Here is a 57530-nt window from a genome sequence, read left to right as displayed (position 1 = left end):
ACGAGCGGGCTCAAGCGCGGCACTTAATGAGCGAAACCACCCCGGCCTGATTGTCCGGATCGATCATCGAACCACAGTGACCCGGCGTGACCTGGCCGCCGGGCAGAGAGAATAAAAATGGACACGATCGTCAAGCATTACCTGCAAAAATTCGGAGTATCCGAAGCCACCCAAACCTTCCTCGGCAAGGTTCAGAAGATGTTCATCGGTGGCGCCTGGGTCGAGGCCAGCGACGGGCAGACTTCCGATGTCATCGAGCCGTCGACCGAGGGGCTGATCACCCGTATTCCGATGGGTACCACGCAGGATCTGGATCGCGCCGTGCAAGCCGCCCGTGCACAGTTTGATGGTGGCGCCTGGCGTCAGGCCAAGCCGGCGGAACGCGAGCGGATGATGCACCGCTTGGCTGACCTGATTGAAAACAACGCCGCTGAACTGGCCGAAATCGAATCGATCGACATGGGTAAGTCCGCTGCACAGGCACGGGATGTCGATATCCAGGGTACGGTCGATACCCTGCGTTATTTTGCCGGCTGGGCGACGAAACTCCACGGGCGTACCGTCGAGCCGTCGTTACCCGGCAACTATCTGGCTTATACGCGTAAGGAACCAGTGGGTGTCGTCGGTGCCATCGTGCCCTGGAACTTCCCGTTGCAGACCATGGCCTGGAAGCTCGGTGCTGCCTTGGCAACCGGTTGCACCCTGGTGGTCAAACCCGCCGAGCTGACCTCTCTGTCGGCCTTGCGCTTCGCCGAACTGGTTCAGGAAGCCGGCATCCCGGACGGGGTAATCAACATCGTGACCGGACGCGGTAGTGTGGTCGGTGCGGCCATGGCCACGCACCCGGGCATCGACAAGCTCACCTTTACCGGCTCGACACCGGTAGGCCGCACCGTCGGACGTGCTGCGCTGGACGAAATGAAGCGACTCACCCTCGAACTCGGAGGAAAATCACCGGTAATCGTGCTGGCCGATGCGGACCTGAAGGCCGCCGCCCAAGCCATCGCCAACGGGGTGTTCTTCAACTCGGGGCAGGTGTGCGATGCCGGCACACGCGCTTATATTCATCGCAGCATCTACGACGAATTCCTGCGCGAGCTGATCGCCTACACACGGACGTTGAAGATTGCACCGGGTCTGGATCCAGACTGCTTCATCAGCCCGTTGGTATCAGCGTTGCAGAAGGAGCGAGTGACCGATTACATCGAAACCGGCAAGCGCGAGGGCGCCGAACTGGTCTACGGCGGTCAGCCTGTCGACGGCCCGGGGTTTTTCGTCGAGCCGACGATTTTTGCCCATTGCCGCAATGATATGCGCATCGTCCAGGAGGAGATTTTTGGTCCGGTTCTGGTGACCGCGCCTTTCGACGATGAAGAGGAGGCGTTGGCGCTGGCCAATGACTCACCTTACGGGTTGGCGGCCGCACTCTATTCCAATGACCTTGGACGTGTGCACAGTCTGATTCCACGGTTGCGGGCGGGTTCGGTCTACGTCAATGCCCACAGCACCATCGACCCGTCTATGCCGTTCGGTGGTTACAAGCAATCTGGATTCGGCAAGGATCTGGGGCCGGAACAGCTCGATTACTTGCTGGAGACCAAGGCGGTCTGGATCACGCTGCCCTGAGTCTCGGCTGACGCTCATCTTTACCCGGCGCCAGTGGCGCCTTCAGAAATCGGGAACGGCAAGGACGCGCCCGGGCTTCGTTCACCCGAAAGAATGCGGTTATCTCGTCATGATCTTCCAACAATAAGAGTACGTCATGAACACTAACGCCAAGTCCGCCCCGAGCGTGTCCAGCCTTGACGACAAGTCCGTCGTCGAGGGGCATTCGATTGACTTCATCCCCGAGAACGAGCGCACCGACAAACTGTCGAGTCAGGGTCCGTTCTGGTTCCTCGGCAACTTCACGTTCTTTACCATGACCATCGGCTTCGTCGGTCCCAGTGTCGGACTGACCGCCTTATGGACCACGCTGGCCGGTACGCTGGGCATCATGTTCGGCACGCTGTTCATGGCCTTTCATGGCTCGCAGGGGCCGCACCTGGGGCTGCCACAGATGATCCAGTCGCGTGCGCAGTTCGGCTATCGTGGCGTCATTCTGGTGCTGCTGGCGACGCTGTTTGTGTTTGCCGGTTTCAATATCGTCAATCTCGTGTTGATGATGCAGGGCCTGCACACGCTATTCGGCTTCAACCCCGCGGTGGTGGCGGTGGCCGTGACGGTGCCGGCCGCCATATTGGCCATCCTCGGCCATGACTGGATGCACCGCAGTTTCAAATGGGCATTGTATCTGTCGATTCCACTTTACGGTCTGGTGACGCTGGCAGTGCTGATGGGCTGGGTTCCCGATGCGCCGATACCGGTGCTTGCAGCCGGTGAAATTGCTCCGCCACCGTTGGGCTTCAACTGGACCGGTTTCATCGCCCAGTTCGCGGCGGCGGCGAGTTACAACATCGCTTACGCGCCTTATGTTTCCGACTATTCGCGCTACCTGCCAAAGAACACCTCGAGCGGGAAACTGATCGCGGTGGTGTTTCTCGGGGCCTCGTTGTCCGGCGCGTGGATGATATCCGTGGGTGGGTGGCTGGCCGATCACCTGCATTCCACTGACGTACTGGTAGCCCTCGGACAAGTGGGCAACACGGTGTCGCCGCTCATCGGTACCGCAGTGGTGGTCGTCACGATCCTGGCCTTCCTGCCGGTCATCGCGATGAACATTTACAGCGCGAAGCTGACCACTCTGACCTGTGTCGATTCGATCAAGCACATCGAGCCGACACGCAAGGCGCGTGTTCTGGCCATCGGTTTCGTGATCCTGCTGCAACTGGGCGTCGCCCTGAGCATCCAGAGTTCGGGTAAAGGACTGTCGGTGCTGGGTATCTACCTGGTGGTGATGCTGTACTTCCTGGTGCCGTGGACCTCGGTCAACCTCACCGACTATTTCTTCGTCCGCAAGGGCCGCTACGCCATTCCGCACTTCTTCATGCCGCACGGCAACATCTACGGCAGTTGGGGCCTGCGCGGCATCGCCGCGTACGCGATCGGCTTCATATCCATGATCCCGTTCTTTTACATCTTCGACGGCGTTGAACAGCGTGAGGTCTATGTCGGCCCACTCGCAAAAGCACTCGGCAGCATCGATATCGCCTGGCTCGTCGGGTTGATCGTGTCGGGGTTGGCGTACTACTGGCTCAGCCGCTCGATTGACCTTGCGCGTGAAGAAGCCGTCATCCAGCACATCGAAAAAACATCTCCGCAATACACCACTGGCGACAAGCTGACCAAGCAGGCATTGCCGGTTTTCAACGGATCGACAGTCGGGAGATAACCATGACTATCCAAAAATACGATTACATCATCATCGGTGCAGGCTCGGCAGGTTGTGTACTGGCGAACCGTCTGAGCGAAGACCCCGACACCTCAGTGCTGGTGCTGGAGTTCGGCGGCAGTGACCGCAGTGTGGTGATCCAGATGCCAAGCGCGTTTTCGATCCCGATGAACACCAAGAAGTACAATTGGCGCTACGAGACCGAGCCGGAGCCTTACCTCAATGGACGTCGCATCCACTGTCCGAGAGGCAAGGTTCTGGGCGGTTCATCGTCGATCAATGGCCTGGTCTACATCCGTGGCCACGCTTATGACTTTGACGAATGGGCATCGCTTGGAGCTCAGGGCTGGGGTTACCGCAATTGCCTGCCTTACTTCAAGCGGGCAGAAAGCTACGAGGCAGGTGGCGACAGCTACCGTGGGCAAACCGGGCCGTTGCACACCACCAACGGCAATAACATGAAAAACCCGCTGTACGGCGCCTGGGTTGAAGCCGGTGCCGAAGCGGGCTACATCAAGACCGACGACTGCAACGGCTTCATGCAGGAAGGTTTCGGTGCCATGCACATGACAGTGAAAAATGGTGTGCGCTGTTCCACGGCCAACGCTTATCTGCGGCCGGCCATGGGGCGCCCGAACCTGACCGTGGTCACTCACGCGATGACGCGGCAGATCATCCTTGAAGGCAAAAAAGCCGTCGGGATCAGCTATGACCACCAAGGCCAGACCCACCAGGTCTATTGCAATCGGGAAATCCTCGTGTCGGCAGGTCCCATCGGTTCGCCGCACCTGCTGCAACGTTCCGGTATCGGTCCGGCTGAAGTTCTGCGCAAAGCCGGGGTCGAGGTCCGGCATGACCTGCCGGGGGTAGGGGAGAATCTGCAGGATCACGCAGAGGTCTACATCCAGTTCGGGTGCAAGGAACCGGTGACGCTCAATAGCAAAATGGATCCCCTGAGCAAGCTGTTGATCGGCCTGCGCTGGCTGTTGTTCAAGGACGGGCTTGGCGCCACCAATCATTTCGAGGCCGGTGGTTTCATCCGCTCCGAGAAGGGCCTGCGCTGGCCGGACATCCAGTTTCACTTTCTGCCCGCGGCAATGCGTTACGACGGCAATAAACCGATCAAGGGCCATGGCTTCATGGTGCTCACCGGGCCGAACAAACCCAAAAGCCGCGGCTATGTGCGAGTCCGTTCCGCTGACCCTTACGAGCATCCGCAGATTCAATTCAACTACCTGCAAAGCGAGCAGGACCGGGAAGGTTTCCGCCGCTGCATACGCCTGACTCGGGAGATCATCGGTCAGCCTGCGATGGACCGTTTCCGCGATGTTGAGATCGCGCCTGGGCCGCAGGTGAACAGTGATGAAGAGATCGACGCCTTCGTGCGCGAGAATCTGGAGAGCACCTACCACCCTTGCGGTTCGTGTCGCATGGGCGAGGACGACATGGCGGTGGTCGATTCCGAACTCCGTGTGCGGGGTATCGCGGGATTGCGTGTGATCGACTCATCGGTGTTTCCAACGGAGCCCAATGGCAACCTCAATGCGCCGACCATTATGCTTGCCGAGCGGGCATCTGATCTGGTTCGCGGGCGCAAGATGCTGCCTGCGTCCGATGCAGCCGTCGGTCTCGCCAAAGATTGGGAAACCAGCCAACGAACATCGCTGCCGGGACGCAACGTCAGGGTTTGATCCAACCGAGCGTATCGCCTGCGCCAGGTTAACGGGAAGTTGGCCTGGCTCAGCCACGAAGGCGTCTTGTGTGGGGTTTCATAAGGCACTGAGTCTGAAGACGCGCTGGAGGTGGTGCGCTGACGACGGCGGGGAAGTGCCGAGCCTGTCGTGCTCGGCTTGATAAGCCTGTAAGGCGAGTTCCACTTTTCCGCCGCGGATAGCGGTCCGGACATCGCACCCGGTCATCTCCAGAATGGCTCCCGCCGCATCGAGTCGCCCCAGGTTCTTGGATGTTCCGGAATCGACCCAACAGTTCTCCGCTTCTTTGACGGAGTTCTGGTTTCATCACGCCATCAGCAATCGCTCGTTCCCGAGCGTTTTGAAGCATCAGGTAGCCTTGTTTCAGGGCTCTCTCATGACGCTGTTCGTCCAGCGTCATAGCCTCTAACACGTGCGCCAGGCTACCGGGTCGAGTCTCCACGCAAGGGGGGACGATCTACAACATTCAGGAGGGTCAACGGAAGGACGAAGTTGAGGCTGGCCCACGCGGTGTAGTCGCAGACGGCCGGAGAAGTATTTGAGCTATCGATACAGGCCAATATGTGAGTCATCTATATCCTCTTCTCGGCGGCCTTGAAGAGCCAATCAAGAGGTCGCTGCCCACCCGACTCGTTACGTAGCGTCAATACCATCCTGGCGGCACGTGCCGAAGCCGCGGGACTGTTGTATGTTTCAGAGATGAGTAACCACAGCCTGCGCCGAGGCGTGGCCACCAGCGCTTACCGTACCGGAGCGGATTTCTCGAGATTTCGCGGGAAGACATGTGGCGCTTCGATTCTTTCTTTGAGTGTGGCCGCATAATCCCTGGCCCCCCGCTCATTGCAAAACTCAACACTCCGGTCACCGAAGCAAACAGACCAAAGCTCTTCGCTTTGGTTAGACAGACGCTCAACCTTTACTGACATGATCAAACTCCAGGAGAGGAACAATCAGAAGTGAACTTCGGCGGACTTGATGCCAATGTCCCGAAGCTCATGGATCAGGTCATCCAGGTGCCCGAATGACTCGATTTCTTCGTTGTCATTGACCAGAAAGTAACTTCTTCCCGCCTCTTTCTTGAAAAGGATGATCCACTCGTTCGTGTTGGCCGGGTTGGCTATCACATGCGTGTCGAAGTGCATGCCTTCCCCGTGTTTGGTTTTGACGTCTTCGCGTTTCATGCGGATCTCCGAGTGTGGACTCATTGTGTCCACGAGCATGATTTTGGACCTTTCAGCACTGGATTTTCAGTGCGCTCGGGTGCTGTGCCAAGGGTAGCTCAACGGCTTTACTATTATCACTGCATGTGAATATTATGCACATGCCAACAGAGAGAGGCTAGTCATGATTGCGATACGAGAAGCTTGGAAGGCAGGCCTGTTAAGGCCTGAGCACTGGCTTCGAAATATCGTCTCTGGGGTCATCGTCGGCGTCGTGGCGCTGCCCTTGGCCATGGCGTTTGCCATCGCCTCAGGCGTCAAGCCTGAGCAAGGGATTTACACGGCCATTATCGGTGGCATCCTGGTTTCTCTCTTCGGAGGGAGCCGTCTTCAGATCGCTGGCCCGACAGGGGCATTTATCGTCATTCTGGCTGGCGTGACCGCTAAGTACGGCGTTGACGGCCTGCAGGTAGCGTCGATGATGGCCGGGGTGATTTTGTTATTGCTTGGTATCACCAAGCTTGGGGTCATCATCAAGTTCATCCCCGACCCTGTGATTGTTGGATTCACTGCCGGTATTGGTGTGATCATTTGGGTGGGGCAATGGAAAGACTTTTTCGGCTTGCCGAAAATCGGCGGTGAGCATTTCCATGATCGGTTCTGGCATCTGCTCCAGGTACTGCCCAACCTTCATGTGGCCACGACACTGTTAGCGCTTTTGAGTCTGGTGCTGGTGATTGCAGCTCCCAAAATACCTGGCATAAGACGTGTACCGGGTCCCTTGGTCGCCATGGTTGTTGTGACAGTAATACAGTCTTATTTTCAGTTTGCCGGCGTTGCAACGGTTGGCAGTGCTTTTGGGGGAATTCCCCAAGGACTGCCTGCGATTGGCCTGCCTGATATAACCATAACGCAGGTGATTGAGTTGATCGGACCGGCGTTCGCGATCGCGATGCTGGGGGCCATCGAGTCATTACTGTCCGCTGTTGTCGCCGACGGTATGGCGGGTACCAAGCATGACTCCAATCAGGAGTTAATCGGCCAAGGCATCGCTAACCTGGTCACTCCCTTGTTTGGTGGCTTTGCTGCGACAGGCGCGATCGCTCGAACAGCTACCAACATCCGCAATGGCGGGACCAGTCCAATTGCGGGTTTTACCCACGCTCTCACATTGGTTTTATTGATCTCTTTCCTGGCGCCTCTGGCCTCGGATATTCCGCTGTGTACCTTGGCTGCGATCTTATTTGTCGTTGCTTACAACATGAGTGAGTTGAAGCACTTCAAACGTATGGTCGAGCGTGCCCCAAAAGCCGACGTCGCTATACTTCTCATAACCTTCAGTCTGACCGTCTTCAGTGACTTGACAATCGCCGTGAACATCGGTGTCATTCTCGCCATGCTGCAATTCATGCGTCGGATGGCGTCTTCAGTCAAGGTGCAGCAAATGGTCGAAAAAGAGCTTGAGGTTGAGTTACGGATCAATGGCCATGTTCATCTTCCGCCTGGCGTTTTGGTTTATACCATTGAGGGACCGCTTTTCTTTGGCGCAGCAGAAACCTTTGAGCGCGTTCTGGCTCAAACGCACACGGATCCAGGGACATTGATTATTCGTCTAAAGCGAGTGCCATTCATGGATATAACGGGCTTACAAACGCTGCTCGAAGTCATTGAGCACTTACGTAAGCGCAGCATTGTCGTAAAACTGTGCGAAGCCAACGAGAAAGTCCTTGGCAAGCTGGACAGGGCAGGGATACTCCAAGCGCTTGGCTCAGAGCATTATCATGCTGACTTCAATGGTGCATTGGGCCGTTTCGAGATTGACAAGTTGCCAGGTTACAGCTGAGTGGGCGTTACGGGCAGAGCGATGATCTGGCTCCCATCGTGCCAGCCCATTGGCGAGTGAATCACTTACCATTAGCCACAATTTTGCTTTTGGTCGAGTAGGACACGCCATGTGTCTCCAGGTAGTCTCGAATAAGCTGACGGACGACCTGTGAAGGGGTCAGATCCTGAGATGCACAGAGCTCCTCAAGGGCTTTTTTCTTGACGGGATCAATTAGCACAGTCAGTCGTGCGGTCTTGTTTTCCATGGAGTTGCCAGTACCCTAAAACGGTCGATGATAATCAAATTGTAATGGTCGAGGCATTATTTGTCACCGTTTAGGTGCGGATTCCACGCCATCCGGACACTCAGCCCACCAACATCCGGACACCCGTTCCACGCTCATCTTCACGTTCGGTCAGCTCGCGGTCGACCACGTCTTTCCATGAAAGCCATCTGCAGTTTGAGATCTCATTTCGCGGGGAAGGTTTTTCCGATGCGGTCATGCGCATGGGCCTTTCTTCCCGACGTCGTTCAGTAGCGACGCAGAATGCCTGGGCAGGCCTATGGAAATTAAGGCTGCGAGCAGCACGAATGCGCTCGATATCCATAAGCACGCACCCAGTCCATGCACCTGATAAACCCAGCCGGAGAGTACAGTGCCTATCAGCCGTCCCATGGCGTTCGACATGTAATAAAAACCCACATCCAGCGACACGCCGTCTTCCTTGGCATAGGACACGATCAGGTAGCTGTGAAGTGAGGAGTTCACCGCGAACAGCGCACCAAAGACCATCAATCCCCCTAACAGCACCACCTGTTGCGACAGCCCGGTGTTCAACCCGAGGGCGATTGCCACAGGAAGCCCCGCCAGAGCCAGCGCCCAAAGGAATGCGGCGCGGCCATCAGGGACATGTCCACGTTTCTTGCCAGTGATGCGCGGGGCGAACGATTGCACGATGCCGTAGCCAATCACCCAGGCCGCGAGGAATCCGCCGACTTTCCAGAAATCCCAACCAAAGACGCTGCTCAGGTAAACCGGCAAGGCCACCACGAACCAGACATCACGAGCACCGAATAGAAACATCCGCGCTGCTGAAAGAATGTTGATCGCCCGGCTCTTGGAAAGGATTTCACGAAACCTGGGCTTGGCCTTGGCTTTGCCCAGGTCCTTCTTCAGCAGAATCAGGCTGCTGATCCAGATCAGCGCCAGGACGCTCGCCATGGCCAACAACGCACCCTTGAAACCCATCAGGGCGAGCAATGCTCCACCGAGAAAGAAACCGACACCCTTGAGTGCATTCTTCGAGCCGGTGAGGATGGCTATCCATTGGTAAAGCTTGCCCTGTTGCCCATCGGGCACCAGAAGTTTGATGGAGCTTTTGGCACTCATCTTGTTCAGGTCTTTGGCGATCCCGGACAACGCCTGAGCGCCCATCACCCAGGGGATGGTCAACAAGGCTAAGGGCACCGTCAGCATCAACAGCGCCGCGACCTGGATGCCCAGCCCGATGTTCATGGTCCGGTTCAGACCCAGCCGGGCGCCGAGATAGCCGCCCACAAGGTTGGTGATCACACCAAAGAATTCGTAGAAAAGAAACAACGCCGCGATTTGCAGCGGGCTGTAGCCCAACGCGTGAAAGTGCAGCACCACCAACATGCGCAAGGCACCGTCGGTGAGGGTGAAGGCCCAGTAATTACCGGTGACGAGCAGGTACTGCCGCACTTCTGGAGCGAGGGCTGACAACGCTTTCATGACCGCTCCTTAGACTGCCAGCCCGACCATTCTGGCCAGTTCGACGGTGCGGTTGGCATAGCCCCATTCATTGTCGTACCAAGCGTAGAGTTTGACCTGGGTGCCATTGATGACCATGGTCGACAGTGCATCAATGATCGACGAACGAGGGTCGGTGCGGTAGTCGATGGACACCAGCGGGCGTTCCTCGAAACCGAGGATGTCCTTCAGCTCGTTTTCCGAAGCATCCTTGAGGAACTGGTTCACTTCCTCGATGGTCGTGGCGCGCTCGACTTCGAAGACACAGTCGGTCAGCGAAGCGTTGGCCAGCGGCACACGTACCGCGTGACCATTCAGACGTCCGCGCAGCTCCGGGAATATCTCGGCGATGGCGGTTGCCGAGCCGGTGCTGGTCGGGATCAGGCTCATGCCCGAAGCACGTGCCCGACGCAGATCCTTGTGGGGTTGGTCGAGGATGCTTTGGGTGTTGGTCAGGTCGTGGATGGTGGTGATCGAACCGTGGCGAATGCCCAGTTTCTCGTGGATCACTTTGACCATTGGAGCCAGGCAGTTGGTGGTGCATGAGGCCGCCGTGACGATGCGATGTTCTGCGGCATTGAACAGCTGATGATTGACGCCCATGACGATGTTCAACGCACCTTTTTCCTTCACTGGGGCGCTGACCACCACGCGCTTCACACCTTGCTCGAGGTAAGCCTGAAGCACAGCGACGGTCTTCATCTTGCCGCTGGCTTCAATCACCAGATCGCAGCCAGACCAATCGGTGTCGGCAATCGCCTTGTTGGCAGTTACCTTGATTCGTTTGCCATCGATGACAATGCTGTCGCCCTCGGAGTCAGCCTGGTAATTCCAGCGGCCATGCACCGAGTCGAAGTTCAGCAGGTGCGCGTGAGTCGCCGCGTCACCTGCTGGATCGTTGATCTGCACGAACTCAAACTCTGGCCAGCTCCAGGCTGCTCGCAGAGCGAGGCGACCGATCCGGCCAAAACCATTGATGCCAACTTTGATAGTCATGTTGTTGTGCTCTGTATCTGTTGTCAGTGGGAGTTCGACTGGGCGTCGAACTGGCCGATGTGTTCGATATGGGCTGGATGCTGAATGGCGTGGCAGCTATTAGCAGTGCAGAGAAACAGGATTTTCATCGAGCGATCTCGTAGTCGAGGGCGCAATCAGGCGATTTTGCTTTCGCAGCAAGCGGCTGCCCGTTCAGGACGGTCACCCATTTGATGCGCTCATGAATTTCGTGAAGGGTGTGACGGAACGCGTCGGGTTTGGTGTTGGTGGCCGGATTCTCAAAGCTCCGGGCCAATGCCTCGCCGGCACCAGGTAGAGACAGGCATTGCGCTGCGGGTTATCGAATATATGATTTCCCGTATGAGAGGTAAAGCGTCAGCAGCAGATGAACTCGATAAGACCGTTGAACTCTGCTGAGCATCATTATTGCCCCCTGAATCCAGAGAGAGCGGGAGATCCAACCGGGGACGGCCAGAGGTGACCTGTGGGCGGAGGAGTGCTGGATGACTGGCTACGCTCACTCTGCTACTGGACATCTATACGCTTGGCTACTCCTGCGTGTAGCCAGCAGTATTGGATCTTGAATTCCAATCGAACAGGGGCGGATAAATCGCCCCTGGTTTTGCTGACGGATGAGACCGACCGCATCGAACCGGTTGCAGCCCCCCAGTACCTGAATCCAGATCAGGTTCCAGGGTATTGCGCGATGATCTGATCGGTGCCTGCTTTAGTCAGGCCGACAATCTGATAAGCGTCGTGCTTTCCATCGACTTCCATCCCTGGCGAGCCTGCCGGCATACCGGGCGCAGCGATCCCGACCAGGTCATCGCGTTCGCTCATCGCAATTATTTGCTCAGCGGGTACGTGGCCCTCAACGAACTTCCCGTTGATCACCGCGGTGTGGCACGACGAGAGTCGTGGAACGACACCGAGGTCCTGTTTAACCGCACTCATGTTGGTTTCTACATGGTCAATGACGGTGAAGCCGTTGGCCTCAAGGTGCTGAATCCACTTCTTGCAGCACCCGCAGTTTGCATCTCGATGAACATCGATTGTCAGGGCCTGTGCCGCGTGAGCAGTTGAACCAATGAACAGTGCCGCGAATGTCGCGATGCGTAATGCTCGCAGACGAAAGTTATTGTGCATGGGTAATATCCTTGCCTTGGCAGCGGTGTGAACCTTTGAAGTTTCGACACCCGCTGCATGGGTGTGCTTGATGTTTCTACCTTGAGCGGGGGAGAAGTCTCCCCGATCACTCAAAGTGCTTGATGGTGTTGCTCAGGCAAATGACTCAGAACCACATCCGAATACCAGCCACAAATCGAGCCTCGTTGGTCTTTTGTCCTTCGTCTTCGGCCAGGTCGGCGGTTTTGCCGTAGGAGCGATTCCAGGTCACCCCGATATAGGGCGCAAATTCGCGGACAATTTCATAGCGCAAACGCAAGCCCACTTCGGTATTTGCCAAGCCCGAGCCAATGCCGCGCTGAGGATCGTTTTTCCCGTAAAGGTTCATCTCGGCGGTGGGCTGCAAGATCAGGCGATTGGTGAGCAGAATGTCGTAGTCACCCTCGAACCGAGCGGCGCTCTGGCCGTTCTCGCCGATGTAAGCAGTCGCTTCGGTTTCGAAGTTGTAGAGGGCCATCCCCTGAATACCAAGAGCCCCCCAAGTCTGTGGTGAGCCGGGTTTGAAGTCTTGGCGTACACCGGTGACGACATCCCACCACGGACCGATCGAATGCCCCCAAAGCGCCTGGAGTTCGGCGCTCTCGGTTACGCCGTTGGTACGTTCACCTTCCGAGCGCAACCACAGGCGATCAATGTCTCCACCAATCCATCCCTTTGCATCCCAGCTCAGTGCGCTGCCGTTGTCAGCATCCTGGTACTCGAACTTATCAAGCAGGATGAAGGCGTTGAGCTTTTTGTCGTGCACGCCATGACCAGCCACGGATGGAAAGGCGGCGGCACGATCAGCGTCGGTCAGTACCGGAATGGGGGTACGACTGGTGGTGGTCGCTCCTGAATCCATACTCATATTGCTGTGGTCCATGCTCTCCATGCCGTCCATTTGGCCTTGGTCCATGTTCATCTTGCCGTGATCCATAGCCCCCATCTTGCTATGGTCCATGGTTCCCATCGAACCGTGGTCCATCTCTTCAGCGGCGTTGGCCAAGGCAGAGAAAGCAGGACTGACGGAGACTGCCAGTGCAATCAAGGCTGGGCGTAAAAGCATACTGGTCATGATCTCAATCTGCCTTTTTGGTTTTTGGGTCATGATCCATCGACTCATGGCTCATCGTGTTGTGGTCCACTGCCCCGTGTTCAGGTTTGGACTCGCCCATCAGCGATTTGTGATTTAGGTAAGTGCTCATAACCCGTCTCATTTACTCATCAACCCGTACTTCACGGAACATGCCCATTTCCATATGGAACAGCAGGTGACAGTGATAGGCCCAGCGACCCAGAGCATCGGCGGTGACTCTATAGCTGCGTTTGGTTCCGGGCGGCATGTCAATCGTGTGTTTGCGCACCATGAATTTGCCGTTCTCATCTTCAAGGTCGCTCCACATGCCGTGGAGGTGGATGGGGTGGGTCATCATGGTGTCGTTCACCAGCGTGATGCGCAGGCGCTCGCCATATTTGAGGCGCAACGGTTCGGCGTCAGAGAACTTGATGCCGTTGAACGACCACGAGAACTTCTCCATGTGACCGGTCAGGTGCAGCTCGATGGTGCGATTGGGTTCGCGGCCATCAGGATCCTGGAAAGTACTTTTCAGGTCAGAGTAGGTGAGCACGCGACGACCATTGTTTCGTAAGCCAATGCCGGGATCGTTTAGCTTTGGCGTTGGGCTCATGGCCTGCATGTCAACCAAGGGGTTGTTGGTTTCGGAAGCGGGGTGAGTCTGCATTTCTCCCCCCATACCACTCATGCCAGCCATTCCCGACATATCGCCATGGTCCATCCCAGCCATCTTGCTGTGATCCATGCCAGCCATGTTGGACATGTCGCCTTGGTCCATGCCGGTCATATCGCCTTGATCCATGCCAGTCATCTTGCTGTGATCCATCCCGGCCATCCCGGACATGTCACCTTGCTTCATATCGCCGCCGCCCATGCTTGCCATGCTGCCATGGTCCATCCCGGCCATACCGCCCATCCCCATGTCATCCATGGTCAAAAGAGGGCGGGGATCAATCGCCGGTACCGGCGCCTTCAACCCTTCGCGTACCGCCAGGGTTCCGCGTGCATAACCGGTGCGATCCATGGATTGGGCGAAGATGGTGTAAGCCTCTTCGCTGGCAGGTTCCACGATCACGTCATAGGTTTCTGCTACGGCGATGCGGAATTCGTCGACGCTGACCGGTTTGACGTGTTGGCCGTCGGCGGCCACAACGGTCATTTTCAAACCAGGAATACGAACGTCGAAGTAGCTCATGGCTGAGCCGTTGATAAAGCGCAGGCGCAGCTTCTCACCCGGTTTGAAAATGCCGGTCCAGTTGCCATTGGGGGCCTGGCCATTCATGAGGTAGGTGTAGGTATCGCCACTGACGTCTGCGAGATCGGTGGGGTTCATTTTCATTTCGGCCCACATCTTCCGATCGGCCACGGCTGCGGACCAGCCTTGCTTGCTGACATCGTCGATGAAGTCGCCAACAGTACGTTTGTGGTGGTTGTAGTAGTCCGATTGTTTCTTCAGCTTGGCCATGACGCGACCAGGATCTTCATCGGTCCAGTCGGTCAGCATCACCACGTAATCGCGGTTGTATTGAAAAGGTTCAGGCTCTTTTGAGTCGATCACGATTGGACCGTAGACGCCTACCTGTTCCTGTAAACCAGAGTGGCTGTGGTACCAGTACGTACCGTTCTGGTGAACTTTGAACTTGTACTCGTACATGCCATCGGGTGCGATGCCATGGAAACTCAAACCAGGTACACCGTCCATATTGGCCGGCAGGATGATCCCGTGCCAATGGATCGAGGTGTCCTGGTCCAGACGGTTTTTCACACGCAGTGTGACCGTTTCTCCTTCGCGCCAGCGCAGCAGAGGCCCCGGCAGAGTGCCATTGATGGTCATGGCTGTGCGCGGCGAACCGGTGATGTTTACCGGGGTTTCACCAATAAACAGATCAAACTCGTTGCCAGTCAGTACGCTCGGCAGACCAGCACTGGTCACTGCCCATACAGGGGTGCGCCACAGACCAAGGCCGCCAAGAATGCCACCCGCTGCCAGGCCTTTGACGAAGGTCCGCCTAGAGGTTTTGGAATGCATGCCGTATATGTCCAATCAATCAAAAGGGGAGCTGTGCGAAACAACCAGTGAGTTGCCCATACAGGTTGAAGGCACTCTCTCGGGAGTTCGTATTGGTCCCGGATGAGCTTCGCCCGCCGTCACTAAAGACGAATTGATACGGCAAGCGAGCTCAGAAATTGCCACATTTGAACCACCACAGTGATTACATTTCTGTCAGCTTGAGAGTGCGCTCAGCTATTCAGCAATCAGTGTGCTCGAGTGCTTTGGTTTTACTTTCTGCGACGGGAGGTTGAGTGCCTTGGGTTTGGGCTACTCGGTACGATTCCATTGAATCCTTCCTGGCCGCGTCCATCCGTGCGAATGTCCGGTCACCACCACCTTCGGCCATAGCGAGAGAAGAGACGGTCAAGGCAGCGATGACAAGCAGGGTTTTGACGGATTTCATTTGGGTATCCTCGGATGAGTTTTGTTTTCCCCTTTGAATCCACATCAGGATGATGATTCTTGGGGCTGAGCTTCAGGCTCGATACAACTTTAAAACCCGTTCCCTGTCAGAAGCCTTAAGTGAGCATTACCGTTGTGTCAGGTTGCGACTTCCTTCTTGAACAGATGCGTAAGCGCAGCGCAGGTTCAAGACATGATGCCCATACCCATAATGAGTGCGCACATGGCCATATTTGAGTAGCGCTTGCTGACATCTATCTGAGGCCAGGATTACTTTTCTGTCAGTTTCTGCTTGGCTGGACCTATTCATTGCAAACTCAGTCCGTCATCACTTTGAGATCCACCCTCATGAGACTTCTGGTTGCTGAAGACGAACCAAAAACAGGTATCTATTTGCAGCAGGGCCTCACAGAGTCGGGGTTCAATGTCGATCGCTTTACCGATGGTACGCAGGCGCTTCAGCACGCCTTGAGCGAGGCGTATGACCTGCTGATTCTCGATGTCATGATGCCCGGCCTGGATGGCTGGGAAGTACTTCAGAAGGTGCGTGCATCCGGGAACGATGTTCCCGTCCTCTTCCTGACTGCGCGAGACCGCGTTGAAGATCGAGTAAAGGGGCTTGAGCTTGGAGCCGATGATTACCTGATCAAACCCTTCGCGTTTTCTGAATTGTTGGCCCGCGTTCGAACGCTACTGCGTCGGGGTAACAGTGCGCCTTCGCAAACCCATATGAAACTGGCCGATCTGGAGGTGGACCTGCTCAAGCGCAGGGCCATTCGTGGAGGCAAACGCATAGACCTCACGGCGAAGGAATTTGCGTTGCTCGAGCTGTTGCTGCGCCGCCGGGGCGAGGTGCTGCCAAAGTCACTTATCGCCTCCCAGGTCTGGGACATGAACTTCGACAGCGATACCAATGTTATCGAGGTCGCGGTGAGGAGGCTGAGAGCGAAGATCGACGACGACTTTGAGGTCAAGCTGATCCATACCTCGCGGGGCATGGGGTACATGCTCGACGCACCAGACTCGGAGTCGCAATTCGCTCCTCATGAGTGATCAAGCACCGAATTGATAACCATGGTTTGCGACCTTGCTCTCAGATGGACTGAGCGCTTTGAAGTGTCCAGAAAGTCTTGAAGTCGGGGCGGATGGGACAGCGCGTTATGCCCCGTGAGGCCCCTTATTCTGGGCATAGAGCCAGTCCCAAGCTGACTGAAATGTAATCGAACGGTCCGAGTTCATGTGGCATCGTGTATCTGCACTGTGACGCTGGAGTCTTGGCCAACGCCCCCATGTTCAGTATGTACCAGGACGCGGAATACGCCGGGTATTCGTCTGTGGTTATAACAAGAATCGGAAAGTAAAAACCAGATCTCCCCCCAACCAAACCTCGAATCAACAGCTCATGCTGTGAGGAGTCTTGCATGTCATTCTTTAAAACTACCACCGTAGCCGTTGCGCTTACCGCTGGTTTGCTGATTAGTGCAGTCGCTCAAGCACATCCCAAACTCCTTTCTTCCACGCCTGCTGAAGGTTCGGACTCTGCGGCACCTTCAAAAATTGAACTGCACTTTTCTGAGAGTCTCACGACTCAGTTCTCTGGTGCAAAACTGATCATGACCGATATGCCAGGCATGCCGAACTCTCCAATGGGTGTTAAAGCCGGTGTTTCCGGCGGCGCCGATCCAAAAATGATGGTTATCACGCCTGCTTCTCCGCTGACCACTGGTACCTACAAGGTTGAATGGCGTGCTGTCTCTTCGGACACTCATCCCATCACCGGCAACTTCTCTTTCAAAGTGAAATGATTCATGAGCGACTCAATTAATATCGTGATTCGCTTTGCTCTTTATTTGGACCTGATGCTGCTGTTCGGATTGGCAATTTTTGGTGTGTACGGCCTCAGGGGAAAAGAGCGAATATCTGGCACGGTCTTGAACTTTGAGTCGCTCCTTTTCGGTACATCCACTATCGGCGTACTTCTATCCCTTGCTGCTATGTTGCTGCTGGCAAAAGCAATGAGCGGCGTTTCAGGGTTTATGGAGCTTCATCACCATATCTTTCAAATGGTCCTTATGGGGACTGATGTCGGTTTGACCTGGATGGTCCGAATAGCTGCTCTGCTATGGGCAATTATCGCCGTCACATTGAATAAGCGCTTTCCGACACTCAGTCTCTGGATGGTCACCGCATGTGGAGCCATTGCACTGGCCACCCTGGCATGGACAGGACACGGTGCCATGGATGAAGGTAGCCGTCGCTATTGGCATTTCATTAGCGATATCTTCCATCTTTTAGCCGCAGGTGGCTGGTTGGGGGCTCTCGCGGCGTTCGCTCTGCTGCTGCGTTTGAAATCACTGAAGGGCGAGCAAGAGGCACGAATTCTTGCTCGGGTACTGACAGGATTTGAATCGGCTGGCGTGGTGATCGTAGTGATCCTAAGCATCACCGGTGTAGTGAATTACCTTTTTATCGTAGGTCCAGCCCTCGATGAGGTGATGCTGACCACTTATGGCATATTGCTGTTTTTGAAAATTCTACTATTTTCCGGAATGATCGTACTGGCCATTCTCAACCGTTTTCATCTAAGTCCGCTATTAGAACGATCAGTTCGAAATGGAGAGTATTCAGTCGCGGTCAACGCTTTGCGGCGTAGCATGACCTTTGAATTTTCAATGGCTGTGGTCATAGTGTGCCTTGTTGCATGGCTGGGGACTTTGAGCCCGGAGATGGAAATGAGCTCTGCATAGACGTTTGAATCGCCCCTGGTTTTGTAGGCACCTCCAAGCCTTGAAGTGAGGCCCGCCAGGAGATGCCATGAGCACCAGCGTTACGATTCAGTGGGCGCATACTGGTAATCGATGGTTCTTGATCGATATCAACTTCATTGGCGTGCTGGCTCTGTAGATAGAGGAACACCCATACGTTGCAAGGGGATCGGGCAGGCCAAAACTTTTCCTTACATCCGAAGCACTCCTGGCGTGTCTGTTGGGGGGCGACAGGTACTGTTCGGCAAACTCCTTCGGTATGCGTCCGGCCAACACACCTTCTTGACACCGCGGCTTAAGGTAAGTGTCTGCCAAACACATCGGCCTCTCGAGCTTTCACACGGCTTGCAAATGTTATGCGAATGGGGCTAGATCGCCTTTAAACGTCAATTCACCACATGCCTCGTCGCCAGGATCTATTTATGTCGCTGAGTTTTCATAAAATGCACGCAAATGGCGATGACTTCGTTATTGTAGACTCGCGAAACTCGGCCAATCTGATGACAAGTACCATGGCTCGGCGAATGGGTGATCGGAACCGAGGAGTCGGATTCAATCAACTCGCGGTGGTGCTCGATTGCGATGATGCAGTTGCGCGCTTGATGTTTTGGAATGCCGATGGCTCCACGCTGGATGCTTGTGGCAGCGCAACGCGGGGTGCCGCGGATATGCTGATGCGCGAATCAAATATTACTTCGGTAGCGCTCCGAACCAACCGTGGTCTACTAACTTGCGAACGAACCTCAACCGGCGCAATTTCTGTCAACATGGGGGAGCCGCTTTTCGGCTGGTCGGATATTCCCCTGGCTCTGGAACTGGATACTGCTGTTTTGCCACTTGCTGGTGGCCCAACAGCGTGCAGCATGGGAAATCCGCACTGCACCTATTTTGTGGATGATCTAACAGCCGTTGATATAGCGACAATCGGACCGACAATTGAAACCAACCCACTATTTCCCCTCAGGACGAACGTGCATTTCGTCCAGATCATTAACCGAAAGCACATTCGGTTGCGCATTTGGGAGCGCTGGGGTGGTATTCCGCTCGGTTCAGGTTCCTGCTCTTGTGGCGTCGCTGTTAGCGGAATTCGTCGTGGCTTGTTAGACAATTCCGTTGAGGTTGAATGTGATGGCGGAACCGTAACGGTTCAATGGGATGGCGTAGGACCTGTCTTTCTCATCGGACCGGTAGAGACAATTTTTTCGGGAACAATCACGGATAGCTTATTACAGGTTTTATAGCTGCTATATCGTGATAAACAGAGGAATTAATCATTCCTTACAAAATTAAGCCAGTTGCCATCTATGCGGCAGCAGTTCGGCAATCGCACTCGCACGCTGCGTTGGCAGGCGTGTGAGGACGTCCTTCAAATAAGCATACGGATCATGCCCGTTGAGCCGTGCCGATTGGATCAAACTCATGATCGCGGCTGCACGTTTGCCGCTGCGCAGTTCACTGGTAACAGCCGCGCAGCAGCTATTGTGATGGCCCCTCCGGTAGGCATTTGTACGCGTCCAACCGGGGGCACGACAGGGTCGCCACCTTCAGCCTTGAGCAAAGCGGTTCCTTCAAAGCAGTAGGACATACGTCGACACAAGGCCGCACACCTCGCTTCATGACCATCACACCCGATGGCAAACGCCTCTTTGTGGCTAACGAGGAGAGCGACAACATCGTTGCGTTCGATGTGGATCAGCAGTCGGGTGTACTCACTCCCAATGGGCAGTCGATCAAGACCGGCAGTCCAGTCTGCATGATCTTCAAAACCACCTGACCATCAGCTAACATTTCATGGATCGATTCCCGATAGTCATCAAGCTTGGCGCCGCATTACTGGGATGGATTGCCGGCACCATGGCCATCACCGATATCCGCTTACCCTCGCCATCTTCCGCGCTGTATTACGCAGCCGGGTTGACGGGCGCGGTCCTGGTTCTGATTGCAGGAAGGCTGGTGGCCAAGCGCAATACATCGCACTCAGTAGAGTCTTCCGAATCCGGAAGGAGTGAGTAGCAATGGGACAGGATATTTTCGCTGTACGGGGCGAGTCAGCACCAAACGGTTGTCTGCGGGTTGCAATCAATCCGGGCAACCCTGTATTGGCGCAGCGAGACGAACTCTACGTCCAGTGGTGCAAAATGAGCCCGGCAAGCTCTTTGAGATGCACTGCGACTTCTTCAGGCAGACCTCCAAATTGATGCGCAGCCCGCGCACGCCCAGCTCATGCATTTCTTTCAATCGCTCGGGTGAGACAGGTAAATCGAGCGCAGCGACCGCCCGCGCCCGGTCACTGCCCAATTGCTTGAGTGCATCGATCATGCAGCGATTGTCCCCTGCATAGGGGCTTGGCTGCACGAGCACTATTGGGGCTGGATAATCTCATAGCGATGTCCGCAAGGGCCGCTGCGGCGTTTTCGAACCCAGGAACCAGGGGCTCGAAAATCTGCAACGGCCTCGGACCTTCCGTTATCGGTTCGCCACCCATCGGCCTGACCCTCAGCGCCTGTCGGCGTAAGGCGCTATGGGTTCGACCGGCAACGGCAGGTTGCCTTGCCACGGGTCGAAGGTGTAACGCAGATAGAGCAAGGCCCGGCTCGGCGCGTAGCCCTCGCTGTGCTGCCAGGTGATGCCGGAGCCCAGGACCAGGTTATCCGATAGCCTGCGTTCGAACAGGCCTTGCAGGCGGACGTTGACCCCGCTGCTACTGCTGCCGGCGTTGACCTGGCTGGCATCCTCGGCGAATACATCGCCGGCTTGCTTGATCAGCTCGCGCAACTTGTCCGCCCCGTGAACGGGGTAAAGATCGCTATCGCGGGTCTTGGCATAGGACCAGCCCACCGAGCTTTCCAGCAGCACTGACCAGTCGGCATTTCGCCAGGCATAGTTCAGCGGTACGCCGATGGAATAGTACTGCTGCGGGCTGTAGTAACCGCCCTGGCCCAGGCTGTACTCGCTCAGATCCTTGTCATAGCCCCAGTACATGAGGGTCAGACCGGTGCGAAGACGCTCGTCGGCGCGGTCGATCAGGCGGTAGTAATAGCCGGCCATGGCCGACCGGCGCTGGTTGTCGGCGACGTTCTTGCCCCGCAACCAGTGGGCGCCGAGGCTGGCCCAGACGCCGTCGACACCCCCTTCGTCATGACTGAGTCCCAGGGTGACGCCATTGGCGGTGACGCCCCCCCAGGTAATTCCGGTGATCGGGTCAACCGCGCCGGCATAGGACACCAGAGAGTTGCTCAGCGGCCGTCGCGAGGCCGTAAGGGACCAGCCGAGGGACCGCCAGTCACTGCTGTAGGTGACCCCGCCGAGCCAGTTCGGCACCTTGAAGCCTTCTGGCGAGTGCCCCAGATCCAGCGCCCAGCGCTCATTTTTCCAGCCCATCGCCAGGCCTGTGCCGCTGGTGCTTTCGGAGGTATCCGGGCAACCGCTGGTGACCAGTGCGCAGGTACCGAACTGCTGGCGGTGCAGGCCGTTCGCCTCGGTGGCGAAACTGCCGACATCCAGCTCGACCTGTTCTGCCTGTAGAAAACCCAGGCCTTCGGCAATCGGCGCATCCAGGCGCAGGATGGTGGTCTGTGTGGTCAGGTCGGAAATCCCCGACGACGAGTTGTCCGTACGCCAGGCGAAGTCATGGTAGAGGTGCACCGTCGGGTTCTGCGCCTGGTACAGGGTGTCCACGTCACTGCGCAGGCTGCGCGGCAGCCACTCGTCGGCGTCCTTCGCCCGGCTGGCCAGGGTCATGGCGCGATCGTCGCGGGGGTTGGCCTGCGCGGGATCGGTCAAGCCGGCGGCAGCCATGCTGCGGGCATAGTTGTCCAGCGCCTGCTGGGGCTGCTGGCGGGACATCAGCCGCGCCGCGTCTCGATACAGCAGCGGATCGCTCTGTGGCGTCTCGAGCAGGCGGGCGTACAGCGCGCGCGCCTTGTCCGGCTGGTTCACCCCGGTCCAGGCATTGGCCAGGCGTCGCTGGTAGGCCGCCGGCGCATTCGCTGGCACCGCCAGTTCTTCCAGGGCGCGCTGCGCCGGCGCAGGCTGGCCGCGGGCAATCAGGGTTTCGATCAGGCCCAGCTGCGCCTCGGCGTTGCTCGGCTCGCGCTGCAGGACTTGCCGATAGTAGGTCTCGGCTTGCAGCTGATCGCCGCGCTGGTAGGCCCAGTCCGCCAGGGTCGCCAGATCGTCGGTGCTCGGCGCGCGCAGCAGCAGGGCGATCGCCTGCGGCTCGTGACCGGCATCACGCAGGGCCCGGGCCCGGGCCAACAGTTGGCGGCGTTCGACCCGGCTGGACAGGTCGCGCATATTGTCGTCCCACTGCGCCGCGGGAATGGCGGCCAGGGTGGCGAGAGTCTCGCTGTCGCGCCCGATCGAGGCCATGTACAAGCCGTGGGCGTAACGGGCCGGGGCATTGCTGCCCTGGCGCTGGATCAACTGACGGAAGCTGTCTTCGGCCGCGCTGTTTTGCCCCTGTGCGTGCTGGGCATTGGCCAGGCGATAGGTCAGCCAGGGATCGTCCGGCGCCAGTGGCCGGGCCTTGAGCAGCACCCGCGAAACCGTCGGCCAGTCGGCGCGCCGGGTCGCGGCATCGGCCTGGAGGTTAAGACGGTCGAGCTCCAGGCTCCGGCGCAAGGCCGCAAATTCGCGCTGGGTGGCCGCCGGCAAGGTGTCGAGGTAGGCCTGGGCTTTTTCCGGCGCTTGCGCCTGGTACAGACGCACCAGGGCGCGCACCGCCTTGCCGTTGTCGGGCTGCAGCTTGCGCGCCTGCAACAGCAGGGCCTCGGCCTGAATGTCTTCGCCTTCGGCCAGGGCGATATTGGCCAGGCCCACCAGCCAGTCGGCTTCGTCGGGTTTGACCTGGCGCGCCTGTTGATAGGCCTTGCGGGCCGCTGCCAGGTCCTTGCGCTCCAGGGCTTCGTCGCCCTGTTGCAGCAACATCCAGTTGTGGTTGGCCAGTTGCAGGTCTTTCCACTTGCTGATCCAGGAAGTGTCCTGTTCCTTGCCCAAGGCCTCGGTGAACGCCGCATAGGCCTGGTCATGCTTGTTCTGGTGCATCAATGCGGTGCCCAGGAAGCCGATCAGGCTGGCATCGTCCGGGTAGCTGCGCGAAGCGCGGCGCAGGAGCTTTTCGGCGCCGACATTGTCGTTGGCCTCCAGCAGCTCCTTGCCTTTGACGCCGGCCTGCCAGGCCGGATCGCCGAGCAACTGGCGCTGGTGCTGCAGCTGCTTGTTTGCCTGGTTCTTGAAGGTCGAATAGGGGTAATACCGCTGGAAGTCTTCCCAGGCGCGAGCGGTTTCGCCGCTGACCGGCAGCTTGCTCAGGTAGTTGTATTCGCGCTCGGAGGCGAGGTTGCTGGTCTGGGGATCGCCAGCCAGCTGGTGCAGAATCGCCAGGGCTTCGGCATCGCGCTGTTCGGCGAACAGCAGGCCGGCGAGCATCTGGCGCAGCCCCGCGTTACCCGGGTACTGGCTGTCGAGGCTCTGCAACTGCTGGATCACCGCGGGGCGCTGGCTGCTGATGCCACTGCGCACGCCCCAGTATTCCAGTGCGCTGGAGAAGTCCGGCGGCTCGCTGCCGAACAGCTCCTGGTACTGTGCCACTGCTTCTTCGGCCCGTCCGGCAGCTGTCAGCAGCCGGGCTTGTTGCAACAGATGCTGACCGTCCTTGCTCTGCAGCTTGATCAGGGCCTGGGCCTGGCGCAGTGCCGGCGAACCCGGGGCCTGGCGGCGCAATTGCTCCAGGCGTTGCTCGACCAGCGGCTGGTTATGTTGCAGCAGGGCCTGGCGAATCCCGCCGACCAAGACCTGCGGATGTTGCGGAGCAATCGACTCCAGGCGCGCCAGCGAGTCGCGCACCAGGTCCTCGCGATACATCGCTTCGCCCAGGCGTACCTGTTCGAGCAGCCACTGTTGCTGTTCCTGGGGTGTAACCGGCTGAGCCAGCGCGGTGCCCGACAAGCAGCTCAACACCAACGTCCATTGCGACACGACTTTGCGCATGAGCACTACTTGCATGATGAAGTCCACGCCGGCAGCAGCCGGCCGTCCTTGTCGAAACGATAACGCTGTTGGTCCCAGCCTTGGCCGAACATCAGCAGTGATTGGTTGTAATAGGCGTCCGCCGGGGGCGGGTTCTGGCGTAGGCGTTCGCGTTGGGCCGCCAACGCCGCACCGCCTTCGGCTGTGCTGGCCAGCAGCGGCAACAGCGCCGCCGAGAAGCCAACCGGGCCGACGCCCTCTGCAGTGCCCTGGGCGACATCCACACGCTCCGGCGGATGGCCGAGCCGCGCCGTCAGCGCCACCATGGGTTGCACCTGCGCGAGCAACTCGGCCCTGCCCGGGACTTGAGGATCGAGCATGCCCAGCCAGAGGTAGACGCGGATCGCGTCATAGCTGCCGAGCGCGCCCTTGGCGTCCGCTGCCCAGCCTTGCCCGGTTTTCCAGACCACCCAGTCGGCGGGCTGGCCCTTGGGCGAGCTTTCCAGCAGCAGGCGCCGGGTACTGTTCGCCACGTCGTGCCACACGGGTGCGACCAGGGCAAAACGCGCCAGCAGTTGTGGCGGCAGGTAGCTGGGGTTGAGCCGCCAGCCGTCGGCGGATTCGAAGCCGGCATCCCCCGGCAACAGCATCAGGCCCAGCCCGGGCAGCGGGCGCAGGGTTTGCGCGGCGCTGCGCCAGAGCATGTTGCGGCCAAGGGTTTCATAATCCGGCCGCTTCCAGAGGCGGCCGGCCTCCAGCAGGCTGTAGGCCATCCACAAGTCGGCATCGCTGGCGTTGTTCGGATCCAGCACCTGCCAGCGACCCTCCTTGCTCAGGCCCCACTGCCAGGCGGGCAGTTGGCGGTTCAGGTCGCCGCCGGCGAGGTTGTCCCGGGTCCATTTCAGCAGCTTGGCGAAGCTGTCACGGTCGTTGCCCAGCAGGGCAAAGAACATTCCGTAGCTCTGGCCTTCCGAGGTGGTGATCTGCTGCATCGAGTGATCGATCACCCGTCCATCGGGGCTCACCATCGCCTTCTTGTAGCTCTCCCAGGCCGGCCAGGTGCACTCGGCGGCAGCCGCCAGACCCGGCAGGCTCAGGGCCAACGCCCATGCGATGGCGGCTTTCATCCCTTACTCCTCGTTCGCCAGTCGACGACGCGCGGCCCAGCGCAAGGCGCGCCACAGCAGGAAGGCGGCCAGCAGTACACTCAGGACCGCCATGCCAGCCAGCAGTACCGGATGTTCCGAGAGCTGGAACCAGAGCATCAGCCACCATGGCAAGTAGCCGACAAAGTACTGCTCGCCGACCAGCTGGCTGTTCACGCCGCTGCTCCGGATCATGGCCACGGAACCGGACACGGCGTCGATTTTCCCGTTATCGCTGAGGGTTTCGCGCAGCATCTGGTAGTCGGGGGTATTGGTGGCCAGCAGCGCGACAATGCTGCGCTGGCTATGGAAGGGCGACTGCATACCGACGATCGCCGCCATCGGCGCCTTGGCCGACACTTCGACCCGGTTGGCTCCCAGGTTGCGCTCATCGTTGATCTGCCCGGCCCGGGCCGAAGCCTGACCGGCGGCGGCATTCGACGCCTGTATCAGGGAGTCGAGGGTGTGGTCGAGCCACAGGTTGAGGTCCGGCTGATTGCGCAGGTCCGCGGGCAGGGCGCCCAGCACCAGCAGGTCGACGTCGGCTTTCCTGGCGTCATCCCAGTTGTCGCTCAGGTTCAGCGCCAGCGCCGGGAAGCCGGTTTGCGAGGAGATCTTGGCGACCGCCTCGAACAAGGTGCTGAGCTGGGTGGCGGTCGGATTGGCCGGCACCACCACCAGGGTCTCCGACAGGTCGGCCATGCGGCTGAACGGGAAGCCGCTGCGGGCGAAAGCGCGCAGGTCCGGCATGGCGATGTAATGGTGATAGCCCGACAGGTCGATGGTCGACTCATCGTCGATCAGAGCCCGGGTGTCCACCGGCAGGGAGGTCTGGCAACGGTCGCGCTGGGAGCTACCGAAGGTGCTGGCGAAACTGAAGTCGAAGCGGATGCTGTTGCGATCGCCGATTTTCAGCGCCGGTACCAAGAGGTGGTCGCTGGTGTTCGCCGACTCGTTGGACAGCACCGCCAGGCGCAGTTCTTCCAGACGGCTGTTGGTGTTACGCAGCAGCGGCAGGCTGGTGATGAACTGGTTGTTGAGGCTGATGTTCAGGCGCGACTCGTCGTTGGTCGACGGCGGCGTGTAGCGGTACTTGGTCTGCAGCGGGATGCCCTGGTTACGCCAGACGAACAGGTCGGGCGGCAGGTTGATGTCGAGGATGATCGGCCGCGGCAGAAGGCCGCTGACCTGCAACTGCTCAGGGTACTTGAGCAGTTCGGCGAAGCGCACCGGGCGATCGGTACGCATCCAGTTGGGGGCGTCGTAGGGTTTGCGCGGCTGCAACTGCTGGACGTTTTCCACCGTCACCCGCGAGCTGCGGAACAGGTCGCCGCCCAGGGCCAGGGCTCGGGCGGCCACCGCCAGGTCGGCGTCATTGCGCCCCATCACCAGCAGCACTTTGCTGTAGCGGTCGTTGGGGTTGTCGGTCAGCTGCACCACCGGCGCTTGCACCAGTGGGAACTTCTCCAGGTTCGCGAGGAACTGTGGCCGATGATCGTTGGTGGCGAACACCACCGAAGGATTGAGGTTGTCCTGGTCCTGGCTCGCCGGCAGCTGATCGAACAGCACCGGGAACTGAGCGCCGCGCCAACCCGCCAGGCTGCCGAAGTAAGAGGCCAGGATGCCGGCGGCGCGCTGTTCGCCTATGGTCGGGGAGGCGGCAAACAGCAGGTTGATGACCGGCTTGCCATCGCCCAGTGCGTCGAAGAATGGCCTCGGGAAGTACGCCAGATCGTTCCTGGTCGCCAGTCCCTGTTCCTGCAGGGAAACCTGGCTGGCGCGGCTGACGTTGACCCACAAGGCGCTGTTGGCCGGGTCTTCGCACATGTCGGTGTAATGGCCAATGAATTCCAGACGCACGCGGTTGAAATCGGTGACCAGCCGGGGATCCAGGGCGATCTGCTGCGTGGTCTTGCGCCCCAGTTGTTCTTTCTCGATGGGCACCACGCTCATCAGGGTGTCATTGAGGTAGACCCGCATATGCGAGAGCGTCGGCAGCAGCGCCGGAGACGGGGTGTATTCCAGCTTAAGCCTGGCATCGCTGGCGATACGGTCGCGCCGCAGGGTGAACTCGATTTGATCGCTGTTGTGGATCCCCAGCAACAGGCTGTCGGCCGAACGCCCCAGCTGTTCGAAGGTGCGCGCGGTGGCCCAGCTCGGGGCTTTCTGCTCCTGCGCCAGAGGGGGAGTGACAGGCGCCGGGGCGGCCTGTGCGCAGGCAACGGCCAGGAGCGCCAGGCTGGCAAATAGAGATTTGCTGAAATAGCGGCTCATGATGCGTTCACCGTTATAGAAGAAGAGGAGGGGGAAGACGCCAGGGGCATACGCGGCAGGTAACTGCCCAGCCAGGCCAGCAGGCGCAGGAACGGACCGATCACCACTTGGGTCCAGGCCGGCAGGTATTCGTAGAGCCGGTAGTAACCCTTGGCGCCCAGCTTGAGAATGTCCAGGAAGCTGTGCAGCGGCCGGTCCTGGGCGAAGTCTTCGCCCCAGTTAATCCAGGCGTCGGCCCGGGCGAAGGTGCACTGCACGAAATCGATCTTTTGTTGCTCCGTGAGCCTGGTGAAGCTGATGCCCACGAAGTTCTTGTGGCTACGGCAGACCTCGCCGGGAAACAGGAACTCGCGCTGCCCACGCTGCATCAGCAGAGAAACGCGACCGCCCACCGGCAGCGACAGCGGCACATCCACCTGGAACCCGGCGCCGCCGTCGGAGTAGTCCACCAGCATGCCGGAGTAGAAGCGACCGTTATCCAGACGCACGGCCGCTGGCAGCTTGGACTGCACCCTGTGGGTCTGGCGCACCTGTCGCACTTCAGCGGCAATCGCCACCGCCGCACCGGTGATCAGCAGGTTGTAGACCACCCAGAGAGTGCTCACCAGCACCGTGCCGATCTCGGTCGCCGGGCCAGTGAGCAAGCGCCAGAAGGCGAATCCCAGGCCCGCCAGGTTCAGGGCCGAGAGCACCAGATAGGGCTGGGCGATCTTCCAGTCGAACTGGTTGTGCTCCATCAGGCCGCCTTTGGCGGTGACGTTGAACTTGCCTTTCCTGGGGTTGAACAGCGCCACGGTGGTGGGTCGGGCGATGTACCAGGCCAGTACCGTTTCGTAGACCTCACCCCAGAACGTCTGGCGATAATTGCCCTGCATCCGCGAGTTGGTCAGGCTGGCATGGATCATGTGCGGCAGCACGTACAACAGGATCATCAACGCCGGGGCGTAGATGATGTAGGCGTGCAGAAACAGGAAGGCCAGCGGCGCGGTGAGAAACAACAACCGCGGCAGCCCGGCCAGGAAGTGCAGCATCGCGTTGGCATAACAGATTCGCTGGAAGATCGTCAGGCCCTTGCCCAGCAAGGGGTTGTCGGTGCGGAAAATCTGCGCCATGCCGCGGGCCCAGCGAATCCGCTGGCCGATATGCGCCGACAGGCTTTCGGTCGCCAGCCCGGCAGCCTGGGGAATGCGCACGTAGGACGAGTTCCAGCCGCGCCGGTGCAGGCGCAGCGCGGTATGGGCGTCCTCTGTCACGGTTTCGACCGCGAAGCCGCCGATGTCCTCCAGCGCGGCGCGGCGCAATACCGCACAGGAACCGCAGAAGAACGCCGCGTTCCACATATCGTTGCCGTCCTGCACCAGGCCGTAGAACAGTTCGCCCTCGTTGGGCCGGCGACGGAACATGTTCAGGTTGCGCTCAAACGGGTCGGGAGACAGGAAGTGGTGCGGGGTCTGCACCAGGGCCAGCTTCGGATCGCGCAGGAACCAGCCCACAGTGAGTTGCAAGAAGGAGCGCACAGGGATGTGGTCGCAGTCGAAAATCGCCACCAGCTCGCCATCGATACGGCCCAACGCATGGTTGAGGTTGCCGGCCTTGGCATGCCGGTTATCGGTGCGAGTGATGTAGCCGACGCCGACTTCGGCAGCGAACTGGCGGAAGTTCTCGCGCTTGCCGTCATCGAGAATGTAGATGCGTAGCTTGTCCTGCGGCCAGTCGATGCCCAGGGCGGCGTAGACCGTACCGCGGACCACCGAGAGGTCCTCGTTGTAGGTCGGTATCAGCAGATCGACGGTGGGCCACAGCCGGGTATCGCGAGGCATCTGCGCCGGCTGGCGCCCCAGCGGCCAGCAGGTCTGGATATAGCCCAGGATCAACACCACCCAGGCATAGGTTTCGGCCGCCAGCAGCAACAGGCCGACGGTCAGGTCCAGCGGGTTGTTCCAGTTCAGGGTCGAGGTATAGCGCCACCACAGGTAGCGGCAGGACACGATGGTCGACAGGACGATCATCAACAGCGTCGGGACGCGCCCCGGGATGCGCCGCACCAGCATGGCCAGCGCCCAGAGCAGAATCACGAACACCAGTTGGGCGATGTAGCCGAAGGGTTCGGTGATGCACAGCAGCATCAGCACCACCGCTACCACGCCCACACCGATGTTCAGCCAGCGCTGACGGCGAGGCTCAAGGCCTTTCCACCAGATCCGGCTCTGCCGCACTCGCCGGCTTTGCTGGACATGGCGCGGCAAGGCTTCAAGCAAGTGGCCCAAGCGCACGCCGAGCAGGCGTTGCCGCAGTCGCGCGGGGCGCGTCCAGCGCCGCCAGCTCAGCGGGCGGCGTGGCCGCAGCGGCTGCACCAGCAGCAACCAGATGCTTTGCACCAGCAAACGCAGCGGATCACCCAGGCTCGGCGGCTTGTTCGCCAACTGCGGATACCAGCGCTGGCGCTGCTCGCGCAACTGCTGCCAGCCCGGCGCCTCCAGGCGCAGGAACAGCCAGGCCAGAGCATTGAGCGAGGCCAGCCAAAGCCCGGTCAGAGGGGGGGTATCGTACTCGCGACGCAGGTAGGTGTAGGGAAACCAGCGGGCAATCATGCCACCTCCAGGCGACGGGCCAGGCACCAGGTCGCCAGGCTCAGCACGTCCTGGGCCGCCAGACTGCCCGGCGCATACAGCCCGACCGGGGTCTTGAACGCGAGCGACTCGCGCATCGCCTCATCGTTGTGCACGGTCAGGGACAGCAACCGATCGGCGTGGTTCTTGCGCCAGATCAGCATCAGATCGCGCTGCAACTGGCTACCGGGATCGAAACGATTGACCAGCAGCGGACCGCTCACCGTCTCTTGCTGTTGCAGCAGCACATGGCAGGCCGCGTCTGCTTCGGCGACCTGGATAGGGAAATGACAGGGGCCGGTGTTGCCGTGCCCGACCAGGCGCTGCGGCACATCGAACAGTACCCAGTCGTAGTGCTCGGCCAGGCTGGCCTGACGTCTGGCCCACAGGGTGTGGTCCTTCGCCAGGCGGCGTTCCATTTCAAGTTGTTCTTCACGGTCGAGGCGGCCATAGGGCAGCAAACTCAAATTTGGCGCCAGGCTCCAGGCCTGGTTGTACCAATTCTCGCCATCGAGCACGCCGCGGGCCCAGCCGCAACTTTCCACGGTCGCCAGGTTGAAGTACAGGCGCAGCAGGTTTTCCGGGCACATGTCGACCATCAGCACCCGCTCGCCCAGGCTGTGCAGGGCGTAGCCTATCCCCGCCAGCAGGGAACTGCTGCCGACGCCTCCACGCAACCCGCGCAGACTCAGAGATCTCACGTCCTCACCTCCTGTGGGGCCTTCAGTTGTGTTTCCAGCGGCAGTGCCTCTTCGAGCTCGGCCAATAGCGGCCAGCGCTGCAAGGCGCGGCGCAGTTCCAGTTCGGCGGAAATGTCCACGTACTCGAGGTCCGGCAGCTTCAGCTCAAGCTTCAGTCGGGCGATGTCATCGGCGCGCCCGTTACGGGCATGCGCCAAGGCACTCATTTGAAGCGCTGAGGGTAAGGTAGCCATGCACCTTTCTCCTTGATCCTGACATAGGGCTTGCCGGCGTAGTCGAGCACCACGGTGCCGGAGTTCTCGGACACCGCAGGGGTCTGCGGCAGATCGCTCAACAGCGCCTGCCAGTCCAGCCCCCGGCCCTCGGCCTGGGGAGCGGCGGCATACAAGCGGGCGATGATTTCGGACAAGGCCAGGTAACTGCTGGGTGCGCTGACATGCAGCGGCGCTGAATTCGCCGCGGAACCCATGCCGATCAGCTTGATGCCCACTGGCACGTGAGTGATCGAGGCGCTCGGAATCTCGCGCATGCCGGAGATCTGCATGCGGTCGCCATGCAGCGCCGCGCCGTGCTCGGGCACTATCACCACGGCCACGCGTCGACCGCTGCGCTCGAGTTCCTTGATAAAGGCCGTCAGGTCGTCGATCAGGGCCTGGGCGCGAGGCTTGTACTCGGCGCTCTTGGTGCCGCCGTCGGCGGTCAGTGCTCGGTTGCCGTCGTGCAGCGTGGTGGTGTTGTAGAACAGCGCCACGCGCGAATCCTGGTTGTTCTCGCGGTGCTGCCACCACTTGTCCAGGACTTCCCGGTCGCGCCAGATCGGCGAGCCGTCGAAGCCCACCAGCGCCCGCGACAGGTTTGAGGCGTTCACCGCCGGATTGGGCAGAGCCCCCTGGCTGCGGACTTCATCGAGGAAACCTTCGAACTGACCGGTGTGGTTGAGCATCACTTCGCTGGCAAACCCGAGCTTGCGCAGATCGTCCATCAGCAGGCATTGCTCCGGCGCCACGCCGTAGAGCTTGTTGTGCGGTTGCTGGCCACAGCTGGCGCGCAATAGGCGTATCGCCGCCGGGCCGCTGTAGGCGGTGGCCGAGTTGAAGTTGTCGAACACCACATCCATCTGCTGCAACAGCGGGTTGTCCCGCAGGCCCACGGCGTCCAGGTCGTCCCAGGCCATGGAGCAGATGTTGATCAACAGCAGATCGAACGGCTGGGCTGCCGAGGTCGAGGGTTTGAACTCGACGCGCCGGCCGGCCTCGGTTTCATAGAACTTCTGCAGGTAGTCGTCCAGCGTCGCGCTGTCGGGCTCGGCGTTGCTGACCACGGCGCTGGCAGAAGCCGTGCCGGGGTTCGCAGCCTGTTGCGCGGGCGCTTGCAACGCCAGCAGGTTGGCGCTGCCCAGCAACGCCAGCCAGCCCAGGGTCAGGGTGGTCAGGCGCAGCCACTGGCTGACGAACAGGTAGGCCACCACCACGATCAGCAGCAGCCCGCAAAGGTTCCAGTCGATGAAGCGACCGGCCAGCTCCAGTAGGTATGCACCGGTGAAGTTCAGTACGCCGGGTTGGTCCAGCAGGCGGCTGAACGGCGGCAGCCAGGAGTCCTGATAGAACAGCGCCACCCCCAGCGGCACGGCGATCAGCCAACGCAGAAGGCTCGCATAGCGATTGCGCAACGGCACCAGCAAGACGGCAGCGAACACCAGATTGGGCAGGATCTGCAGATTGAGGTAACCGCCCCAGAACAACAGCAACTTGATCAGAAAGTACAGGTTCCACAGGCCCAGACCCGGCCAGATCCACGCAGGTTGCGCGATGACGGGGATTTCAGGACGGCTCATGGGGCTTACTCTGGGTAGGTTGCGGGGGCGTACGCCGACGTACGCCACGGGATTTCAGGTAACGCGGGCGCAAGTAACGCTCAAGCCCGTGCCTGATACGCTGACTGAAACGGCTCAGCAGCATCGCCAGCGCCAGCGTCAGCAGGCTGCTGGCGGCAATCACCTGCAGCAACTCGGAATACATCATGCGCAAGGTTCCGTGAGCGAAAGGGTGATGCGGTGTGGCGTAAAGCCGGTCAAACCGACGGACTGCGACAGATTGTCGATGACCCGCTCATCCGCCAGCCGGAAGGTCTCGGGTAATTCGGTCGCCTCGATAAAGGCCTTGCGCGGCAAGTGATCCACCGACGGCAACGACTCGCAGGCGCTGAAAATATCGGCCCATGGCAGGCGGCATATATTGCCCAGGGCCGGCTCCAGGCCATCGGCGCGGCAGGCGAACAGAAACAGATAGAAGGTGCCGTCCAGCACACAAGCGATGTCGCCATAGCGGCGCAGGCTGATCTGACTCAGGTATTGCTCGATCTCGAGTCCGCCACGTGACTGCAGTTTCAGCAACTGGTGGCTGATCTCGCCCGAGGCGCCGCGGTACACCTGGTCCAGGGTTGCGATGAACGTGCTCGGCGTCAGCAGCCCGCGAACATGAGGGGGGCGCATGCGGTCGTACAGAGTCTGGAAATCAATGTCGCTGCGGTAATGCCAGAGTTGCCCCTGCACGCTATCGGTCAGGCTTAGAAAGTGCGCCAGCGAGGCCTTCAGCGGCACGATCAGATTGGCGCCGCAGGCCAGCAGTAGACGCTCGTCGCGGTAGCGCAGGCAGGGCTCCATTTCGCGAACGATGATTTTCAGTGCCGTTCCGCACTGATTGCGCAATTTGTGCAACTGACGGGCAAGGTCTTCGACCTGGTCGTTGCCTTCGATGGCCACGATCACGCTAGCGGCTCGCGCCTTGAGGGCGTGCAGCAGCAGCTCGTCGCGCCCCTCGAACAGTCGCCATTGCTGGGACAGCGGCGGTGCGCCTTCGAGTACGCTGCGCTGGGTCAGGTAGACGCGCTGGTCATCGGTGCGGATGGCTTGCGGGCTGCCACGTTGCGCCTGGCTCAGGCCAAGAACGCCGTCGGCCTGCTCCAGTTCGAACTCTCGGGCGGTGCACACGCCCAGCTCGTTGTGCCAGAAGTGCTGCTGATAGCGGATGCTGCCATCACGCCGATACAACTGCGCCAACCCCGACAACTCTTCGTTGAGGCCCACCAGTTCGGCATGCAGCGCCGGTTCCTGGCCGTGGCACAGGACCACCAGGGTACAGCGACGCTGGCGCAACCACTGGCGTACTTCTTCACACCATTGCTGCAGATGCCGGGCGTCAAAGCGCCGCCAGGCCAGGGCCGGTAATAGCAGGAGGATTTGACTGCCTGGGGTCCTGACGCCGCGATGCAACTCGGACGCCAAGGATTTCAGGGCCATCCCGAGATCATCGTCGGCTACTTCGAAGAGCCGCAGACGCTCCGGGCCAGACTCGCCGTCGAGGTTTTCCAGCAGGGCCCGGGGATCGCATCCGCCGCACACCAGTGTGGTTGGCTGGGCTTGCGGCAAGGCGCTCAGGAACTGAAGCGCAAGCGTCTGGGCATCGCTGTTCAGGTCGACGGAGACCCAGTACAGGCCTCCTTGACGCAATAACACTTGCTCATCCTGCAAATGCCGGATGCCTAAGCTGACATGACTCAAACTGACCTCTCCGTACCCGAAAAATGCCTTAAACCAACCGGGCCGAGAGCCCTATGCAACAATCGATCCTCTACCGCCTTCTTACCGTGAACCGGGTGTGCAACGGCCGCTGCAAAGGAGCTGTCATCTGGCCGGAAACCTCGAAAAAACCACGGACGTCCAGGGATGAACCCTGCGCCTGACATGACCTGAATCATCCTTGCTGCTGGACGGGCAGACCCGTTCATGTGCCTGTTGCCATATCGGATGCGACAACCATCCTCGGCGCTCGCCGGCACTCGGTGTCTGGCTCGTGTGACTTCTTGAACCATCCACGGCAGAGCCTCGGGGTCCCGTAAAGCCGGGACTCGCGGCGTGCAATCATCAAGTGTTTGTTTCGAGTAATGAATAACGTCCTTGTCATCTTTCAGCGAATTCTTCCTTGGCTATCAAGGCTTTACGGCAGTTATCGGTGAACTTCGCGGCTCAGGGCCGAGGGCGCAGTCAATGCGGCGCCTCGCTGGTGGGGCACAAGTCCCATGCAACTCGAACCAGCCCTGTCGTCTCCAATCACTCAGTCGAGTGTCTTGTCTGAATACTTCTGTGTTCAACCGGGTGCACGGCAAATCAAGCTGCTGGTCCGTGCATTTTGATCCGGGTCCGGTACGCAATGATTGCCGCAAGTAGTGCAACGTACAGGCAGGTGCAACCAAGGTTTCGAAGCTTATCCGCTGCTTGTCGTGTCGGCTAAGCAAGTCGACAGCAGAGTTGATATCAAAATGATACCGCCAATTTTTTGAATTGTCCAAGCGTTACTTCGAGAATTGTCATTAAAAACAACCAAATGGCGCCATAAAAATGACGGTACACGCTCAGCTGGTCAACGCAACGTACTCTTTTCGCTCGTTGATTGGGGCACGGTAAGACTGGCGACTTGCAGTCCAGTCGTCAGGCAATTGAGGGCACTGTAATATCGCCTGCAAACGTTTCGACGCAGTCGAGGCAACTTCACAGGGCTCTGTAGTGAACATCGACACCCGCGTCAAATTCCGTCACCTCGTATGCTTTCTTGAAATGGCTCGTCAGGGCAGCCTGGCGCGGGCGGCGGATGTGTTGGCAGTGAGTCAGCCGGCGATGTCGAAGACGCTCAAGGAGCTGGAGGAACTGCTGGCGACAAGCCTGTTTATGCGCAGTAAAAGTGGCGTGAGCCTGACCGAGGCCGGGGTCGCCTTTTTGCGTTATGCCGGGCCTTCGGTGCAGGCGCTGCGCGATGGGGTGAATACCTTGCGCGGTGGCGAATATGCGGCGGGCAGGGTGCGACTTGGGGTGTTGTCGACGGTGGAAAGCTTGCTGGTGCCTGAGGTTGTGCGGCGTTTGCACGAGCGCCATTCGGCGCTGGTGGTCAGTGTGGTGACCGGGCCGAGCGCGTATTTGTTGTCGCAGTTGCGAGTGGGTGATGTCGACCTGGTGGTCGGTCGTATGACCGACAGTCCGGAGATTCAGGGGCTGACTTTCGAGCATCTGTACAGCGAATCCATGACCCTGGTGGTGCGCCCCGATCATCCCTTGCTGGCCGGGCCACTGGAGCGTGGCGCCCTGGAAGATTTCCCGCTGGTGCTGCCACTGGCAGGGACGACGATTCGCAAGTTTGCCGACAGCCTGTTCGTGCAATGTGGCATCAGCCAGTCGCGGCAGCGTCTGGAAACCTTGTCCGTGACCCTGAGCCGCCGTTATGTGTTGTCCAGCGAGGCGATCTGGATCGCGCCGCTGGATGCAGTGCGCCTGGATCTGGCAAGCGGCGAACTGGTCGAGATCAATCCGGGGCAGCGCGAACCGGGTGGTTCAGTGGGGATTTCCAGTAATGCCAGCCTGCCGTTATCACTGGCGGGCCAGTGGTGTGTCGAGGTGCTGCGCGAGGTAGGGCAGGCGTATCGCGAAGGGTTTTATCCATAACCGTATGGTTATGTTTAAGTGGCTGTTTTTCAATATTCACGGTGGGTCTGTTGTTTGAAACTGCGAGGCACCCCCTCCATCAATCAAACAACAGGAGATCGACATGTCTGATGCAGACAGCAGTCGCTTCGTCATCCGTGACCGAAACTGGCACCCCAAAGCCCTGACCCCTGATTACAAAACCTCTGTCGCCCGTTCTCCACGCCAAGCCTTGGTGAGCATTCCCCAGTCGACCAGCGAAACCAGCGGCCCGGATTTCTCCCACCTGAAAATGGGTCGGTTCGATAACGATCTGCTGCTCAACTTCAACAACGGTGGTTTGCCGGTGGGGGAGCGGATCATCGTTTCCGGCCGGGTCTGTGATCAATATGGCAAGCCAATCCCGCATACCCTGGTGGAGATGTGGCAGGCCAACGCCGGCGGTCGCTACCGGCACAAGAATGATCGCTATCTGGCGCCTCTGGACCCGAATTTCGGCGGTGTCGGCCGGGCCCTGACCGACCGCGATGGCTATTACAGTTTCCGCACCGTGAAGCCCGGCCCGTATCCATGGCGCAATGGCCCGAATGACTGGCGACCGGCGCATATTCACTTTTCCATCAGCGGGCCATCGATTGCCACGCGGCTGATCACTCAGCTGTATTTCGAGGGCGATCCGTTGATCCCGATGTGCCCGATCGTCAAGTCGATCGCCAACCCAGAGGCGGTACAGAGCCTGATCGCCCGGCTCGATATGGGCAGCGCCAATCCAATGGATTGCCTGGCTTATCGCTTCGACATCGTGTTGCGCGGCCAGCGCAAGACCCACTTCGAAAACTGCTGAGGAGTGACGCTCATGCCTATCGAACTGCTACCCGAAACCCCTTCGCAAACGGCCGGCCCTTACGTGCATATCGGCCTGGCTCTGGAAGCTGCCGGCAACCCGACCCGGCCTGAGGAAATCTGGAACCAGATGGCCAGGCCCGGCGCGCCAGGTGAACAGATTCTGCTGATCGGTCATGTCTATGACGGCAATGGCCACCTGGTGCGCGACTCGTTCCTGGAGTTCTGGCAGGCCAACCATGAAGGGGTTTATGACCCGGTCTTCGACTCGGAAAAAGCCTTCAACAGCTTCGGCCGGACCGCCACCACCTTCGATGCCGGTGAGTGGACGCTGAACACCATCAAACCCGGGGTGGTGAAGAACGCCGCCGGTGTGCCGATGGCGCCGCATATCAATGTGTCGCTGTTTGCTCGCGGGATCAATATTCACCTGCAGACCCGGCTGTATTTCGCCGATGTGCCACACGCCAACGCGACGTGCCCGGTGCTGAATCTGATCGAGCAACCGCAGCGTCGGGAAACGCTGATAGCGCAGCGTTGCGAGGTGGACGGCAAGGTGGCTTATCGTTTCGATATACGCATTCAGGGGGAGGGTGAAACGGTGTTCTTCGATTTTTAAGCCTGCATTGCGCCGAGCCAATGAAATTAACGAGCGATGCCGACTACCACACGGCAGACCTCGTTGTTTACAACGTTTCGAGTCGTCATGGTTTGCTTCGGATCAGGACAAACAGGAATGTTCGATCATTGGCATATTGTGCCATTGCACTTGCACAAGCATGACTTTTGCTTTGTGGATGATGGCAAATTGATGCTTTATCACCTCAAGGAATCCGTTGATGTTGATCCGCGTCAAGGTCGATCAGAGGGACGAGGCGTAACAATGCCGTGTGCATTGCCGTCCGTTGCACGTTCGTCGGGCAGACCAGCGTCGAAATGCGTAAGCAGGGGCATGCCGCATTGGTGGCATTGGGATTCATGCGAGGGGTTTGCGTGTTGGCAATACAGACAGATGGGCATGTCACTCACTCGAACTGTTCCAGGCGCAGACGATCAACCATAAAAAATCGTCCTGATGGCTGGGGAGGGAGATGGCTAGCAAGTCAAACGAGACTTAGAGAGACACCGCTGGCCAAAGCCACGATTGAGGTCAGCACGACAAACCATGCCAGTGGCTGGATGACTTTTCTCATGACGACTCCGGGTAATCGAAGTGGGATCAAAGGTTTCTGTGGGTGTGCCCATATTTGAGCAAAACCCGGGCCAGGCCCGGAGGTCCTTATTTATTGGGGCTGTCAGAGTGTGAGGTGAAAAAGACCATGAGGTTTAGGGTGAAAACACCCACTTAATGGTTATTTTTACCCCGGGTGGGTGACCCCCTTGTGGGGAGGGTGCTTGCTCCTGCTTGTGCAGGGTGGCGACGTTGAGGTAGGGCACGAAACTGCCCTCCTGAAAACCCAGCCGATTGTCCGCAGTGGCCCGAATATCGGCTTCCAGATGGATATCGGAATCCGCGTTGGCGCGCATCATTGCGGCTGGAGCCATTCCATAAGCTACGTAAAATCTGCCAGCGTTTGGTTAGTCAGCAGACCTGAAATGTACGTAGGAACGAGATTTTCGTTCTGATTCTGACTGTCAAACTTGCTCTAAAACGTTTTCACACAGCCTCGGCCGTTTTCTGCCAATCTCCTCTTCGACGTGCATTGGTCAAGTCGGATGCAGACGATGGTCAGCACTAATGCAATTGGCTAGTCAGCGCGAATGCAAACAGGTGGTCAGATGGGATGTAATAACGCAGTTAGCTGACCCGCTGCTGGCGATGATGGAGTGGCTGGCCAGGTTTGGTCGCGTCTGGAGGTGGAGGCGGGGGAACCTTGATTCAGTGTAGCGGTCAACAAACTCCGGACACGGCAATAGGTCGTTCTTCTGCCATTATCCGTTCGCAGACGGTAGAACCCCGCTCATGCCATCATCAGCATCATTAAAGTTGAAACCCTGGCGCGGATTTTTAGAATGGTCGGGATCAACGTACAGCGCTTCGTGTTCGGGCTGACCGAGCCCGCATCGGTGGTGTGATCAAGGATATTGAAAACATGCTCGCCGCAGCATAACCAGAAACCGCTCCAACTAAAGCTCCGTGATACGGGGCTTTACCGTAAGAATCCCCCCTCAATCCAATTCAAAGATTTTAAGCATGAACCTACGCAAAATTGCAGTGGGGCTGTCGGCCCTTGTTTTGTTCTCGACGGGTGCGGCTGAAGCTCGCAACCTGCTGGACTTCATCAAACCGTCCAGCCAGCATGAGGAGCAAGGGTACCGCTCTGGCTCAATCAGCCAGAACGTGGCGATTGACCTCTATTCAAGCAAACAGAAACAGGCATCGTTTGATGGTTGTGCAGACCTGTTCCCGGCAGGCAGGCCGATCAACATGGCTAGCGTGCCTGCAACGATGAAGCCCTTGGCGCTGTGTTCCGACGACTTTGCGGTGCTGTACTCGCAAACCAGCAAGACTCCGCTGGTTGTGGTGGAGCGCCTCAATTCAGCCCAGCTACAGGATGCCAAGGGTGAGGAACGCACCAATCAGTTCTATCCGGACCCACGCATTCCCAAGAGCGGGCGGGCAGAGTTGAGCGACTACCGTGGCCAACATCCGGCAGTGGATCGTGGCCATCAGTCCCCGGCGGCAGATGCACCGAATCCGCATGCAATGGCCCAGACCTTTGCGCTTTCGAACATGGTGCCGCAAGACCCAACCAATAACCGGAAGATCTGGAGCAAGGTCGAGTCTGATGTCAGAAAGTTCGCGATGCGAGCCGATGGCAATGTCTATGTCTTTACCGGCCCGCTCTTTGACGCTGGCCATACCACTGTTGGCGACAACAAGGTCTGGGTACCTACCCGCCTGTTCAAGCTGGTCTACGACGCTTCGTCCAAGCGGGCCTGGGCCTATGTGCTACCGAACGCGGAAACCCGCATTGAGAAGCCGATGGACTATGAGACGTTCGTGAAGACCACGGGACTCAAGCTGCTGGAAAATCTACCGGTCTCCGGTTCAGTGGTTCGCTCTTGATCTTCGAGCGTCCACTTTCCTAACGGGAGTGTTGAATCCTTCATGCCCACATAAAACCCGGCACCGTCCGGGTTTAATGAGATGATCAGCCTGACCGAGAAGCCCTGCAGGTTTACGCTTGCAGGGCTTTTCTCGTTTTCGGACGGAGGATCTCCCATGAACGCGGTGACGCTTCTCGGTATCGACATCGGCAAACACAGTTTCCACCGGCATGGCCAGGACGCTAAAGGCCACCAGGTATTGCGCAAGAAAACCAGCCGCGGCCAATTGCTCTGCACGTTGGCTCAATTACCGGCTTGCACGGTGGTGATAGAGTCTTGCGGCGGCGCCCGCAAGTTGGCGAGCCGCGATGAGTCTTTCTGATTCATCGTTTTTATCCCTGAATGAAGGTTCATCCACGGCGTGCACAGCCGAGAGTGGTCGCGTTCGCGATGCCACGTGTGATGAAATACTTTTCGACCCCGACGAAACAGAGCGAACCGCTCCGGCCACCCATTATTCTGGATTCGCGAAATATGGACACGATCGACGCGCTGCGAATCTTTGTCAGTATCGATGAAGCCGGCAGTCTGAGTGGTGCAGCACGCCAATATTCGCTGGCAACCTCGACAGTCAGTGTTGCCTTGCAGCAGTTGGAGCAGAGCGCAGGGGTGCGGCTGATCACGAGGTCCACTCGGCGACTGAGCTTCACTCACGAGGGCCGACAATTCCTGTCTGAGGCAAGAAAGATACTGGCCGTGTGGGACTCCACACTTGAGGGCGTCAAAGAGGGGCCGTTGACAGGACTCATCCGCTTCACGACCACTCAGGATTTTGGCAGCGAAGTGGTTGCTCCCTTGATCGACAGGTTTTTGGAGTTGCATCCCGGCATTCGTTTCGACCTGCTATTGGCCGAAGGCGTGCTTGATCTGGTTCAGAACCATCTGGACTTTGCGCTACGTCACGGCCCATTGTCCGATTCTTCGCTCAGGGCTCGGCTACTGGTTTCAGGACGTCGAGTGATTTCTGCGGCTCCGGCCTATTGGGCCGCTCATGGCAAACCGACTTGCCCTCAGGATTTGGCGCATCACAACTGCTTGGTGATCTCGTGGCCAGACCGCTCATTTTCAACCTGGTCATTTACCGAGGGCGGTAAACGGCTCAGGGTGAAGGTGTCGGGGAATCGGATGGCCAACAATGGCGGAGTGCTCCGACAGTGGGCCATCAAAGGCTACGGCATTGTCATTAGTCCGTTATGGACTATCCGCAAAGACCTGCAAGCCGGTGTGCTGTCGACTGCCCTGGAGGGGTTTCTTCCCGATGAGGCTAACCTGTATGCCGTTACCGCTGAAGGTGTGGCGAGTCGTCGGGTCACCGCGTTCCTCGACTTTCTCGCGCGGGAATTGGCAGGGTTTGCGTAGCCCGGCTCATTCCAGTCCGTGGATTCCATTTCCATTTGCTCGGTACTTTTTCTCGCCATCAAAACTGGTTTTATTTCTCGCAAATCGCGAAAGGTGATATCGATTTTCACCGGCTTATCGTCCCTCCAAAAACAGCTGAAACTGTACCTCTTTAAATCGGGTTAGCTCGTAACCCTACTGAGGAACATGATCATGCCAGTTACCGCCAAAGCCGCCGTTATCCACGGATACGGTGCCCCAGAAGCCCTGAAGTTTGAAGAGATCGAGATTGCCGAACCGGGCGACGATCAAGTACTGGTGCGCAACACCGTAATCGGCGTGAATTTCGTTGACGTCTACTTCCGTCGTGGCACGCTGCCTGTGCCGCAGTTCCCTATGATTGTCGGTGACGAGGCCGCTGGGATCGTCGAAGCCGTTGGCCGCAATGTCACCTCGGTCAAGGTCGGAGACCGAGTGATTTATGGCGATAGCCATGTCAACTTCGGCGCCTATGCCAGCAAAAAGCTGCACCTGGCCGATCGGGTGATGGTCATCCCCGAAGGCGTCACCGACGAGCAGGCTGCAGCCAGTTTTCTCAAGGGCCTGACCGCGCGTTATCTGGTGAAAGAAGTCGTGGCACTCAAGCCGGGCGACACCATTCTTTACCACGCGGCCGCTGGCGGCGTTGGGCAGATCTTCGTGCAGTGGGCCAAGTCATTGGGGCTGCGCGTGTTCGGCACGGTGTCCACTGACCGCAAGGCTCAAGTCGCGCGCGATGCGGGTTGCGATGAGGTCATCAACTACACCACGGAAGACTTCGTTGCCCGTGTTCTCGAGCTGACTGGCGGCGTAGGTGTGAACGCGGTATTCGATTCCGTGGGCAAGGACACCTTTCTCGGCTCACTGGCCGTACTCAAACCACGCGGTACGCTGGTGCAGTTTGGCAAGGCGTCTGGTTTCCCGGAACCGTTCGACCCTTTCTTGCTAATGCCAAAAGCACTGTACCTGACGTGGGCGATCCTGCCGCACTACACCTCGTCAGTGGAGGATTTCAAAATGGCTGCCGCCGACCTGCTGGGGGCCATTCAATCGGGCATCCTCAAAGTCGATCCGAGCCACGTCTATGCGTTCGAACAGGTCGTGCAAGCGCACCAGGATCTTGAAGAACGACGCACGACCGGTGCTGTGGTGATGCGCGTTTAGCCGATTACGGATCACCCACCAGTAAAGATGTGCAAACGACGCGGCAGCGCCTACTCAATCATGAGGCTGGCGCTACACCTTGAGTTATCTCCCAGAGGCGCCCATGAACACCGAACTGAACCAACTGATTTCGCTGGAAGCCATCAGAAATCTACGAGTCCTCTACTGCCACCATTTGGACAGTGGCCGGATCGACTCGCTCACCAGGCTGTTCACCGAAGATGGCATTCTCCAAGTGGATCGAGGCTGCTGGAGAGGTCGTGAAGAGATCCACGCCGGCCTGTCCATAGCCTTCGCCGAGTACGACGTCGAACAGCGCGGCGCCTACCCGTTCGTTCACCTGGTTTCCAACCAGTGGGTTGAACTACTGGACGAAAACCACGCCGAGGGACGCTGCCACATGCAGTTCTTGGCGACCGAACGAGCCATCGAGGTAAACCCACTGATACTCATGGGCATCTATGCCGACGAGTACCGCCGGGTCGATGGTCAATGGCTGATCAGCCGCACACGCCTGGACGTCATCTGGCCAAAGCCCGACATCGCTGGTGGTGAACCTGGCAACGGCCTCGTGCTGCCGTCCTGACCCCTTCCACGCTGCCTTTGTTATTTGGTGATTGACATGTCTGCACTCTTTTCACCCGTTCACACCTGAGCTAAAGAACCTCGAATAAGGTTGACTGAGGGAGGTTCTTGAAATAAATCCCCGGCACTGACTACTCCGCACAATCCGTACTCCGCGAGAGGGCCCAACGGGGGGGGGCGTAACCAGGGTGTGATAGAAGAGTTGTTTGTAGAAGTCGTTCGATCAGTCGCCACAGTGCATTCATCAGAGGCGGTGGCGCAACTGTCCGCCCATGACCGGGATAACGTCACGCTCGAGCAGGCGCTGACGCGCTTTGGCGAGCGCATGTTATGGGTGTTGACCAACGAGAGCAGCGCACTGGCGGTTTACCGGATGGTCATGGCCGAGGCAGGGCGCTCCATTATCGGCATGCTGTTCTACGAGGCCGGGCCAAGCGATTGTAATGCGGTATTGTCGAGCTGGATGCGCGACGCCATGGCCCGTGGTGAGCTACGCCAGTCTGCCCCTGAGGTAAAAGCAGCACAGGTCCTGGCGCTGCTGACGGCTGAGGTACAAGTACGGCTTTATCAACCCGCCTCGCAGCCTCTGGAAATCGAGCAGATCAGGGAATGGGTCAATCGAGCGGTAGAAATGTTCCTGCTGGGTGCCGCTGCTCACTGACCGCCGCATGTTCTCGTTTTGCGTGGCGCTTTGAACCCTAAGCCAGGTTCCGCCGAAACCAGTCCAGCGTCCTGCTCCACACAAAACAAGCCTCCATCGCTATGAACTTCTATTTCGTACTGATAATGCTGGCTTAATTCAGGTTCGGTGTTATCGCCCGGGTCAGGGGCTTGCGGCAGGCTGCTGATGACACGTGTCCAATTGTAAGAGCCATTCTCAACGACTACACTCCAGCCCATGAAACGCTACCTGCGGTTTTGCCTCATATTCCTGATTAGCCTGGCGCTTCCCCTCAGCGGGATGGCGGGCGTTCAGGCACCGACAGAACCTTGCCCAATGAAGACGATGGGCATGGCGATGATGGACGATATGGGGATGGACTGCTGTCACGACATGAAAAGCCCCACCGATCACGGCAAACCCTGCAAGCCAGGCCAGGAGTGCAAGACTGGCGGCATGTTGCAAGTCTCGATCATCAAGCCCCCGGTCACATTAACCAGCCCTGTCGTACTTTCCTTCTCCAGCGACTTCCTGCCAGTGCAAACCCCTTCAGGGGTATGGCGACCGCCCCGCGCTTGATTCCTGTACCTCACTGAGCCTCATTCCGCTTTAGCGGGATGGCATATCTGCGTGCATCTCTCATGACGCGCGCAGTGGATCATCACAGGAATCGTGAACATGAACTCCAAGTGCTATTGCACAGGTTGGTCCCTCGTGGCCGGCCTGGCGGCAAGCGTACTGGCATTGCCGAGCCTCGCAGCCCCACTGACACTCGATGAAGCATTGCGGCTGGCCGAAAACAATGCGCCGTCGCTGACGGCCCAAGCCGCCAAACTGCAAGCTGCTAGCAGTGCTGCCATTCCAGCTGGCGAACTGCCTGACCCGAAGTTAAAGCTCGGCGTGCAGAACTATCCCATTGGCGGCCCCGACCGCTGGAGCATTGACCAGGACTCCATGACCATGCAGATGGTTGGGGTCATGCAGGAAGTGCCCAACCGCGACAAACGCAAAGCACGTATTGAGGTGGCCGATGCGGCCGTTGACCGAGCCGCGGCCGAAGGTCGAGTCGAGCGTCTGAATGTCCGACAGGCCACGGCATTGGCCTGGATCAGCAGCTATTCCGTCGAGCGTAAAGAGGCACTGTTCCAGGACTTTTACAAAGAAAATCGTCTGTTGACCGATACCGTTCGGGCACAGATTGCCGGTGGTCGGGCTCAGCCTGCGGATGCGGTCACGCCGAAACAGGAGGCTGCGCAGTTAGCGGATCAACAGGACGACCTGATCCGTATGCGTGCGCAAGCTCGAGCTGCACTCAAGCGCTGGATTGGCCCGGCGGCCAACGACCCGCCAACCGGCAGTTTGCCGCAATGGCCCGTCGAGACCACAGGCTACTCCCATAAGCTGCAACATCACCCCGCACTGGCGGCCTTCGAACCGATGACCCGCGAGGCGCAAGCCAAAGTCCGTGAAGCCGAGGCGGAAAAACAATCGGACTGGAGTTGGGAACTCGATTACCAACACCGTGACCGTCAGTTCGGGGACATGGTCAGCGTGCAGTTTTCGTTCGACCTGCCACTGTTTCCCGGCTCCCGACAAAATCCAAAAATCGCCGCCAAACACGCTGAATTGAACCAATTGGAGGCTGAGCGTGAAACCATGGTGCGTGAGCACACCCAGCAACTGGAGGAGGATCTGGCCGAATACGAACGCCTGAATCGTGCCGTGCGCCGCAGTCAGGAAAGTCTGGTGCCTTTGGCCAAGGAAAAGGTAGGGCTGACCATGGCCAGCTACCGCGCCGGTAAAGGTGATCTGGCGCCGGTCATTGCTGCCCGACGTGAACTCATAGAGGCCCGCCTCAAACAGATCGATGTCGAAGAACAGCGAGCCCTGACCAACGCACGTTTGTATTTCAATTACGAGGAAACCAGCCAATGAGCGCTCGAATCTGGAAAGGGGCTTTGTTGACTGGCTTGTCGATCGCCCTGGGTGTTGCCGGCGGTTACTGGTTTGCTCAGCAGCGCATGAGCACAATGCCCGGGGCAGCAGCCGAACAAGGTTCCACAATGCAAGGCGAACGCAAGGTGCTGTATTGGTACGACCCGATGTACCCGCAGCAGAAGTTCGACAAACCGGGCAAGTCACCCTTCATGGATATGCAGCTGGTGCCGCAATACGCCGACGCGGCAACAAACAGCGCGGCCATCAGCATTGACCCCAGTCTGACCCAGAACCTCGGCCTGCGTCTGGCCACAGTCACTCGTGGAGCCCTCGCTTCCAGCCTGGATGTTGTCGGCGTGCTGACGTTCAACGAGCGGGATGTCGCCGTGATCCAGGCGCGTACTGCCGGTTTTGTCGAGCGGGTTTATGCCCGTGCTCCCGGCGATGTGCTCAAAGCCAATGCACCATTGGCGGATATCCTGGTACCGGAATGGGCCGCAGCCCAGGAAGAATTCCTCGCACTTAAACGTAATGGCGATGCCGACTTGATCGCAGCGGCCCGCCAACGGCTGCGCCTGACGGGGATGCCGGCAGCGCTGATTACCCAGGTAGAACGCAGCGGCAAGATTCAGCCGAACCTGACCCTCACCAACCCCATCAGTGGAGTGCTGCAAGAGTTGGATGTCCGTACGGGCATGACCGTGTCGGCCGGCGAGACGCTGGCTCGCGTCAATGGCTTGAGCAGTGTCTGGCTAGCGGTGGCCGTTCCAGAGTCGGAGACCGGATCGATCGTCGTCGGCCAGACGGTAGAAGCACGCCTTCCAGCCTTCCCGGGGACAGTACTCAACGGCACCGTCAGTGCGATTCTGCCCGAAACGAATATGGACAGCCGCACCGTTCGCGTACGCGTCGAACTGCCCAACCCTGATGGGCGTCTCAGACCCGGATTATCGGCGCAGGTGCGCCTGAACCAGAAGACCGGGCAAAGTGTGTTATGGGTGCCGAGCGAAGCGGTCATCCGCACTGGCCGGCGCACGCTGGTAATGCTCGCCGAAGACGCGGGTCGCTACCGTCCGGTGGAGGTGCAACTCGGGCAGGAAAACGACGGTAAGACGGCGGTATTGAAAGGCTTGCAAGAAGGTCAACAGGTGGTCAGCTCAGGTCAGTTCCTGCTCGACTCCGAGGCCAGCCTCAAGGGCATCGTCGCAAGCGCGCTGGAAATGCCAGCACTTCCAGGCACCGCCTCCGCCCTTCATGAGTCGCAGGGACAAGTCCTGCAGATCAATAGCAAAGATGTGACGCTTGCCCACGGTCCCTTCAAAACATTGGGCATGCCTGGCATGACCATGACCTTCCCATTGGCGGCCCCTGCGCTCATGCAGGGACTCAAGGCGGGCGACAAGGTTCGTATCTCCGTCAGTCAAACCGATGATGGTTTGCGCGTTGAGCGTCTGGAAAAACTAGGGGACCAGCCATGATCGCGTCCCTGATTCGCTGGTCAGTGGCCAACCGATTCCTGGTATTGCTGGCCACACTGTTCGTCACCGGCTGGGGCGTCTGGTCGGTGCAGAGCACGCCCATCGACGCGCTGCCAGACCTCTCTGATGTGCAGGTGATCATCCGCACGCCGTATCCAGGTCAAGCGCCGCAAATCGTCGAGAACCAGGTGACCTATCCGTTGGCGACCACCATGCTGTCGGTGCCTGGCGCCAAGACCGTGCGCGGTTATTCTTTCTTCGGCGACAGTTTCGTGTACGTGCTGTTCGAAAACGGTACCGATATGTATTGGGCTCGCTCGCGGGTGTTGGAATACCTGAGCCAGATACAAAGCCGCCTGCCCGCGGGCGCCAAACCGGCCTTGGGGCCGGATGCCACCGGGGTGGGCTGGATCTATCAGTACGCCCTGGTGGATCGCACCGGTGGGCATGATCTGGCGCAATTGCGCGCTCTTCAGGACTGGTTTCTCAAGTTTGAACTCAAGACTCTGCCCAATGTGGCGGAAGTGGCCACCGTGGGCGGGATGGTCAAGCAGTACCAGGTGCAGCTCGACCCACTCAAACTCGCCAGCCTGGGTATCACTCAGGCGCAGGTGACCGAGGCGATTGGCAAGGCCAATCAGGAAACCGGTGGTGCGGTGCTGGAGATGGCAGAGACCGAGTTCATGGTGCGCGCTTCCGGTTACCTGAAGACCCTGAATGACTTCCGCGCGATTCCACTCAGGCTCGGTGCGGGTGGCGTGCCGGTCACCCTGGGAGATGTGGCCACGATCCAACTGGGGCCGGAGATGCGTCGTGGCATCAGCGAACTCGACGGTGAGGGTGAAACCGTCGGCGGCGTGGTGATTCTGCGCAGCGGCAAAAACGCCCGCGAGACCATCGCAGCAGTTAAAACCAAACTCGACGAGTTGAAGAAAAGCCTGCCGGCCGGGGTGGAAATCGTCACCACCTACGATCGCAGCAAGCTGATCGACCGTGCCGTGGAAAACCTCAGCCACAAGCTGCTCGAAGAGTTCATCGTCGTCGCCCTGGTCTGCGGGATATTTCTTTGGCATCTGCGCTCCTCCCTGGTGGCCATTATCTCGCTACCGGTCGGGGTGCTGATGGCCTTCATCGTCATGCGCTACCAGGGAATCAACGCCAACATCATGTCCTTGGGCGGGATTGCCATTGCCATCGGTGCCATGGTCGACGCCGCGGTGGTGATGATCGAGAACGCTCACAAGAAGATCGAGGCCTGGCACGCAGCCCATCCAGGGGAGGAGCTCAAGGGTGAACATCACTGGCACGTGATGACCGAAGCCGCGGCCGAGGTAGGTCCGGCACTGTTCTTCTGCCTGTTGATCATCACCCTGTCGTTCATCCCGGTGTTCACTCTGGAGGCGCAAGAGGGCCGGCTGTTCGGCCCGCTGGCGTTCACCAAGACCTATGCCATGGCGGCGGCGGCCGGACTGTCGGTGACCCTGGTGCCGGTATTGATGGGTTACTGGATTCGTGGGCGGATTCCCAATGAGGAACAGAATCCGCTGAACCGTTGGTTGATCAGGCTCTACCAGCCAGCCTTGGACGCGGTGCTGCGTCGGCCAAAAATCACCATGCTGGTCGCACTGCTGGTGTTTCTCAGCGCGGTATGGCCGATGTCACAGTTGGGTGGTGAGTTTCTTCCCCCACTGGATGAAGGGGACCTGCTCTATATGCCATCAGCTTTGCCGGGTTTATCGGCGCAGAAGGCCGCGCAACTTCTGCAACAGACCGACCGGCTGATCAAGACAGTGCCAGAGGTCGAACATGTCTTTGGTAAAGCCGGCCGCGCTGAAACTGCTACTGACCCGGCACCACTGGAGATGTTCGAAACCACCATTCAGTTCAAACCTCACGAGCAATGGCGACCCGGCCTGACCCAGGAGAAGTTGGTGGAGGAACTGGATCGGGTGGTCCGTGTACCAGGACTGACCAATATCTGGATCCCGCCGATCCGCAATCGCATCGACATGCTTGCCACTGGCATCAAGAGCCCGATCGGGGTGAAGATTGCCGGTAGCAACCTGACAGAGATCGATGCCGCCACTCAGGCCGTCGAGCGTGTGGCCAAGGACGTGCCTGGGGTCAGTTCGGCCCTGGCCGAGCGCCTGACCGGTGGCCGCTATATCGACGTCGATATCGACCGCAAGGCCGCTGCTCGCTATGGGTTGAATATCACCGATGTGCAGTCGATCGTCGCCGGTGCTATCGGCGGTGAAAACATCGGGGAGACCATTGAAGGGCTCGCCCGCTTCCCAATCAATGTGCGATATCCGCGTGAGTGGCGTGATTCGCTCGGCGCACTGGAGCAATTACCGATCTACACCCCACCAGGGAGTCAGATCACCCTCGGCATGGTGGCGAAGGTCAAGGTCAGTGACGGTCCGCCGATGCTCAAGAGCGAGAACGCCCGGCCTTCCGGGTGGGTGTATATCGACGTGCGTGGCCGGGATATTGCCTCGGTGGTCGCCGACCTGCGCCGGGTCGTCAGTGAGCAGGTCAAGTTGCAGCCAGGCATGAGTTTGAGCTACTCGGGGCAGTTCGAATTTCTCGAACGGGCCAACGCCCGGCTCAAACTGGTGGTACCGGCCACGTTGCTGATCATCTTCGTGCTGCTTTACCTGACCTTTGCCCGTTTCGATGAGGCCTTGCTGATCATGGCCACGCTGCCATTCGCTCTCACCGGTGGCGCATGGTTTCTGTATCTGTTGGGGTACAACTTGTCGGTGGCCACCGGGGTCGGCTTTATCGCGCTGGCTGGTGTATCGGCCGAATTCGGCGTGATCATGCTGCTCTACCTGAAGAACGCCTGGGCCGAGCGCGAAGACACCGGTGACAGCACCGAGCGCGGGCTGGTCGCCGCGATTCGTGAAGGTGCAGTGCAGCGGATTCGGCCCAAGGCCATGACCGTGGCGGTGATCATCGCTGGTCTGTTGCCGATTCTCTTGGGCAGCGGCACCGGTAGCGAAGTGATGAGTCGCATCGCCGCGCCAATGGTCGGCGGCATGGTCACCGCCCCCTTGTTGTCCCTGTTTGTCATTCCGGCAGCCTACCGCTTGATGCGCCGCCGGCACCTGTGCGTTGTACCCTCCAACCCTCAAGGAAAAGTCGTATGAAACTGGCCCTGATCGCCGTTGCAAGCACCGTTTTTGTACTGTCTCTTTCTGCCCAGGCAGGGGACAAAGTAGCGTTTGAATTTCGTGCTGAGGGCATGTCGGCCACCATCGTGTCGATCAAGCCCCTGAAATAACAATGGCATGGGTGGCTGGTTCGACCTTCACAAACTGATACCGCTTTCCACTTGGAGTTCCCCGCGTTATGAGTGCATTCGAGGCAATGCCACTCTGGTGGACCCCATGACCGCTCGTAACCCTGCATAAGCGTTAGCTCACGCTTCGCTACGCTTAAGGATACGGACCGCCAGGGCTGTTGAAGGCTTGGGCGGCATGGGAGCCAGAGGCAAAATTCTGGCTACAGGGCAGCAAGCTGGAAGGAGGATTGAATTATGAAGATGCTACTGACGGTCGAGTTCCCTCATGAACCCTTCAATTCCCTCGTCAGATCCGCAAAGGTGGGCGAGATTATTGAGCGTATCCTGGACAGCATCAAACCGGAGGCGGTGTACTTTACTGAGAACGACGGAATGCGTGGTGGGATCCTTGTGATCGACGTGCAAAATTCATCCGACATTCCCGCTTTTGCGGAACCCTTTTTTCTCAACTTCAATGCCAACTGCAAGTTCCGCCTCACGATGAGCCCGCAGGATTTGCAAAAGGCTGGTCTGGAGGAGCTCGGGAAGAAATGGGGGTGATGAAAACCTCGAGATCTTGATAAGACCTCAAGCCCCGATAGGTGGGCTCGGAGCTACTTGCGTTTAATTGCTAAGCACAATCTGAATGTGATCAGGTTGCAGACAGGCCTGGCCCTGAGTACCTGGCTTACGAGTACATTGGCATCAACGGGGCTTGGCTTTGGGGGCGATTGCTTTTATTGAGGGCGGGGTAAATCGCGGTCCGTCCTGTCGTCTCTGCACACAAGCTTCGGATATTTCCTGCAATCCGTACCGTCTCAGGCCGACTTGTATGTCATGAACTGCGGAAGTAAATTCCATCCGTCGCTGCAAAATCAGCGACCGGGTTTAGCAGCTCGGTTAATATCAAGGCACGCAGGTGCCGCTATTCGATCAGTTGGCACTTTTTTGTGTCCGCTGTTCTGTGTTATGGCGGCTGTGCGGGGGGCACCTTCGGGTGCGCCGGGTTCCTTGATTCCTGGTCTGCTAACCCGCGTACAGTCGCCACCCTTTTCGTTTAGCAGCGATGTCTGGTGACTCCACCAATCAAGGAGTTGCACTCATGAAAAAGATCACCCCCGATCCCCCCGAAAACCCGAGCCTTTCAGCTGACGCTTCCCTCGATTCCGCCAAACTCCGCGAAGCCGCCGAGCGCGCTCTCGATTTCCATCCGGCGTCGCCCCTCGATAAAACGAAGCTCAACACGAGTCCGAGCACTATCTTCGTCATAGCTCCCCACGTCGACACGGAGACCCTATTGGTCCACGCTTCCGAAACGTTCGCCTCCCTCAGTGCGATGACCACTGACCTGGCCTTCGAGCTCGAAGGCTCACGCCGCAACAAGGCACTGGCGATTCAGCAACTGATCGTTCTGGGCGAGTTATTGGTGAACAGAGCGCTGGATAACCTCGACACGTCCGATTCGACGGCGTCTGCGGTCACTCCGGTATCCGGCCACTAAGTGGTCACGTTCTTTCATCAAATGGAGTTTTCCCCATGGACAGATACATGCCTGTCACCGGCATCGACAACGATTTCCACTCGCTGCTGATCGACACCGAAGCCCCCCTCGACGTGCTGCACGATACCGCCGCTTACCGCATCAGCGCCGTGACCCAATTGCTGGAGAACCTCGCCATGCGCGAGGAGATCAGCAGCGACGCGGTCATCCTGCATGACTTCGCACGGGTGTTGGCTATCCCGTTGCGCGACGGCTGTGATTTGCTGGACGTCATCGGGCGACGTTTGCAGGCGCAGGTTCTGGCGTCGTAATGAAGATGGGCGACCTCACGGGTCGCCCATTTCTCGTTATGAGAAGAGATGACAGACCACCCTCAAGCCCAATGCCGGTCAGTTAAGGAATTTCAGGTTCAGCACTGTCCCCCGTAGCAGCTGCCGAAGGCTGCGTCCGGCGGCGAAGCCGTCGCAAATCCTGCTTCCACGATTTGTCTGGAATACCGCAGTGACTGTTTTACGACTGCTGCGCAGCCGGACGCAGGCTTCGCCAGCTGCTACGGTTCGCGTAATGTCTTAACTGACTGGCATTGACCCTCAAGCCCCTTTTTCAACCAGCTGGCTAAAGGCTTCGAGCTCACTTTTTTCGAGGTCGGATACGACGATAAAGCGCAAGTGATTCTGTTGCCAGGCGACGATGTTATAGCCGCGGATGGACAGACTCTGTCGGGGTTTATCCGTTTCGGTGGTTGGCAGGATGAACACGTTGATGATGTGTTTTGCGTGGCCATAGGACAGGGCCGCGGTGGTCTGGTGTTGCAGGTAGTCCAGTCGCCCGCCGAGCAGCGGGTAGCCTTGTGCCGAGTAGTCATACACCGGCGGTGAGAAGTCGAGCTTGCCGGTAAACCATGGCTTGACGGTGTGTCTGTCGGAGGAGGCCACATCATTCAAGTGCTCGGCCATCAGCGACCGAACATGGCTGGACACCGCCTCGTCCATCCAGGGTTGCTCGCTTGAAGGGGTTGCCACATACAGCACCAGTGCCATGGCCAGCGCTATGGCTGAAAAAGCAGGTGCGAGCCACCTCCGCGATGCGTTTCGTAATACTTCCCAAACGCTCCTGGCCGAAGAGGTCTGTGATTGAATGTTGGCGAATACACTGTGAGTCAGGGAGTCAGGCGCAACGTAATACGGCGCCTGTGCCTTCACGCTGGCGATCAGTAATTTCGTTTGGTCATGCAGGCGCTGGCAATCGGCGCAACTCGATAGGTGTTCGGCAACATTCGCTGCCGTTTCGGTATCCAGCTCGTTGTCCAGGTAGCCATGAATCAATTCGTGGCAGTGGGTGCAGTTCAGGTCATTCATGGTTTTGCAACTTCAGTAGTTCCAGCTTGAGCATCGCGCGCGCCCGGGCCAGTCTCGACATGACGGTTCCTAAAGGTATGTCGACCACCTTTGCTATGTCCTTGTAGGGCATGCCTTCCAACTCCTTCAGGACGATCACCTCACGAAAAGCCGGGGCCAGGGCTCGCAGCGCTTGCTGAACCAGCGCGGCATCCTCGGCATGCATGGCAAACAGCTCCGGGGTCTGGGTGTGGCCCAACGCGAGATCGTCTGCTGATATCTCATCGCCTATGGCGACCCATCGATTGCCGGCCGATGCCTTGAGCCAGTTATAACTCTCGTTGCGCACGATCGTCAGGAACCAGGCTTTGGCATTTCCGTCTGCGTAGCGGTGCATAAATTTAAATGCCCTGAATGCACTTTCCTGTACGACATCCTGGGCAGCGCTCTCATTGCCGGTGAGCCAGCGCGCGAGGTTATAAGCCGCATCCATATGCGGGGCAAACAGCTCCTCAAATCGCTTCATAGTGGCTCCAGCCCCTTCCAACCCCTATAACGGGGATACGTCCTGTTTTATTCCCGAAAGAAAACGTATTTTTGCCTGGAATAAAACTCCACCCCGGTCGGTTTTACATCGTGTCAGCTCATCAATGTAATCCGCTACCGAGGGAGTTCCCATGGACATTCACTCAACAACACACGATAAGCGTACCGACGGCCCGCTGGACCCAGACCGCAGAAACCTGCTCCTGTGCTCGGCATGGGCCGGAGCCGGCGTCATATGGGCGCTGAGCGGCGGTATTCCACGGGCTTTCGCGCTGGATGACACCGGCAAGTTATCGGACCCGACAGCACTGGCCAGCAATTTCCACTTCGTGCAAATCAGCGACTCGCACATCGGCTTCAACAAGGAGGCCAACCCTGATACGCGCAAGACATTGCAGGTGGCCATCGATAAGGTCATAGCGCTGCCAAAAAAACCGTCACTCATTCTCCACACAGGTGACATCACCCACCTCTCCAAACCGGAAGAGTTCGATACCGCCGCGCAGCTCCTCAAAGGCCTGCCATCAACCGTGCACTATGTGCCGGGCGAGCACGACACTCTCGATGAAGGCGGCGGAAAACTCTATCTGGAGCGTTACGGCAAAGGCACGAAAGGCAATGGCTGGTATAGTTTCGACGATCATGGCGTGCATTTCATTGCGCTGGTGAATGTCTTCAACTGGCAGGCGGGCCACGAGGCCACCCTCGGTGCCGACCAACTCACGTGGCTGGCCGATGATTTGCGCGCAGTGTCTACGAGCACGCCTGTCGTCGTCTTCACTCATATTCCCTTGTGGACGATCTATCAGCCGTGGGGCTGGGGAACGGAGGACGGCGATCAGGCCATCGCCATGCTTCGCAACTATGGCTCGGTGACGATCTTGAACGGCCACATCCATCAGGTCATCCAAAAGGTCGAGGGCAATATCACCTTTCACACCGCTCGCGGCACCGCCTACCCGCAACCGGCTCCTGGAGCCGCGCCTGCACCGGGTCCGATGACGGTGGCCGCCGATCAACTGCGCAACTATCTGGGGATTACCGACGTCAAGGCGACACAAGGCGATCACCCACTGGCGCTGATCGACTCAACACTCACTTAAGGGAGGCGCTCACATGAGTAAGCTCTTGCAGGTGCTGACCCTGGGCTGTCTGTTGGTCTCGATACCCGTTTGGGCACAAGATGTAAAAATCGACATCAAAGAGTTCATGTATGGACCCAAGGATCTGACGATAGCCGTTGGCACAAAAGTGACATGGGTCAACGACGATCAAGTACCGCACACGGTCGTGGAAACCAATAAGGTGTTTCGCTCGGGCGCGCTCGACACCAATGACAGCTTTTCCTATGTGTTCAATACGCCAGGGGCGTTTGAGTATTTTTGTGCTCTGCACCCACAAATGATTGGAAAGATCACCGTCAGTGCTACTCAATAAAATGAGTTTTTAGTGCTGCGACGTAGACGATCGTTCGGGTTGTCACCTCGCGATTCGCCCTGATCCCGGGTGGTACTCCAGCATCTGTCGCTGGCTACCACCCTTTTTTGTGTGGTTCGACCTTTAATCCGGGGGGAGGGGGGCAGATCTATTGAATTGCTGGCGGATATCACGGGGGCGGTGTGAAATTCAGGGCGGCTCGGTGACGCTTCAGGTTTGCGGGCGTCTATGACTTGGACGGCTGACAGAACTACAGTCAATGTCGGTTCTCGGCATATTGGAAGAGGGGGATCTTTTATGATTATCAAACCGCGCGTTCGTGGCTTTATTTGCGTGACGACCCACCCAGTTGGCTGCGAAGCCAACGTCAAGCAGCAGATCGACTATGTCACCGACAAAGGACCGATCAGCGCAGGGCCAAAGAACGTACTGGTGATCGGTGCATCGACCGGATACGGGCTTGCTGCACGGATTACTGCGGCTTTTGGTTGCGGCGCCAATACGCTGGGTGTGTTTTTCGAACGTGAGAGTGTCGATGGCAAACTCGGCACGCCCGGCTGGTACAACACCGCTGCCTTTCACAAGTTTGCCGAGTCGGATGGTCTCTACGCGAAGAGCATCAACGGCGACGCTTTCTCTGACGAGATCAAACAAAAGACCATCGAAACCATCAAGCGGGATCTCGGCAAGGTCGACCTGGTTGTCTATAGCCTCGCTGCGCCGAGACGGACCCACCCTAAAACCGGCGAGGTTTTCAGCTCGACACTCAAACCTCTCGACAAGCCGGTCAGCCTGCGAGGCCTTGATACCGACAAGGAGGTTGTCAAAGACACCACCCTGCAGCCGGCCACACAAAGCGAGATCGACGGCACAGTGGCCGTGATGGGCGGCGAAGACTGGCAGATGTGGATGGACGCCTTGCACGAGGCGGGTGTCCTGTCCGAGGGTGCCAAAACGACTGCGTTCACCTATCTGGGCGAAAAACTGACCCATGACATCTACTGGAACGGTTCCATTGGCGCGGCCAAGAAAGACCTGGATCAGAAGGTTCTCGGTATTCGCGAGCGGTTGGCTGACCTGGGAGGCGATGCGCGGGTTTCAGTGTTGAAAGCGGTCGTCACTCAGGCCAGCTCCGCCATCCCGATCATGCCGCTGTACCTGTCCCTGTTGTTCAAGGTCATGAAGGAGCAGGGCACCCACGAGGGTTGTATCGAGCAGGTCCACGGGCTCTACAAAGACAGCCTTTACGGCCAGTCTCCTTGCATGGATCCAGAGGGCCGTCTGCGCGCCGATTACAAGGAGCTGGCTCCTGAAGTCCAGGATCGCGTCAAGCAGCTCTGGGATCAGGTCACCAACGACAATCTATACGAGCTCACCGACTTTGCCGGCTACAAGGCGGAGTTCTTGCGTCTCTTCGGATTCGAGATCGACGGGGTGGACTATGAGGCTGACGTTGATCCGGACGTGAAGATTTCCAACCTGATTCAAGGTTAGGTCGCGCGCGTGGAAAGCTGTCGACGCGGTAAAATGCGTTTAAGTTCATGTCAGGTTTCCCGCACTCTGTAGGAGCGAGGCTTGCCCGCGATGGCGGCCTGCCTCTTGCTGGTGTACATATCCGTTCCTGCGGTTAGGGCTGCTGGCGGTTTCGCTCTTACAGCGGTCTTGTACGGTCTCTGTAGGAGCGAGGCTTGCCCGCGATGTCGGCCTGACAGCCGGCCTGTCTCTTGCTGGTGTACATATCCGTTCCTGCGGTAATGGCTACTGGCGGTTTCGCTCTTACAGCGGTCTTGTACGGTCCCTGTAGGAGCGAGGCTTGCCCGCGATGGCGGCCTGACAGCCG

General features: G+C 58.6%; 50 protein-coding genes and 3 pseudogenes (1 of these 53 cut by a window edge). 31 read left to right on the top strand and 22 right to left on the bottom strand.

Annotated features, from left to right (window positions below):
* The 4 genes from speB to betA form a co-directional block, all read left to right on the top strand.
* Positions 1-50, top strand: the 3' portion of a protein-coding gene (gene speB / locus AC07VR_RS28875) for an agmatinase (RefSeq protein WP_494993167.1). The gene continues 949 nt to the left of window position 1, outside the view; only the last 50 of its 999 coding nucleotides appear in the window; its start codon lies beyond the left edge, outside the window; the stop codon is at positions 48-50.
* Positions 51-117: 67 nt separating this feature from the next.
* On the top strand, positions 118-1626 hold the full coding sequence (locus AC07VR_RS28870) for an aldehyde dehydrogenase family protein (protein WP_495013293.1): 1509 nt from the start codon (positions 118-120) through the stop codon (positions 1624-1626).
* 136 nt (positions 1627-1762) lie between these two features.
* A complete protein-coding gene (locus tag AC07VR_RS28865; RefSeq protein WP_495013292.1) occupies positions 1763-3331 on the top strand; it encodes a purine-cytosine permease family protein in 1569 nt (522 codons plus the stop codon).
* A 2-nt stretch (positions 3332-3333) separates the two neighbouring features.
* Positions 3334-5022 carry a choline dehydrogenase gene (betA, locus tag AC07VR_RS28860; protein ID WP_494993164.1) on the top strand — a complete coding sequence of 563 codons (1689 nt, stop codon included), beginning with the start codon at positions 3334-3336 and terminating at the stop codon, positions 5020-5022.
* 971 nt (positions 5023-5993) lie between these two features.
* Here the strand turns inward: betA and AC07VR_RS28855 are convergent.
* Entirely contained in the window at positions 5994-6224 is a 231-nt protein-coding gene (locus AC07VR_RS28855; RefSeq protein ID WP_494993162.1) for a hypothetical protein, read from the bottom strand.
* A 163-nt stretch (positions 6225-6387) separates the two neighbouring features.
* Here AC07VR_RS28855 and AC07VR_RS28850 point away from each other — a divergent pair, with 163 nt between their 5' ends.
* Positions 6388-8046 carry a SulP family inorganic anion transporter gene (locus tag AC07VR_RS28850; protein WP_495013291.1) on the top strand — a complete coding sequence of 553 codons (1659 nt, stop codon included), beginning with the start codon at positions 6388-6390 and terminating at the stop codon, positions 8044-8046.
* A gap of 61 nt (positions 8047-8107) precedes the next feature.
* Here AC07VR_RS28850 and AC07VR_RS28845 read toward each other — a convergent pair whose 3' ends face one another.
* The 7 genes from AC07VR_RS28845 to AC07VR_RS28815 all read right to left on the bottom strand — a co-directional run bounded on the left by AC07VR_RS28845 (position 8108) and on the right by AC07VR_RS28815 (position 15490).
* Positions 8108-8293 carry a CopG family transcriptional regulator gene (locus AC07VR_RS28845; RefSeq protein WP_495013290.1) on the bottom strand — a complete coding sequence of 62 codons (186 nt, stop codon included), beginning with the start codon at positions 8291-8293 and terminating at the stop codon, positions 8108-8110.
* Between the two features lie 234 nt (positions 8294-8527).
* Entirely contained in the window at positions 8528-9781 is a 1254-nt protein-coding gene (gene arsJ / locus AC07VR_RS28840; RefSeq protein ID WP_494993160.1) for an organoarsenical effux MFS transporter ArsJ, read from the bottom strand.
* A 9-nt stretch (positions 9782-9790) separates the two neighbouring features.
* The gene (locus AC07VR_RS28835) at positions 9791-10795 is read right to left on the bottom strand and encodes an ArsJ-associated glyceraldehyde-3-phosphate dehydrogenase (RefSeq protein WP_495013289.1); all 1005 of its coding nucleotides are present in this window, start codon (positions 10793-10795) and stop codon (positions 9791-9793) included.
* A 684-nt stretch (positions 10796-11479) separates the two neighbouring features.
* Positions 11480-11941, bottom strand: a complete 462-nt coding sequence (locus AC07VR_RS28830) for a DUF411 domain-containing protein (protein ID WP_494993157.1) — start codon at positions 11939-11941, stop codon at positions 11480-11482.
* A 145-nt stretch (positions 11942-12086) separates the two neighbouring features.
* A complete protein-coding gene (locus AC07VR_RS28825) occupies positions 12087-13067 on the bottom strand; it encodes a copper resistance protein B (protein WP_495013288.1) in 981 nt (326 codons plus the stop codon).
* 109 nt (positions 13068-13176) lie between these two features.
* Entirely contained in the window at positions 13177-15063 is a 1887-nt protein-coding gene (locus tag AC07VR_RS28820; RefSeq protein WP_495013287.1) for a copper resistance system multicopper oxidase, read from the bottom strand.
* A gap of 220 nt (positions 15064-15283) precedes the next feature.
* Positions 15284-15490, bottom strand: a complete 207-nt coding sequence (locus AC07VR_RS28815; RefSeq protein WP_494993155.1) for a co-regulatory protein PtrA N-terminal domain-containing protein — start codon at positions 15488-15490, stop codon at positions 15284-15286.
* A gap of 347 nt (positions 15491-15837) precedes the next feature.
* Between AC07VR_RS28815 and AC07VR_RS28810 the strand changes: the two genes are divergently transcribed.
* The 4 genes from AC07VR_RS28810 to dapF all read left to right on the top strand — a co-directional run bounded on the left by AC07VR_RS28810 (position 15838) and on the right by dapF (position 19495).
* The gene (locus tag AC07VR_RS28810; RefSeq protein ID WP_495013298.1) at positions 15838-16542 is read left to right on the top strand and encodes a heavy metal response regulator transcription factor; all 705 of its coding nucleotides are present in this window, start codon (positions 15838-15840) and stop codon (positions 16540-16542) included.
* A 368-nt stretch (positions 16543-16910) separates the two neighbouring features.
* Positions 16911-17294 carry a copper homeostasis periplasmic binding protein CopC gene (gene copC / locus AC07VR_RS28805; RefSeq protein WP_495013286.1) on the top strand — a complete coding sequence of 128 codons (384 nt, stop codon included), beginning with the start codon at positions 16911-16913 and terminating at the stop codon, positions 17292-17294.
* A gap of 3 nt (positions 17295-17297) precedes the next feature.
* On the top strand, positions 17298-18236 hold the full coding sequence (gene copD, locus AC07VR_RS28800; protein WP_495013285.1) for a copper homeostasis membrane protein CopD: 939 nt from the start codon (positions 17298-17300) through the stop codon (positions 18234-18236).
* A 440-nt stretch (positions 18237-18676) separates the two neighbouring features.
* Positions 18677-19495, top strand: a complete 819-nt coding sequence (dapF, locus tag AC07VR_RS28795) for a diaminopimelate epimerase (protein ID WP_495013284.1) — start codon at positions 18677-18679, stop codon at positions 19493-19495.
* 45 nt (positions 19496-19540) lie between these two features.
* On the opposite strand, the pseudogene AC07VR_RS28790 reads toward dapF, so the two are convergent.
* Positions 19541-19705: pseudogene (locus AC07VR_RS28790) on the bottom strand (transposase domain-containing protein); the annotation flags it as partial.
* 53 nt (positions 19706-19758) lie between these two features.
* On the opposite strand from AC07VR_RS28790, the gene AC07VR_RS28785 reads away from it, so the two are divergent.
* Together AC07VR_RS28785 and AC07VR_RS28780 are read left to right on the top strand one after the other, a co-directional pair.
* Positions 19759-20028: a lactonase family protein gene (locus tag AC07VR_RS28785; protein ID WP_495013283.1), complete on the top strand. Its 270-nt coding sequence runs from the start codon at positions 19759-19761 to the stop codon at positions 20026-20028.
* A gap of 17 nt (positions 20029-20045) precedes the next feature.
* On the top strand, positions 20046-20267 hold the full coding sequence (locus tag AC07VR_RS28780) for a TerC family protein (RefSeq protein WP_495013282.1): 222 nt from the start codon (positions 20046-20048) through the stop codon (positions 20265-20267).
* A 66-nt stretch (positions 20268-20333) separates the two neighbouring features.
* Here AC07VR_RS28780 and AC07VR_RS28775 read toward each other — a convergent pair whose 3' ends face one another.
* From AC07VR_RS28775 to bcsE, 10 genes are all read right to left on the bottom strand, one after another.
* Positions 20334-20573 carry a hypothetical protein gene (locus AC07VR_RS28775; protein WP_495013281.1) on the bottom strand — a complete coding sequence of 80 codons (240 nt, stop codon included), beginning with the start codon at positions 20571-20573 and terminating at the stop codon, positions 20334-20336.
* A 177-nt stretch (positions 20574-20750) separates the two neighbouring features.
* Positions 20751-24260 (bottom strand): cellulose synthase complex outer membrane protein BcsC, encoded by a 3510-nt coding sequence (gene bcsC, locus AC07VR_RS28770; RefSeq protein ID WP_495013280.1) that lies wholly within the window; start codon positions 24258-24260, stop codon positions 20751-20753.
* Complete coding sequence (gene bcsZ, locus AC07VR_RS28765; protein WP_494993149.1) at positions 24251-25351, bottom strand: cellulose synthase complex periplasmic endoglucanase BcsZ; 1101 nt, start codon at positions 25349-25351, stop codon at positions 24251-24253. Before bcsZ ends, bcsC begins: the two co-directional genes overlap by 10 nt.
* A 3-nt stretch (positions 25352-25354) precedes the next feature.
* The gene (gene bcsB / locus AC07VR_RS28760) at positions 25355-27643 is read right to left on the bottom strand and encodes a cellulose biosynthesis cyclic di-GMP-binding regulatory protein BcsB (RefSeq protein WP_495013279.1); all 2289 of its coding nucleotides are present in this window, start codon (positions 27641-27643) and stop codon (positions 25355-25357) included.
* Positions 27640-30234 (bottom strand): UDP-forming cellulose synthase catalytic subunit, encoded by a 2595-nt coding sequence (bcsA, locus tag AC07VR_RS28755; RefSeq protein WP_495013278.1) that lies wholly within the window; start codon positions 30232-30234, stop codon positions 27640-27642. The genes bcsB and bcsA overlap by 4 nt, the downstream gene beginning before the upstream one ends.
* The gene (gene bcsQ, locus AC07VR_RS28750; protein ID WP_495013277.1) at positions 30231-30953 is read right to left on the bottom strand and encodes a cellulose biosynthesis protein BcsQ; all 723 of its coding nucleotides are present in this window, start codon (positions 30951-30953) and stop codon (positions 30231-30233) included. The genes bcsA and bcsQ overlap by 4 nt, the downstream gene beginning before the upstream one ends.
* Positions 30950-31186, bottom strand: coding sequence for a cellulose biosynthesis protein BcsR (bcsR, locus tag AC07VR_RS28745; RefSeq protein WP_494993145.1), 237 nt, complete (start codon positions 31184-31186; stop codon positions 30950-30952). Before bcsR ends, bcsQ begins: the two co-directional genes overlap by 4 nt.
* Positions 31156-32787: a cellulose biosynthesis protein BcsG gene (bcsG, locus tag AC07VR_RS28740; RefSeq protein WP_494993144.1), complete on the bottom strand. Its 1632-nt coding sequence runs from the start codon at positions 32785-32787 to the stop codon at positions 31156-31158. The genes bcsR and bcsG overlap by 31 nt, the downstream gene beginning before the upstream one ends.
* The gene (gene bcsF, locus AC07VR_RS28735; RefSeq protein ID WP_494993143.1) at positions 32774-32974 is read right to left on the bottom strand and encodes a cellulose biosynthesis protein BcsF; all 201 of its coding nucleotides are present in this window, start codon (positions 32972-32974) and stop codon (positions 32774-32776) included. The genes bcsG and bcsF overlap by 14 nt, the downstream gene beginning before the upstream one ends.
* Positions 32971-34512: a cellulose biosynthesis protein BcsE gene (gene bcsE / locus AC07VR_RS28730; protein WP_494993142.1), complete on the bottom strand. Its 1542-nt coding sequence runs from the start codon at positions 34510-34512 to the stop codon at positions 32971-32973. The genes bcsF and bcsE overlap by 4 nt, the downstream gene beginning before the upstream one ends.
* Before the next feature lie 1002 nt (positions 34513-35514).
* Here bcsE and pcaQ point away from each other — a divergent pair.
* The 3 genes from pcaQ (at position 35515) to pcaG (ending at position 37885) form a co-directional block, all read left to right on the top strand.
* A complete protein-coding gene (gene pcaQ, locus AC07VR_RS28725; protein WP_495013276.1) occupies positions 35515-36444 on the top strand; it encodes a pca operon transcription factor PcaQ in 930 nt (309 codons plus the stop codon).
* A gap of 103 nt (positions 36445-36547) precedes the next feature.
* Entirely contained in the window at positions 36548-37267 is a 720-nt protein-coding gene (pcaH, locus tag AC07VR_RS28720) for a protocatechuate 3,4-dioxygenase subunit beta (protein ID WP_494993140.1), read from the top strand.
* A 12-nt stretch (positions 37268-37279) separates the two neighbouring features.
* Positions 37280-37885, top strand: coding sequence for a protocatechuate 3,4-dioxygenase subunit alpha (gene pcaG / locus AC07VR_RS28715; RefSeq protein ID WP_495013275.1), 606 nt, complete (start codon positions 37280-37282; stop codon positions 37883-37885).
* Positions 37886-38667: 782 nt separating this feature from the next.
* Here pcaG and AC07VR_RS28710 read toward each other — a convergent pair.
* Positions 38668-38811: pseudogene (locus AC07VR_RS28710) on the bottom strand (iron transporter); the annotation flags it as partial.
* 649 nt (positions 38812-39460) lie between these two features.
* On the opposite strand from AC07VR_RS28710, the gene AC07VR_RS28705 reads away from it, so the two are divergent.
* The 14 genes and pseudogenes from AC07VR_RS28705 (at position 39461) to AC07VR_RS28640 (ending at position 52681) form a co-directional block, all read left to right on the top strand.
* Positions 39461-40336 carry a DNA/RNA non-specific endonuclease gene (locus AC07VR_RS28705; protein WP_495013274.1) on the top strand — a complete coding sequence of 292 codons (876 nt, stop codon included), beginning with the start codon at positions 39461-39463 and terminating at the stop codon, positions 40334-40336.
* Positions 40337-40492: 156 nt separating this feature from the next.
* A pseudogene (locus tag AC07VR_RS28700) lies at positions 40493-40678 on the top strand (IS110 family transposase); the annotation flags it as partial.
* A gap of 173 nt (positions 40679-40851) precedes the next feature.
* Positions 40852-41736 (top strand): LysR family transcriptional regulator, encoded by an 885-nt coding sequence (locus AC07VR_RS28695; protein ID WP_494993118.1) that lies wholly within the window; start codon positions 40852-40854, stop codon positions 41734-41736.
* Between the two features lie 192 nt (positions 41737-41928).
* Complete coding sequence (locus AC07VR_RS28690) at positions 41929-42918, top strand: quinone oxidoreductase family protein (protein WP_495013273.1); 990 nt, start codon at positions 41929-41931, stop codon at positions 42916-42918.
* Between the two features lie 103 nt (positions 42919-43021).
* Positions 43022-43504: a nuclear transport factor 2 family protein gene (locus tag AC07VR_RS28685; RefSeq protein WP_495013272.1), complete on the top strand. Its 483-nt coding sequence runs from the start codon at positions 43022-43024 to the stop codon at positions 43502-43504.
* A gap of 234 nt (positions 43505-43738) precedes the next feature.
* Positions 43739-44164, top strand: coding sequence for a TetR/AcrR family transcriptional regulator C-terminal domain-containing protein (locus AC07VR_RS28680; RefSeq protein WP_495013271.1), 426 nt, complete (start codon positions 43739-43741; stop codon positions 44162-44164).
* Positions 44165-44401: 237 nt separating this feature from the next.
* Positions 44402-44743, top strand: a complete 342-nt coding sequence (locus AC07VR_RS28675) for a hypothetical protein (RefSeq protein WP_494993115.1) — start codon at positions 44402-44404, stop codon at positions 44741-44743.
* A 99-nt stretch (positions 44744-44842) separates the two neighbouring features.
* Positions 44843-46099 carry a TolC family protein gene (locus AC07VR_RS28670; protein ID WP_495013270.1) on the top strand — a complete coding sequence of 419 codons (1257 nt, stop codon included), beginning with the start codon at positions 44843-44845 and terminating at the stop codon, positions 46097-46099.
* On the top strand, positions 46096-47580 hold the full coding sequence (locus AC07VR_RS28665; protein ID WP_495013269.1) for an efflux RND transporter periplasmic adaptor subunit: 1485 nt from the start codon (positions 46096-46098) through the stop codon (positions 47578-47580). The genes AC07VR_RS28670 and AC07VR_RS28665 overlap by 4 nt, the downstream gene beginning before the upstream one ends.
* Positions 47577-50735, top strand: coding sequence for an efflux RND transporter permease subunit (locus AC07VR_RS28660; RefSeq protein ID WP_495013268.1), 3159 nt, complete (start codon positions 47577-47579; stop codon positions 50733-50735). The genes AC07VR_RS28665 and AC07VR_RS28660 overlap by 4 nt, the downstream gene beginning before the upstream one ends.
* Positions 50732-50869, top strand: a complete 138-nt coding sequence (locus tag AC07VR_RS28655; RefSeq protein ID WP_495013267.1) for a hypothetical protein — start codon at positions 50732-50734, stop codon at positions 50867-50869. Before AC07VR_RS28660 ends, AC07VR_RS28655 begins: the two co-directional genes overlap by 4 nt.
* Positions 50870-51124: 255 nt before the next feature.
* A complete protein-coding gene (locus AC07VR_RS28650) occupies positions 51125-51430 on the top strand; it encodes a panthothenate synthetase (protein WP_495013266.1) in 306 nt (101 codons plus the stop codon).
* Positions 51431-51971: 541 nt separating this feature from the next.
* A complete protein-coding gene (locus AC07VR_RS28645) occupies positions 51972-52370 on the top strand; it encodes a DUF6124 family protein (protein WP_495013265.1) in 399 nt (132 codons plus the stop codon).
* Between the two features lie 35 nt (positions 52371-52405).
* Positions 52406-52681: a hypothetical protein gene (locus AC07VR_RS28640; protein WP_494993108.1), complete on the top strand. Its 276-nt coding sequence runs from the start codon at positions 52406-52408 to the stop codon at positions 52679-52681.
* A 279-nt stretch (positions 52682-52960) separates the two neighbouring features.
* Here AC07VR_RS28640 and AC07VR_RS28635 read toward each other — a convergent pair whose 3' ends face one another.
* Together AC07VR_RS28635 and AC07VR_RS28630 are read right to left on the bottom strand one after the other, a co-directional pair.
* Positions 52961-53728 (bottom strand): anti-sigma factor family protein, encoded by a 768-nt coding sequence (locus AC07VR_RS28635; protein ID WP_495013264.1) that lies wholly within the window; start codon positions 53726-53728, stop codon positions 52961-52963.
* Positions 53721-54233, bottom strand: coding sequence for a sigma-70 family RNA polymerase sigma factor (locus AC07VR_RS28630; RefSeq protein ID WP_495013263.1), 513 nt, complete (start codon positions 54231-54233; stop codon positions 53721-53723). Before AC07VR_RS28630 ends, AC07VR_RS28635 begins: the two co-directional genes overlap by 8 nt.
* Before the next feature lie 151 nt (positions 54234-54384).
* On the opposite strand from AC07VR_RS28630, the gene AC07VR_RS28625 reads away from it, so the two are divergent.
* The 3 genes from AC07VR_RS28625 (at position 54385) to fabV (ending at position 57184) form a co-directional block, all read left to right on the top strand.
* Positions 54385-55356, top strand: a complete 972-nt coding sequence (locus tag AC07VR_RS28625; protein WP_495013262.1) for a metallophosphoesterase family protein — start codon at positions 54385-54387, stop codon at positions 55354-55356.
* A 13-nt stretch (positions 55357-55369) separates the two neighbouring features.
* The gene (locus tag AC07VR_RS28620) at positions 55370-55690 is read left to right on the top strand and encodes a cupredoxin domain-containing protein (RefSeq protein WP_495013261.1); all 321 of its coding nucleotides are present in this window, start codon (positions 55370-55372) and stop codon (positions 55688-55690) included.
* A gap of 297 nt (positions 55691-55987) precedes the next feature.
* Positions 55988-57184, top strand: coding sequence for an enoyl-ACP reductase FabV (gene fabV / locus AC07VR_RS28615; RefSeq protein WP_494993103.1), 1197 nt, complete (start codon positions 55988-55990; stop codon positions 57182-57184).
* Positions 57185-57530 lie beyond the last annotated feature (346 nt).

The sequence above is a fragment of the Pseudomonas sp. GW821-FHT02H09 genome, assembly GCF_059421425.1.
This window is presented reverse-complemented; position numbering and strand designations above follow the sequence as displayed.

What these genes read in the sequence shown, in the direction of transcription:
- AC07VR_RS28870 (WP_495013293.1), top strand. Translation starts at nt 118, where the DNA reads ATGGACACGATCGTCAAGCATTACCTGCAAAAATTCGGAGTATCCGAA.
- AC07VR_RS28865 (WP_495013292.1), top strand. Translation starts at nt 1,763, where the DNA reads ATGAACACTAACGCCAAGTCCGCCCCGAGCGTGTCCAGCCTTGACGAC.
- betA (WP_494993164.1), top strand. Translation starts at nt 3,334, where the DNA reads ATGACTATCCAAAAATACGATTACATCATCATCGGTGCAGGCTCGGCA.
- AC07VR_RS28855 (WP_494993162.1), bottom strand. Translation starts at nt 6,224, where the DNA reads ATGAAACGCGAAGACGTCAAAACCAAACACGGGGAAGGCATGCACTTC.
- AC07VR_RS28850 (WP_495013291.1), top strand. Translation starts at nt 6,388, where the DNA reads ATGATTGCGATACGAGAAGCTTGGAAGGCAGGCCTGTTAAGGCCTGAG.
- AC07VR_RS28845 (WP_495013290.1), bottom strand. Translation starts at nt 8,293, where the DNA reads ATGGAAAACAAGACCGCACGACTGACTGTGCTAATTGATCCCGTCAAG.
- arsJ (WP_494993160.1), bottom strand. Translation starts at nt 9,781, where the DNA reads ATGAAAGCGTTGTCAGCCCTCGCTCCAGAAGTGCGGCAGTACCTGCTC.
- AC07VR_RS28835 (WP_495013289.1), bottom strand. Translation starts at nt 10,795, where the DNA reads ATGACTATCAAAGTTGGCATCAATGGTTTTGGCCGGATCGGTCGCCTC.
- AC07VR_RS28830 (WP_494993157.1), bottom strand. Translation starts at nt 11,941, where the DNA reads ATGCACAATAACTTTCGTCTGCGAGCATTACGCATCGCGACATTCGCG.
- AC07VR_RS28825 (WP_495013288.1), bottom strand. Translation starts at nt 13,067, where the DNA reads ATGACCCAAAAACCAAAAAGGCAGATTGAGATCATGACCAGTATGCTT.
- AC07VR_RS28820 (WP_495013287.1), bottom strand. Translation starts at nt 15,063, where the DNA reads ATGCATTCCAAAACCTCTAGGCGGACCTTCGTCAAAGGCCTGGCAGCG.
- AC07VR_RS28815 (WP_494993155.1), bottom strand. Translation starts at nt 15,490, where the DNA reads ATGAAATCCGTCAAAACCCTGCTTGTCATCGCTGCCTTGACCGTCTCT.
- AC07VR_RS28810 (WP_495013298.1), top strand. Translation starts at nt 15,838, where the DNA reads ATGAGACTTCTGGTTGCTGAAGACGAACCAAAAACAGGTATCTATTTG.
- copC (WP_495013286.1), top strand. Translation starts at nt 16,911, where the DNA reads ATGTCATTCTTTAAAACTACCACCGTAGCCGTTGCGCTTACCGCTGGT.
- copD (WP_495013285.1), top strand. Translation starts at nt 17,298, where the DNA reads ATGAGCGACTCAATTAATATCGTGATTCGCTTTGCTCTTTATTTGGAC.
- dapF (WP_495013284.1), top strand. Translation starts at nt 18,677, where the DNA reads ATGTCGCTGAGTTTTCATAAAATGCACGCAAATGGCGATGACTTCGTT.
- AC07VR_RS28780 (WP_495013282.1), top strand. Translation starts at nt 20,046, where the DNA reads ATGGATCGATTCCCGATAGTCATCAAGCTTGGCGCCGCATTACTGGGA.
- AC07VR_RS28775 (WP_495013281.1), bottom strand. Translation starts at nt 20,573, where the DNA reads ATGATCGATGCACTCAAGCAATTGGGCAGTGACCGGGCGCGGGCGGTC.
- bcsC (WP_495013280.1), bottom strand. Translation starts at nt 24,260, where the DNA reads ATGCAAGTAGTGCTCATGCGCAAAGTCGTGTCGCAATGGACGTTGGTG.
- bcsZ (WP_494993149.1), bottom strand. Translation starts at nt 25,351, where the DNA reads ATGAAAGCCGCCATCGCATGGGCGTTGGCCCTGAGCCTGCCGGGTCTG.
- bcsB (WP_495013279.1), bottom strand. Translation starts at nt 27,643, where the DNA reads ATGAGCCGCTATTTCAGCAAATCTCTATTTGCCAGCCTGGCGCTCCTG.
- bcsA (WP_495013278.1), bottom strand. Translation starts at nt 30,234, where the DNA reads ATGATTGCCCGCTGGTTTCCCTACACCTACCTGCGTCGCGAGTACGAT.
- bcsR (WP_494993145.1), bottom strand. Translation starts at nt 31,186, where the DNA reads ATGGCTACCTTACCCTCAGCGCTTCAAATGAGTGCCTTGGCGCATGCC.
- bcsG (WP_494993144.1), bottom strand. Translation starts at nt 32,787, where the DNA reads ATGAGCCGTCCTGAAATCCCCGTCATCGCGCAACCTGCGTGGATCTGG.
- bcsF (WP_494993143.1), bottom strand. Translation starts at nt 32,974, where the DNA reads ATGATGTATTCCGAGTTGCTGCAGGTGATTGCCGCCAGCAGCCTGCTG.
- pcaH (WP_494993140.1), top strand. Translation starts at nt 36,548, where the DNA reads ATGTCTGATGCAGACAGCAGTCGCTTCGTCATCCGTGACCGAAACTGG.
- pcaG (WP_495013275.1), top strand. Translation starts at nt 37,280, where the DNA reads ATGCCTATCGAACTGCTACCCGAAACCCCTTCGCAAACGGCCGGCCCT.
- AC07VR_RS28705 (WP_495013274.1), top strand. Translation starts at nt 39,461, where the DNA reads ATGAACCTACGCAAAATTGCAGTGGGGCTGTCGGCCCTTGTTTTGTTC.
- AC07VR_RS28695 (WP_494993118.1), top strand. Translation starts at nt 40,852, where the DNA reads ATGGACACGATCGACGCGCTGCGAATCTTTGTCAGTATCGATGAAGCC.
- AC07VR_RS28690 (WP_495013273.1), top strand. Translation starts at nt 41,929, where the DNA reads ATGCCAGTTACCGCCAAAGCCGCCGTTATCCACGGATACGGTGCCCCA.
- AC07VR_RS28685 (WP_495013272.1), top strand. Translation starts at nt 43,022, where the DNA reads ATGAACACCGAACTGAACCAACTGATTTCGCTGGAAGCCATCAGAAAT.
- AC07VR_RS28675 (WP_494993115.1), top strand. Translation starts at nt 44,402, where the DNA reads ATGAAACGCTACCTGCGGTTTTGCCTCATATTCCTGATTAGCCTGGCG.
- AC07VR_RS28670 (WP_495013270.1), top strand. Translation starts at nt 44,843, where the DNA reads ATGAACTCCAAGTGCTATTGCACAGGTTGGTCCCTCGTGGCCGGCCTG.
- AC07VR_RS28665 (WP_495013269.1), top strand. Translation starts at nt 46,096, where the DNA reads ATGAGCGCTCGAATCTGGAAAGGGGCTTTGTTGACTGGCTTGTCGATC.
- AC07VR_RS28660 (WP_495013268.1), top strand. Translation starts at nt 47,577, where the DNA reads ATGATCGCGTCCCTGATTCGCTGGTCAGTGGCCAACCGATTCCTGGTA.
- AC07VR_RS28655 (WP_495013267.1), top strand. Translation starts at nt 50,732, where the DNA reads ATGAAACTGGCCCTGATCGCCGTTGCAAGCACCGTTTTTGTACTGTCT.
- AC07VR_RS28650 (WP_495013266.1), top strand. Translation starts at nt 51,125, where the DNA reads ATGAAGATGCTACTGACGGTCGAGTTCCCTCATGAACCCTTCAATTCC.
- AC07VR_RS28645 (WP_495013265.1), top strand. Translation starts at nt 51,972, where the DNA reads ATGAAAAAGATCACCCCCGATCCCCCCGAAAACCCGAGCCTTTCAGCT.
- AC07VR_RS28640 (WP_494993108.1), top strand. Translation starts at nt 52,406, where the DNA reads ATGGACAGATACATGCCTGTCACCGGCATCGACAACGATTTCCACTCG.
- AC07VR_RS28635 (WP_495013264.1), bottom strand. Translation starts at nt 53,728, where the DNA reads ATGAATGACCTGAACTGCACCCACTGCCACGAATTGATTCATGGCTAC.
- AC07VR_RS28630 (WP_495013263.1), bottom strand. Translation starts at nt 54,233, where the DNA reads ATGAAGCGATTTGAGGAGCTGTTTGCCCCGCATATGGATGCGGCTTAT.
- AC07VR_RS28625 (WP_495013262.1), top strand. Translation starts at nt 54,385, where the DNA reads ATGGACATTCACTCAACAACACACGATAAGCGTACCGACGGCCCGCTG.
- AC07VR_RS28620 (WP_495013261.1), top strand. Translation starts at nt 55,370, where the DNA reads ATGAGTAAGCTCTTGCAGGTGCTGACCCTGGGCTGTCTGTTGGTCTCG.
- fabV (WP_494993103.1), top strand. Translation starts at nt 55,988, where the DNA reads ATGATTATCAAACCGCGCGTTCGTGGCTTTATTTGCGTGACGACCCAC.